Annotated in this window: 55 protein-coding genes, 5 tRNA genes and 1 other RNA gene (1 of these 61 only partly in view); 36 read left to right on the forward strand and 25 right to left on the reverse strand. The window is 62.5% G+C overall.

Annotation, left to right across the window (positions count from 1 at the left end):
- Nucleotides 1-507: 507 nt before the first annotated feature.
- The 7 genes from J2Y68_RS00005 to J2Y68_RS00035 all read left to right on the forward strand — a co-directional run bounded on the left by J2Y68_RS00005 (nt 508) and on the right by J2Y68_RS00035 (nt 5,456).
- Nucleotides 508-927 (forward strand): DUF3052 domain-containing protein, encoded by a 420-nt coding sequence (locus J2Y68_RS00005; RefSeq protein ID WP_211712171.1) that lies wholly within the window; start codon nt 508-510, stop codon nt 925-927.
- Nucleotides 924-1,427, forward strand: a complete 504-nt coding sequence (locus tag J2Y68_RS00010) for a peroxiredoxin (RefSeq protein WP_397334628.1) — start codon at nt 924-926, stop codon at nt 1,425-1,427. The genes J2Y68_RS00005 and J2Y68_RS00010 overlap by 4 nt, the downstream gene beginning before the upstream one ends.
- The gene (locus J2Y68_RS00015) at nt 1,424-2,380 is read left to right on the forward strand and encodes an NAD-dependent protein deacetylase (protein WP_309988209.1); all 957 of its coding nucleotides are present in this window, start codon (nt 1,424-1,426) and stop codon (nt 2,378-2,380) included. Before J2Y68_RS00010 ends, J2Y68_RS00015 begins: the two co-directional genes overlap by 4 nt.
- Nucleotides 2,381-2,457: 77 nt before the next feature.
- Nucleotides 2,458-2,533: transfer RNA gene (locus tag J2Y68_RS00020), tRNA-Val, on the forward strand.
- A 124-nt stretch (nt 2,534-2,657) separates the two neighbouring features.
- A complete protein-coding gene (locus J2Y68_RS00025; RefSeq protein WP_309988212.1) occupies nt 2,658-2,948 on the forward strand; it encodes a hypothetical protein in 291 nt (96 codons plus the stop codon).
- 225 nt (nt 2,949-3,173) lie between these two features.
- On the forward strand, nt 3,174-3,968 hold the full coding sequence (locus J2Y68_RS00030; protein ID WP_211712174.1) for an IclR family transcriptional regulator: 795 nt from the start codon (nt 3,174-3,176) through the stop codon (nt 3,966-3,968).
- Nucleotides 3,969-4,097: 129 nt separating this feature from the next.
- A complete protein-coding gene (locus tag J2Y68_RS00035; protein WP_397334629.1) occupies nt 4,098-5,456 on the forward strand; it encodes an MFS transporter in 1,359 nt (452 codons plus the stop codon).
- A 404-nt stretch (nt 5,457-5,860) separates the two neighbouring features.
- On the opposite strand, the gene J2Y68_RS00040 is transcribed toward J2Y68_RS00035, so the two are convergent.
- Together J2Y68_RS00040 and J2Y68_RS00045 are read right to left on the reverse strand one after the other, a co-directional pair.
- A complete protein-coding gene (locus tag J2Y68_RS00040) occupies nt 5,861-6,013 on the reverse strand; it encodes a hypothetical protein (protein ID WP_309988218.1) in 153 nt (50 codons plus the stop codon).
- 107 nt (nt 6,014-6,120) lie between these two features.
- A complete protein-coding gene (locus J2Y68_RS00045; RefSeq protein WP_309988221.1) occupies nt 6,121-7,188 on the reverse strand; it encodes a D-2-hydroxyacid dehydrogenase in 1,068 nt (355 codons plus the stop codon).
- 70 nt (nt 7,189-7,258) lie between these two features.
- On the opposite strand from J2Y68_RS00045, the gene J2Y68_RS00050 reads away from it, so the two are divergent.
- The 3 genes from J2Y68_RS00050 to J2Y68_RS00060 are packed head-to-tail and all read left to right on the forward strand — an operon-like array spanning nt 7,259 to nt 10,025.
- Complete coding sequence (locus J2Y68_RS00050) at nt 7,259-8,170, forward strand: NAD(P)-dependent oxidoreductase (protein WP_309988223.1); 912 nt, start codon at nt 7,259-7,261, stop codon at nt 8,168-8,170.
- A 35-nt stretch (nt 8,171-8,205) separates the two neighbouring features.
- On the forward strand, nt 8,206-8,976 hold the full coding sequence (locus tag J2Y68_RS00055; protein ID WP_309988224.1) for an SDR family oxidoreductase: 771 nt from the start codon (nt 8,206-8,208) through the stop codon (nt 8,974-8,976).
- On the forward strand, nt 8,976-10,025 hold the full coding sequence (locus J2Y68_RS00060) for an L-idonate 5-dehydrogenase (RefSeq protein WP_309988227.1): 1,050 nt from the start codon (nt 8,976-8,978) through the stop codon (nt 10,023-10,025). Before J2Y68_RS00055 ends, J2Y68_RS00060 begins: the two co-directional genes overlap by 1 nt.
- A 10-nt stretch (nt 10,026-10,035) precedes the next feature.
- Here J2Y68_RS00060 and J2Y68_RS00065 read toward each other — a convergent pair whose 3' ends face one another.
- A complete protein-coding gene (locus J2Y68_RS00065; protein WP_309988230.1) occupies nt 10,036-10,764 on the reverse strand; it encodes a FadR/GntR family transcriptional regulator in 729 nt (242 codons plus the stop codon).
- Between the two features lie 239 nt (nt 10,765-11,003).
- Between J2Y68_RS00065 and gndA the strand changes: the two genes are divergently transcribed.
- Nucleotides 11,004-12,440, forward strand: coding sequence for an NADP-dependent phosphogluconate dehydrogenase (gene gndA, locus J2Y68_RS00070; RefSeq protein ID WP_309988233.1), 1,437 nt, complete (start codon nt 11,004-11,006; stop codon nt 12,438-12,440).
- A 102-nt stretch (nt 12,441-12,542) separates the two neighbouring features.
- Nucleotides 12,543-13,385: an oxidoreductase gene (locus J2Y68_RS00075; RefSeq protein WP_309988234.1), complete on the forward strand. Its 843-nt coding sequence runs from the start codon at nt 12,543-12,545 to the stop codon at nt 13,383-13,385.
- On the opposite strand, the gene epsC is transcribed toward J2Y68_RS00075, so the two are convergent.
- The 3 genes from epsC to msrA all read right to left on the reverse strand — a co-directional run bounded on the left by epsC (nt 13,382) and on the right by msrA (nt 15,534).
- Complete coding sequence (gene epsC / locus J2Y68_RS00080) at nt 13,382-13,966, reverse strand: serine O-acetyltransferase EpsC (RefSeq protein WP_235522091.1); 585 nt, start codon at nt 13,964-13,966, stop codon at nt 13,382-13,384. The genes J2Y68_RS00075 and epsC overlap by 4 nt on opposite strands.
- Before the next feature lie 41 nt (nt 13,967-14,007).
- On the reverse strand, nt 14,008-14,943 hold the full coding sequence (gene cysK, locus J2Y68_RS00085; protein WP_011775088.1) for a cysteine synthase A: 936 nt from the start codon (nt 14,941-14,943) through the stop codon (nt 14,008-14,010).
- A 66-nt stretch (nt 14,944-15,009) separates the two neighbouring features.
- Nucleotides 15,010-15,534, reverse strand: a complete 525-nt coding sequence (msrA, locus tag J2Y68_RS00090; protein WP_309988236.1) for a peptide-methionine (S)-S-oxide reductase MsrA — start codon at nt 15,532-15,534, stop codon at nt 15,010-15,012.
- Nucleotides 15,535-15,648: 114 nt separating this feature from the next.
- Here msrA and J2Y68_RS00095 point away from each other — a divergent pair, with 114 nt between their 5' ends.
- Together J2Y68_RS00095 and J2Y68_RS00100 are read left to right on the forward strand one after the other, a co-directional pair.
- Complete coding sequence (locus J2Y68_RS00095; protein WP_309988239.1) at nt 15,649-16,560, forward strand: Nif3-like dinuclear metal center hexameric protein; 912 nt, start codon at nt 15,649-15,651, stop codon at nt 16,558-16,560.
- Nucleotides 16,561-16,649: 89 nt separating this feature from the next.
- Complete coding sequence (locus J2Y68_RS00100; protein WP_211712187.1) at nt 16,650-17,387, forward strand: zinc ribbon domain-containing protein; 738 nt, start codon at nt 16,650-16,652, stop codon at nt 17,385-17,387.
- A gap of 12 nt (nt 17,388-17,399) precedes the next feature.
- Here the strand turns inward: J2Y68_RS00100 and J2Y68_RS00105 are convergent, their stop codons facing one another.
- Nucleotides 17,400-18,164 carry a YaaA family protein gene (locus J2Y68_RS00105; protein ID WP_309988242.1) on the reverse strand — a complete coding sequence of 255 codons (765 nt, stop codon included), beginning with the start codon at nt 18,162-18,164 and terminating at the stop codon, nt 17,400-17,402.
- Nucleotides 18,165-18,222: 58 nt separating this feature from the next.
- Here J2Y68_RS00105 and rnpB point away from each other — a divergent pair.
- From rnpB to J2Y68_RS00125, 4 genes are all read left to right on the forward strand, one after another.
- Nucleotides 18,223-18,613: RNase P RNA component class A (rnpB, locus tag J2Y68_RS00110), an RNA gene on the forward strand.
- Nucleotides 18,614-18,876: 263 nt separating this feature from the next.
- Nucleotides 18,877-20,364 carry a glyceraldehyde-3-phosphate dehydrogenase gene (locus J2Y68_RS00115; RefSeq protein ID WP_309988245.1) on the forward strand — a complete coding sequence of 496 codons (1,488 nt, stop codon included), beginning with the start codon at nt 18,877-18,879 and terminating at the stop codon, nt 20,362-20,364.
- A 74-nt stretch (nt 20,365-20,438) separates the two neighbouring features.
- Nucleotides 20,439-20,648, forward strand: a complete 210-nt coding sequence (locus J2Y68_RS00120) for a hypothetical protein (protein ID WP_309988247.1) — start codon at nt 20,439-20,441, stop codon at nt 20,646-20,648.
- 122 nt (nt 20,649-20,770) lie between these two features.
- A complete protein-coding gene (locus J2Y68_RS00125) occupies nt 20,771-21,571 on the forward strand; it encodes an HNH endonuclease family protein (protein ID WP_309988250.1) in 801 nt (266 codons plus the stop codon).
- Here the strand turns inward: J2Y68_RS00125 and J2Y68_RS00130 are convergent.
- The 4 genes from J2Y68_RS00130 to orn form a co-directional block, all read right to left on the reverse strand.
- Nucleotides 21,556-22,383, reverse strand: a complete 828-nt coding sequence (locus tag J2Y68_RS00130; RefSeq protein WP_309988253.1) for an acyltransferase domain-containing protein — start codon at nt 22,381-22,383, stop codon at nt 21,556-21,558. The genes J2Y68_RS00125 and J2Y68_RS00130 overlap by 16 nt on opposite strands.
- Before the next feature lie 3 nt (nt 22,384-22,386).
- A complete protein-coding gene (def, locus tag J2Y68_RS00135; protein ID WP_309988256.1) occupies nt 22,387-22,959 on the reverse strand; it encodes a peptide deformylase in 573 nt (190 codons plus the stop codon).
- A 126-nt stretch (nt 22,960-23,085) separates the two neighbouring features.
- Nucleotides 23,086-23,161 (reverse strand) — tRNA-His (locus J2Y68_RS00140).
- A gap of 132 nt (nt 23,162-23,293) precedes the next feature.
- A complete protein-coding gene (orn, locus tag J2Y68_RS00145; protein ID WP_211712194.1) occupies nt 23,294-23,929 on the reverse strand; it encodes an oligoribonuclease in 636 nt (211 codons plus the stop codon).
- Between the two features lie 147 nt (nt 23,930-24,076).
- Here orn and mptB point away from each other — a divergent pair, with 147 nt between their 5' ends.
- Nucleotides 24,077-25,633, forward strand: a complete 1,557-nt coding sequence (gene mptB / locus J2Y68_RS00150; protein WP_397334641.1) for a polyprenol phosphomannose-dependent alpha 1,6 mannosyltransferase MptB — start codon at nt 24,077-24,079, stop codon at nt 25,631-25,633.
- 15 nt (nt 25,634-25,648) lie between these two features.
- Here the strand turns inward: mptB and J2Y68_RS00155 are convergent, their stop codons facing one another.
- The 3 genes from J2Y68_RS00155 to J2Y68_RS00165 form a co-directional block, all read right to left on the reverse strand.
- Nucleotides 25,649-26,335 (reverse strand): DNA alkylation repair protein, encoded by a 687-nt coding sequence (locus tag J2Y68_RS00155; RefSeq protein ID WP_309988261.1) that lies wholly within the window; start codon nt 26,333-26,335, stop codon nt 25,649-25,651.
- Entirely contained in the window at nt 26,332-26,952 is a 621-nt protein-coding gene (locus J2Y68_RS00160; RefSeq protein WP_309988264.1) for a GNAT family N-acetyltransferase, read from the reverse strand. Before J2Y68_RS00160 ends, J2Y68_RS00155 begins: the two co-directional genes overlap by 4 nt.
- Before the next feature lie 63 nt (nt 26,953-27,015).
- A complete protein-coding gene (locus tag J2Y68_RS00165) occupies nt 27,016-27,567 on the reverse strand; it encodes a single-stranded DNA-binding protein (RefSeq protein WP_309988265.1) in 552 nt (183 codons plus the stop codon).
- A gap of 217 nt (nt 27,568-27,784) precedes the next feature.
- On the opposite strand from J2Y68_RS00165, the gene J2Y68_RS00170 reads away from it, so the two are divergent.
- Nucleotides 27,785-27,860 (forward strand) — tRNA-Arg (locus J2Y68_RS00170).
- 45 nt (nt 27,861-27,905) lie between these two features.
- On the opposite strand, the gene J2Y68_RS00175 is transcribed toward J2Y68_RS00170, so the two are convergent.
- Together J2Y68_RS00175 and J2Y68_RS00180 are read right to left on the reverse strand one after the other, a co-directional pair.
- Complete coding sequence (locus tag J2Y68_RS00175) at nt 27,906-28,337, reverse strand: SRPBCC family protein (RefSeq protein ID WP_309988267.1); 432 nt, start codon at nt 28,335-28,337, stop codon at nt 27,906-27,908.
- An 88-nt stretch (nt 28,338-28,425) separates the two neighbouring features.
- Nucleotides 28,426-28,737: a hypothetical protein gene (locus tag J2Y68_RS00180; RefSeq protein ID WP_309988269.1), complete on the reverse strand. Its 312-nt coding sequence runs from the start codon at nt 28,735-28,737 to the stop codon at nt 28,426-28,428.
- On the opposite strand from J2Y68_RS00180, the gene J2Y68_RS21995 reads away from it, so the two are divergent.
- Nucleotides 28,652-28,921 (forward strand): DUF6993 domain-containing protein, encoded by a 270-nt coding sequence (locus tag J2Y68_RS21995; RefSeq protein ID WP_397334630.1) that lies wholly within the window; start codon nt 28,652-28,654, stop codon nt 28,919-28,921. The genes J2Y68_RS00180 and J2Y68_RS21995 overlap by 86 nt on opposite strands.
- 55 nt (nt 28,922-28,976) lie before the next feature.
- Nucleotides 28,977-30,659, forward strand: a complete 1,683-nt coding sequence (gene ettA, locus J2Y68_RS00190) for an energy-dependent translational throttle protein EttA (RefSeq protein WP_091323924.1) — start codon at nt 28,977-28,979, stop codon at nt 30,657-30,659.
- A gap of 75 nt (nt 30,660-30,734) precedes the next feature.
- Here the strand turns inward: ettA and J2Y68_RS00195 are convergent, their stop codons facing one another.
- A complete protein-coding gene (locus tag J2Y68_RS00195) occupies nt 30,735-31,640 on the reverse strand; it encodes an acyl-CoA thioesterase (RefSeq protein ID WP_309988275.1) in 906 nt (301 codons plus the stop codon).
- A gap of 63 nt (nt 31,641-31,703) precedes the next feature.
- Between J2Y68_RS00195 and J2Y68_RS00200 the strand changes: the two genes are divergently transcribed.
- Nucleotides 31,704-32,375 (forward strand): hypothetical protein, encoded by a 672-nt coding sequence (locus J2Y68_RS00200; RefSeq protein WP_309988278.1) that lies wholly within the window; start codon nt 31,704-31,706, stop codon nt 32,373-32,375.
- A gap of 3 nt (nt 32,376-32,378) precedes the next feature.
- On the opposite strand, the gene J2Y68_RS00205 is transcribed toward J2Y68_RS00200, so the two are convergent.
- The gene (locus J2Y68_RS00205; RefSeq protein ID WP_309988281.1) at nt 32,379-32,861 is read right to left on the reverse strand and encodes a globin; all 483 of its coding nucleotides are present in this window, start codon (nt 32,859-32,861) and stop codon (nt 32,379-32,381) included.
- Nucleotides 32,854-33,552 carry a mechanosensitive ion channel family protein gene (locus J2Y68_RS00210; RefSeq protein ID WP_309988283.1) on the reverse strand — a complete coding sequence of 233 codons (699 nt, stop codon included), beginning with the start codon at nt 33,550-33,552 and terminating at the stop codon, nt 32,854-32,856. Before J2Y68_RS00210 ends, J2Y68_RS00205 begins: the two co-directional genes overlap by 8 nt.
- Nucleotides 33,553-33,639: 87 nt before the next feature.
- On the opposite strand from J2Y68_RS00210, the gene J2Y68_RS00215 reads away from it, so the two are divergent.
- The gene (locus J2Y68_RS00215) at nt 33,640-34,638 is read left to right on the forward strand and encodes an NAD-dependent epimerase/dehydratase family protein (protein ID WP_309988286.1); all 999 of its coding nucleotides are present in this window, start codon (nt 33,640-33,642) and stop codon (nt 34,636-34,638) included.
- On the opposite strand, the gene J2Y68_RS00220 is transcribed toward J2Y68_RS00215, so the two are convergent.
- Both J2Y68_RS00220 and pepN read right to left on the reverse strand, forming a co-directional pair.
- Nucleotides 34,635-35,114, reverse strand: a complete 480-nt coding sequence (locus J2Y68_RS00220; protein ID WP_211712206.1) for an OsmC family protein — start codon at nt 35,112-35,114, stop codon at nt 34,635-34,637. The genes J2Y68_RS00215 and J2Y68_RS00220 overlap by 4 nt on opposite strands.
- 58 nt (nt 35,115-35,172) lie before the next feature.
- On the reverse strand, nt 35,173-37,734 hold the full coding sequence (gene pepN, locus J2Y68_RS00225; RefSeq protein WP_309988288.1) for an aminopeptidase N: 2,562 nt from the start codon (nt 37,732-37,734) through the stop codon (nt 35,173-35,175).
- A gap of 132 nt (nt 37,735-37,866) precedes the next feature.
- Between pepN and J2Y68_RS00230 the strand changes: the two genes are divergently transcribed.
- From J2Y68_RS00230 to J2Y68_RS00240, 3 genes are all read left to right on the forward strand, one after another.
- Nucleotides 37,867-38,871 carry a hypothetical protein gene (locus J2Y68_RS00230; protein ID WP_309988291.1) on the forward strand — a complete coding sequence of 335 codons (1,005 nt, stop codon included), beginning with the start codon at nt 37,867-37,869 and terminating at the stop codon, nt 38,869-38,871.
- Nucleotides 38,872-38,968: 97 nt separating this feature from the next.
- Nucleotides 38,969-39,451 carry a ribose-5-phosphate isomerase gene (locus J2Y68_RS00235; protein WP_309988292.1) on the forward strand — a complete coding sequence of 161 codons (483 nt, stop codon included), beginning with the start codon at nt 38,969-38,971 and terminating at the stop codon, nt 39,449-39,451.
- Nucleotides 39,451-40,338, forward strand: a complete 888-nt coding sequence (locus J2Y68_RS00240) for an Fpg/Nei family DNA glycosylase (RefSeq protein ID WP_309988295.1) — start codon at nt 39,451-39,453, stop codon at nt 40,336-40,338. The genes J2Y68_RS00235 and J2Y68_RS00240 overlap by 1 nt, the downstream gene beginning before the upstream one ends.
- 85 nt (nt 40,339-40,423) lie before the next feature.
- On the opposite strand, the gene J2Y68_RS00245 is transcribed toward J2Y68_RS00240, so the two are convergent.
- Nucleotides 40,424-40,497: transfer RNA gene (locus J2Y68_RS00245), tRNA-Gly, on the reverse strand.
- Between the two features lie 128 nt (nt 40,498-40,625).
- Here J2Y68_RS00245 and J2Y68_RS00250 point away from each other — a divergent pair.
- The 6 genes from J2Y68_RS00250 (at nt 40,626) to J2Y68_RS00275 (ending at nt 45,849) form a co-directional block, all read left to right on the forward strand.
- Nucleotides 40,626-40,700 (forward strand) — tRNA-Pro (locus tag J2Y68_RS00250).
- A 69-nt stretch (nt 40,701-40,769) separates the two neighbouring features.
- Nucleotides 40,770-42,152 (forward strand): trigger factor, encoded by a 1,383-nt coding sequence (gene tig, locus J2Y68_RS00255; RefSeq protein WP_309988297.1) that lies wholly within the window; start codon nt 40,770-40,772, stop codon nt 42,150-42,152.
- 220 nt (nt 42,153-42,372) lie between these two features.
- A complete protein-coding gene (locus tag J2Y68_RS00260) occupies nt 42,373-42,984 on the forward strand; it encodes an ATP-dependent Clp protease proteolytic subunit (protein ID WP_167265855.1) in 612 nt (203 codons plus the stop codon).
- 39 nt (nt 42,985-43,023) lie between these two features.
- Nucleotides 43,024-43,683: an ATP-dependent Clp protease proteolytic subunit gene (locus tag J2Y68_RS00265; protein ID WP_018777832.1), complete on the forward strand. Its 660-nt coding sequence runs from the start codon at nt 43,024-43,026 to the stop codon at nt 43,681-43,683.
- Between the two features lie 182 nt (nt 43,684-43,865).
- Nucleotides 43,866-45,155: an ATP-dependent Clp protease ATP-binding subunit ClpX gene (clpX, locus tag J2Y68_RS00270; RefSeq protein WP_309988306.1), complete on the forward strand. Its 1,290-nt coding sequence runs from the start codon at nt 43,866-43,868 to the stop codon at nt 45,153-45,155.
- Nucleotides 45,156-45,234: 79 nt separating this feature from the next.
- Nucleotides 45,235-45,849 (forward strand): mycothiol-dependent nitroreductase Rv2466c family protein, encoded by a 615-nt coding sequence (locus J2Y68_RS00275; protein ID WP_309988308.1) that lies wholly within the window; start codon nt 45,235-45,237, stop codon nt 45,847-45,849.
- Between the two features lie 15 nt (nt 45,850-45,864).
- On the opposite strand, the gene J2Y68_RS00280 is transcribed toward J2Y68_RS00275, so the two are convergent.
- Nucleotides 45,865-46,740, reverse strand: a complete 876-nt coding sequence (locus tag J2Y68_RS00280) for an Fpg/Nei family DNA glycosylase (protein ID WP_309988311.1) — start codon at nt 46,738-46,740, stop codon at nt 45,865-45,867.
- 378 nt (nt 46,741-47,118) lie between these two features.
- Nucleotides 47,119-49,740 carry a valine--tRNA ligase gene (gene valS / locus J2Y68_RS00285; RefSeq protein WP_309988314.1) on the reverse strand — a complete coding sequence of 874 codons (2,622 nt, stop codon included), beginning with the start codon at nt 49,738-49,740 and terminating at the stop codon, nt 47,119-47,121.
- A gap of 72 nt (nt 49,741-49,812) precedes the next feature.
- Here valS and J2Y68_RS00290 point away from each other — a divergent pair, with 72 nt between their 5' ends.
- On the forward strand, nt 49,813-50,592 hold the full coding sequence (locus J2Y68_RS00290; RefSeq protein ID WP_257367930.1) for an SDR family oxidoreductase: 780 nt from the start codon (nt 49,813-49,815) through the stop codon (nt 50,590-50,592).
- Between the two features lie 60 nt (nt 50,593-50,652).
- On the opposite strand, the gene J2Y68_RS00295 is transcribed toward J2Y68_RS00290, so the two are convergent.
- The gene (locus J2Y68_RS00295; protein ID WP_309988317.1) at nt 50,653-51,690 is read right to left on the reverse strand and encodes an endonuclease/exonuclease/phosphatase family protein; all 1,038 of its coding nucleotides are present in this window, start codon (nt 51,688-51,690) and stop codon (nt 50,653-50,655) included.
- Between the two features lie 326 nt (nt 51,691-52,016).
- Between J2Y68_RS00295 and ileS the strand changes: the two genes are divergently transcribed.
- Nucleotides 52,017-55,301 (forward strand): isoleucine--tRNA ligase, encoded by a 3,285-nt coding sequence (gene ileS / locus J2Y68_RS00300; protein ID WP_309988320.1) that lies wholly within the window; start codon nt 52,017-52,019, stop codon nt 55,299-55,301.
- Nucleotides 55,302-55,303: 2 nt separating this feature from the next.
- On the forward strand, nt 55,304-55,983 hold the beginning of the coding sequence (locus J2Y68_RS00305) for a bifunctional folylpolyglutamate synthase/dihydrofolate synthase (protein ID WP_309988322.1). Its footprint extends 682 nt past the window's final position; 680 of the gene's 1,362 nt are visible here — the first part of the coding sequence; it begins with the start codon at nt 55,304-55,306; its stop codon lies off the right edge, out of view.

Raw genomic sequence — 55,983 nt, forward strand, 5'->3', positions numbered from 1 at the left:
AAGGGACTCAATCCACTCCGCAGTCTCTTCCGGATCACGATCAGGCAGCTGGGCAGTCAACCCGCTGAGGATGTGTGAGGTCTCTTCTCCTACAGACACGTCCAACCTTCCTTTAGGCGCATTCATCGGCGCCTCAGGTCTGGCAGGGTAACTGCCCGTCGTGAACGCGTCGTGTGCGACATTTCGGTTTCAACAGCCCGGTCCGATGCGCCGGGCAGGTCTTGTGAGCGCTTGGCTGCCCAGTAGAATTCTTTGGGGCGATCGCCCTGCAGCCATAGCGCTCATGGCCACTCTAGCTTTCACTGCGCCGGGATGCGTAGCCGCAGGCCCCGGGGGGCGTTGTATGTCACACCCGCAGGGCCTCCGTGACGGAAACCACGCCGTTGTCGTGGCCTCGAAACGCCCCCGGTAGTGCGGAATGTGGCCCCGGGCAGGGACAATGGCTTGAAGCACACGCCCAAAGGGTGTTGGCTGTTAGTAATGGAAGTCACTTCAAAAGGAGGAAACGTGAGCGAGGCCGACGCCGCCACATCGGTAAATGTGGCGGAACGAATGGGTTTCAAAGATGGGGATCTGATTCAGGAGCGCGGCTACGACGACGACGTCGACTTCGACTTGCGTGACGACATCGAAGATGTCACGGGATCCGAACTGTTGGATGAAGACGATCATGACGTAGTGGATGCCGTTGTCTTCTGGTGGCGCGATGGCGACGGTGATCTTGTTGATGCCCTCATGGATTCGCTCACCACCTTGAAGGAAGGTGGAGTTGTTTGGGTCCTGACGCCCAAGTCAGGTCGTGACGGCTACGTTTCCCCGGCCGACATCCAGGACGCAGCTCCGACATCCGGGTTGCACCTGACCACCTCCGCCGGTGTGTCCAAGGACTGGAGTGCCACGCGCCTGGTGCCGAAGAAGAACAAGTGACCGAAGCCCAACTGGCGCCGGCCCAGATGACGGCGCCAGCCGTTGGTGATTCTGCGCCGGAGTTTGCATTGGTCAATCAATACGGGGAACCGGTTCGATTGTCCGATTACCGTGGCCGGAACGTTGTTGTAGTGTTTTTCCCTTTCGCTTTCTCGGGCATTTGCACGGGGGAGTTGTGTGAGATCCGCGACAACATCGCTGCCTTCGACGATGCGAACGCCACCGTCTTGGCCATTTCCGTGGACAGTAAGTTTTCCCAGCGGGCGTATGCCCAAAGCGAGGGCTTCGGGTTCGACCTCCTCGCCGATTTCTGGCCTCACGGTGCCGTTGCCCAGGCATACGGCGTGTTCGACGCCGACAGTGGGATGGCGCTGAGGGGAACATTCATTATCGACGCCGGCGGCACCATCCGATACGCGGTTGTCAATCCAAGGGGCCAAGCCCGTGACTTCGCCGAATACCGCCGCGCCATGGCGGACTTGGTTGGGCATTCGTCATGAGCCGCGTCCGGCCAGGGGTGGGCATGACTGGCTTTGCCAGCATGGACCCTGAGCCAGCCGTCCAGCTCCAACCAGGTGAGTTGGAGGCGGTGTCGGAGGCACGGCACTTCCTGGACGGCAAGCCGTTGGCTGTCCTTACGGGCGCCGGCCTGAGCACGGATTCAGGTATCCCTGATTATCGGGGACCCGGTTCCGCGCCGCGGAACCCCATGACCTACCAGGAGTTCATCGGCAGTGCCTCCAACCGTCGCCGCTACTGGGCCCGCAACCACATAGGTTGGTCCCATCTCCGGCATGCCGACCCGAACGCCGGACACGCCGCCATCGCGCTGATGGAGAAGCGGGGACTTCTTACGGGCCTCATCACCCAGAACGTGGACCGGCTCCACGAGGACGCCGGAAGCGTCAACGTGGTGGATTTGCACGGGCGGTTCGATCAGGTCATCTGCCTCGACAACGGGCACATTTTCAGCAGGCAGCTGATCGCGGCCATTCTCGAGGAGATCAACCCGGGCTTCCTGGAAGCCGCACTGGATTCCGGGGTGGTGGAAATGGCTCCGGACGCCGATGCCACGGTGGAAGATCCTGAACTTATCACCTCGTTTGTGGTGGCGGTTTGTCCCATCTGCGGCGGGACGCTGAAGCCGAACGTCGTCTATTTCGGCGAGAACGTACCCAAGGACCGCGTGGCACGCGCTTATGGGATGGTGGACGACGCCGATGCCCTCCTGGTGGCGGGGTCGTCGCTGACGGTGCAGAGCGGCCTTCGCTTCGTCCGTCACGCCGCAAAAGCCGGCACGCCCGTGGTCATCATCAATAGGGGTCCCACCCGCGGCGATACCCTTGCTACGGTAAAACTCGACCTCGGAGTGAGCGGCGCTTTGGACTACTTGGCACGGACGCTGCCCGACATTTCGGGAACTCCAAGGCCGATTGGTGTTTCCGGCACATAATCATGTAGAGTCATTGTTCGTTGGTTGAAGCGCTGAGGAACTGAAAAGGTCCACAGGAAGCGTTGAAACCGCGTTTTGGGTCTTTAGCTCAGCTGGTAGAGCGCCACGTTTACACCGTGGATGTCATCGGTTCGATCCCGGTAGGACCCACCAAGCAACCCCGCCACGTCGTATCAGCAGGTACGACGCGGCGGGGTTTTTTGTTGTCCCAGCCGGGCCCGCAAGGCCTGGCATGCAGGTGCCTAAATTGTCAGTGGCGTTCCCTATGGTTTTGGACATGGAATCTGTTGACATCCGGACCACCGTCCAAGGCGCTCCCGTGGTGGTCCTGCGGGGTGGCCGCGAGTGGGACGTGGTGGCAGAGCCCGTCCGCTGGTTCGAGAGGGTCTCGTGGTGGGAACAGTCCAGGCGCATGCCCCGTGGGCACGGCCGGGTGGATGTCGAAATCTGGCAAGTCCAGGTGGATCCGGGAACGGGACCCCACTCCGGTGCGCTGACGTGGGAACTTGTGCGGGATGGCGATGCTGGGGGTTGGTACCTCCGCGGCGAGGAAGCGTTGGCTGCCTGAACCCGTGGGTTAAATGGATGAGCTCTCCACCACGACTATTGGGGGATGCCGCGGTGGAGAGCTCGAGAATGAATATACAGCGAACTTTTGGGTTTGGAAAGCGAGGCTACTGGCGCGGGCTTAAGGTGTCGTCAGGGCGGGCCGCGACGCTCCAAACGGTGAAGCACTATGATGAGTAGTGTTCAGCTGAATGAACAGCTAGAACTTTCATGACGAAGGAGAATCGTGGCAGATTCCCGCTCTACCCGCTCGGAGGGGCTGGGCGCGTCGTCGCCGGCTCCTGCCGTCACCCGTGCTGCCGCTGTGCTTGAGGCACTTGCCGGCTCGCCATCAGGGCGCCTGACCCTGAGTGACCTCTCGAGGGAACTTGGCATCCCCAAGTCCTCCACCTCCAATCTGCTCCTCGCGCTGGAGGAATCGCGCCTCATTACCCGCCAGGGGGCTGACTTCGCGCTGGGCCGGAAGCTGGTGGAGCTGGGTGCGGCGTATTTGAGCCGTCTGGACGAGGTGCAGGAGTTCTACAAGTATTGCGAGCAGGCTCCCACTCTTTCCGGTGAGACCGTCAGGATCGCCATGCTCGATGGCGACCACGTTATTTACCTTGCGCGATATGAAGGCCATCCAGCCGTGCGGCTGACCTCGAACATCGGCGACAAGATGCCGGTATCCCTGTGCAGCGTTGGCAAAGCCTTGTTGGCCCAGTTGCATGACCACGATATTGACGCGATGTTCCCCGATGGCATGTCGCTGCCTGTCATGACTGCGAACTCGCTGCGCACGGCCGAGGAGCTGAAGGCGCAGATTTCGACCATCCGCACCCAAGGATTCGCCTTCGAGGACGAGGAGTCCACGGTGGGGGTCGTCTGCCTGGCGGTGCCCGTACCCACCCATGGGGCCCACGGCCCCAGCCTGGGCCTCTCTGTAACCGCCCTGAAGGCGACGTATTCGGAGGAACAGGGCGCCCTGATGGTGAAGGAACTCAAGGAATTGGCCCGGTCCTTGGGCAACCCTATGGGATAGCGGTTATAAATCTGATTTTAGTCTTGGCAACATGTTCATCACGCTGTACGCTGTTCAACATAGTGATCTTGGCGGTGATGCCATCACTATCTCGCTGGGCCAACGGGGGCCTGGGGTGATTTTGAGGGAGTGCTTGTGACAACTCGTACTAAGACAAAGTTCGCGGCGGAAGCCGACGAAGCCGTCGTCGAACCGGAGCAGCTTCGGCGGGCGACGTTGGCCAGCTCTGTAGGTTCCGCTCTGGAGTACTACGATTTCTACATTTATGGCCTGGCTTCTGCGCTGATCTTCGGGCCCCTGTTTTTCGCGCCTCTCGGTCCGGATGGGGCACTGATCGCATCGTTCGCTACGTATGGCGTTGGCTTTGCGGCACGGCCGTTTGGCGGCCTGATCTTCGGTTACATTGGTGACCGGTTCGGCCGGAAGATGGTCCTGATCCTAACCATTGCGTTGATGGGAACGGCGAGCTTCGCCATCGGACTCCTCCCCACCTTCGAGCAGGCAGGGATGCTGGGTGCGGTTCTGCTCGTCACCCTCCGCATCGTCCAGGGGCTCGGCGCCGGTGCCGAGCAGGCCGGCGCAACCACGCTGATATCGGAAGTGGCACCGCGCCGCCGTCGTGGTTTCTTCGCTTCCTTGCCATTCGTCGGAATCCAGCTCGGCACCCTCCTGGGCGCGGGAACGTTCGCCCTTATCGCCATGGCGGATAAGTCCGTCCTGCAAGGCTGGCTGTGGCGCGTGCCCTTCCTGGCCAGCTTCATCCTGATCGTCATCGCGATTTTCATCCGGCTCAAGCTCAAGGAGACGCCAGCGTTCCAGGAGTTGGAAAAGCACAAGAACGTGGTCAAGAACCCGATCAGTGCCCTATGGAAGCACTCCAGGAAGAACGTGCTGATTGGCATTGGCCTGCGGATGGGCGAAAACGGAAACTCGTCCATCTACTCGGCACTTCTGGTTTCGTTCATGAGCATGCCCGCGGGCGTCTTTGCTGGAAACAATTCCATTGGTCCGGTCGGCCTGCTGATTGCGGCTGGTTTCGCGGCAGTCCTCGTTGTGACCTTCGGAGCGCTTTCGGACAAGTATGGCCGGGTGCCGATCTACCGCTACGGTGCGCTGTTCCAAGCCATTATTGCCGTGCCGGCCTTCTACCTGGTGACGTTGGGCAACGTCACGCTGGTATGGGTGGTCATGGCTGTGGGTATCGCCATTGGCGTTCAGTCGATGCTCGGCCCGCAGTGCCCACTCCTCCCGGAACTCTTTGGCTCGCAGTACCGCTTTACGGGCGTGGCGATGAGCCGTGAGATCTCAGCCGTCCTGGCAGGCGGGCTGGCACCCCTGCTCGGTGCGCTGATGCTGGCCGCCACGAACCACTCGTGGCTGGTGCTGGCCATCTACTCCCTGGTCCTGGCGTTGATTTCCTTTGTAACAACCTTCTTCACCCCGGAGACGGCCGGTCGCGACCTCGTCAGCACCGAAGACGCACGGTAGCTTCCGGAGTAGGTACACACAACGCACGGCGGCGCGGTCCTTCCAAGAGGAGGGGCCGCGCCGCTGCCATGTGGAACCAAAGGATTTCCGACTCTTCCGGTTATGGTCGGTTCGGTTTGACGATGCTTCCAGAGAGGGGTGCGGACGCATACCATCCCGTACCTCTGCGTCTCCTCTGTCTGCCGGGGATACTAGCGGTGATGAGATTGCTTCGTGCTTTGCGTGCAGCCCGGACGTGGGGGTGCCACGTCTACGGAAGCAGCGCGCAGGCACGCCGTCTTCGTAGGACTTTAGCTCGACTCCGTAGCCGTCACCGAGCTCATCCGCCAAGGACTGGGCGAGGCGGTTGCCTTCGGTCGTGAAGCGGGCGGCAAGATCCTTGGACTTCCAGGTAACGCTCGGGGTCAGCGACGCGTCGTAGGACCGCCCCAGGCTTGCAGTTCGCGAACAAGGCTGCGCGTGAGGCCGGTGATGTCGTAGTCGATAGGCGAATCAAGCCACAGCGCCGTATCGCCGTAATCCGGGAACAGGCGCACTGTGGTGCGCTGGTGTGCCATCGCGCAATCCATAGGAAGTTACTACTGCCGTGCACGACGAGGGGCGCGGCCCGCTGAAGTTCCGGGCCGCGCCCCTCTGCGCGCACTGCTTGGGTGGAATGGAAGAATCAGTAGAAGTGGACGGGATCAACCAGGTGGGGGAGTTCGCCGCCGTCCAGGAAAGTACGCAGGTTGCTGCAGAAACGTTCGGTGATGAGGCGGTTCTCGGCTTCGCTCAGGGCCGAGGTGTGCGGTGACACGAGTACCTGGGGGTGGTTCCACAATGGACTGTCCTGCGGGAGCGGCTCGACGGCGAAGACGTCAAGGCACGCGTAGGACACCTGGCCGTTTTGGAGTGCCTCGTGCAACGCTTCCTCGTCCACGACGGTTCCACGGCCCACATTAACGAACACAGCCCCGGGCTTCATCGCGGAGAAAATTTCGCGGTTGAACAGCTTCTCCGTATAAGGGGTGCCGGGCAGGGTGTTCACCACTGCATCAGCACCGGCAACCAGGGTGGCCAGGCCGTCGTTGGTGGTGACCTCCTCGATGCCCTCAATGGCTTCGACGTTGCGCTTGGTCCCGCTGACTTTCATGCCCAGGGCACGGGCTATACGCGCCGTTTCCATGCCGATCTCACCCAAGCCAGTGATGACCAGCGTGGAACCGTTGACGAGTTTGGTGGGTGTCCGCAGCTCGGGCCAGATCCTGGAGGCCTGGTCACGGGCCATTTCGGCGCTCCGCTTGAAGCCGTTGAGGATGCCGAAGGCCGAGAATTCTGCCAGCGGCAGGGCATGGACCCCGGCCGAAGTGGTTACCTTGAACTTGCGCAGTGCTTCGGTGTCCAGGCCCGAGGCCTTGACGGCGCCGCCCGCTCCGGCAGCCATGGCATGGATCCATTGCAGGTGCGGATTGCTTTCGGCCACCTTGGCCAGTCCGGCGGGGCTTTCGTTGGGGAAGCCGTAGAGGACTTGTGCCCTGTTCAGCATGGCCCAATAGCGTTCTTCCTGCTCGGGCGTCCGCTTGAAGTTGGGGTCGCCGGCATGGTCGGCGGGGAAGCGCTCAGGCGGCAGGAGCTCAGGATCGTAGAGAACCGTTACGGAGGGATCAACAGCGCGGATCAGCTCTACGTGCTCTGCTTCGAGCGGCACAGCGATGGCGATGGTAAGTTCATCAGTCGTCATAGTGTTCATCATACTGAATGGAGGCTAGGATATTGAACAGAGTTTGCTGAGATGACCACAAAGAAGTGAGGTGTTACACCGCATGACCGGGAAACATGTGGGCTTTGTTGGCCTGGGGCTCATGGGTGCGCCCATGACCGCCAACATCGCCAAGGCCGGGTGGGTTGTCTCCGGGTGGAACCGCTCCGAGAAGGCCTTCAAGGACCTCCCAACGGTCCAGCGCGCGGCCACGGTGGCCGACCTCCGCGATCAGGAGGCAATCATCTTCATGCTCCCCGACCTGCCGTATATCGAGGAAGCCGCTGAGGGCTTGCTCGAATCCTGGCGAGGCGCGCCGCCGAAGCCGGGCACCGCCGTCGTCATCATGAGCAGCGTCTCCCCAACTGCGGTCCGGCAGTTCGGCGAAACCGTCCACCAAGCGAGCAGCGGCAACGCAATAGTGATGGACGCCCCGGTCAGTGGCGGAACCGCAGGTGCGCGGGAAGGAACCCTGGCCATCATGGTTGGTGCCGACGAACCCCACTTCGAGGCACTCAAGCCGCTTTTCGAGGCCATGGGAACCACCGTGCGACGCATGGGGCCACTTGGGTCAGGATCACTTGCCAAAGCCTGCAACCAACTCATCGTCGGAACCACGACGGCGGCACTCGCCGAGGCGGCCGAACTTGCCGAACGCTCCGGCATGGACGTGGACGCGCTCTTTGAGGTCCTCTCCGGCGGGCTCGCCGGAAGCCGGGTGCTGGACAACGTTGGTCCGCGACTCGCTGCCAAGGACTACGCGCCGACGGGACCGGCCAAGTTCATGCACAAGGACCTCGGATTCGTCCTTGACAGTGCTGAAGCTGCCGGCTCCGCCGTCCCCCTGGCCACAGCCGCGATCGGGCTGTACGCCGAACTGGGGCGCCAAGGACTCGGAGACCAGGACCTTGCCGTCGTCCGGCAAACCATCGCCAACCTGAGCCAGACCCCAACCGCGACGTCGAGCAGCAACTGAGCCGGCGCAACCTAAGAAGGAATGAAAAACAAACCATGAGTGGACTTTTCGATCTGACCGGCCGGGTTGCCTTGGTCACTGGTTCAAGCCGGGGGATCGGCAACGCCCTGGCCAGGGGCCTTGCCGACGCAGGCGCCACGGTGGTGCTCAACGGCATCAGCGCTGAACGACTTGACGCCGCGCAGGAGGCAATGGCCGCTGACTACCCGGCGGGCAGAATCCACAGTCGGGCCTTCGACGTCACCGACCCGGTGGCCGCTGCGGAAGGTGTGGCGTGGATAGAGAAGAACGTCGGGCCGCTCGACATTCTGGTGAACAACGCCGGGATCCAGCACCGGGTCCCCATGCTGGACCTCGACGTCAAGGACTGGGACCGGGTGATCACCACGGACCTGACCAGCGCGTTCCTGGTGGGCCGTGAAGCCGCCAGGCACATGATCCCCAGGGGGCACGGCAAAATCATCAACATCTGTTCGGTCCAGACAGACCTCGCCCGACCAACCATCGCCCCCTACGTCGCCGCCAAGGGCGGGCTGCGCAACCTCACCCGCGCCATGACCGCCGAGTGGGCAGCGTCGGGCCTGCAGATCAACGGGATCGCACCCGGTTACATCCACACCGAGATGACGCAGAACCTGGTGGACGACACTGACTTCAACACCTGGATCCTTGGCCGAACTCCTGCCAACAGGTGGGGGACCGTCGCGGATCTTGCCGGGCCGACAGTCTGGCTGGCATCCCAGGCGTCCAACTTCGTCAACGGCCAGACCATCTTCGTCGACGGTGGAATGACGGTGGTGGTCTAATGGGCATCACACTTCCCCAGTCCGCTCCGGCCGTGGTCGCCCACGGCAAGGACGACCTCCGCATTGAAGACCTTCCGCTGACCGAACCCGAGCAGGACCAGTCGATTGTCGAAATCGCCTACGGCGGCATCTGCGGCTCCGACCTGCACTACTGGCTGCACGGCGCAGCGGGGGAGTCCATCCTCAAGGAGCCCATGGTCCTGGGCCACGAAATCGTTGGCATCGTGGTCCAGCAGGCAGCGGATGGAACCGGACCCGGGGTGGGAACGCCCGTGGCCGTTCACCCGGCAACGCCCGCCCCCGGCGATGCCAGATACCCCGAAGACCGGCCCAACCTTTCCCCGGGATGCACGTACCTGGGCAGCGCCGCCCGCTACCCGCACACCGACGGTGCCTTCAGCCGTTACGCAAACCTGCCATCAAGGATGCTGCGCCCCCTGCCGGAGAACCTGGACCTCCGGACGGCTGCCCTGGTGGAACCGGCCAGTGTCGCGTGGCACGCTGTGGCACGTGCGGGGGACGTCCGAGGAAAGACTGCGCTCGTCATCGGAAGTGGCCCCATCGGCGCGCTCGCGGTCGCGGTCCTGAAGCGGGCCGGCGCGGCCCGGATCGTCGCCGTAGACATGCACGACAAGCCACTGGAGATCGCGCAAAAAGTTGGTGCGGACGCAGTACTCAAAGGTGACGAAGCGGACGCCATAGCGGCTGTGGAGGCCGACGTCGTGATTGAATCTTCGGGCAGCCATTACGGACTGGCCTCTGCCATCAAGGGAGCAACCCGCGGCGGCAAAGTGGTCATGGTGGGGCTGCTCCCGTCGGGGCCGCAGCCGGTGTTCATCTCCCTGGCCATCACCCGGGAACTCGAATTGCTGGGTTCATTCCGCTTCAATGACGAAATCGAGGAAGTCATCGCAGCGCTCGCCGACGGTTCACTCTTCGTGGATCCTGTGGTCACGCACGAATTCGACCTTGCCCACGGTTTGGAGGCCTTTGACGTGGCGAAAAACCCGGCTGTGTCCGGCAAGGTCCTGCTGAACTTCCGCGGGTAGCTTGCGCCAGCTAGTTTTTGGCGACAGGAACAAACACGCGGGGTTGGTCGTCCCAACTGGGGGCCAACTCCGCGATGGTTTGCCGCATGATCCGGGCGGCTGCGTCCCGCGCCACAGGACCGTCGCCTGCCTCGATGGCATGCGCAACATCCATGTGCCACTGCAGGGCCTGCTTTTGGGGGTGCTCCGGCATCAGGCCGTGCACCGTCCTGCCGGTCAGCGTTTCGGTGACCTGGCCGATCAGGTTCGCGAACATCTCGTTGCCCGAGCCGGAGAGCACCAGGGCATGGAACCGGATGTCGAGGTCCAGGAACGTAGCCATGTCGCCGGCGTCGCCGGCTTCCTTCATGGCATGGGAGATGCCCACCAATTCCTTGCGGAGCGCTTCCGGGGCGTTGCCGGCGGCAAGTTCAGCTGCCACCGGCTCGACGGCGGAACGCAGCTCCGCCAAGGAACGCAACTGGGCTCCACGTCCTTCGCCGGCCAGTCGCCAGCGAATAACCAAGGGATCGAAGGGATTCCAACGGTGGGCCGGGAGGACTCGGATTCCCACGCGCTTGATGGTCTCCACCAGTCCCAACGACTGAAGCACCCGAACGGCTTCGCGGACCACCGAACGGGAAACCTTGAGCTCGTCTTCCAAATGCTCCGCCAACATGACATGGCCAGTGGGAAGGGCGCCCCCGACTATGCGGGTCCCCAGATGCTCAACGGCGCGGTGGTGGAGGCTGGTTGACATAGAGGTAAGCATAGTGGCGCAGGGAGCCTGGGTGCGCAGCTTTGGTCCGTGCACCCCCCCCGGGAGCCAATGCGGGCAGGCCGCATCATAGACTGATTATGACGCGGCACCGTTCCACTTGGTGGGCGCCGCTTTCCTGCCCCTCACTTAAATACGTATGGTTTATTACAGCCCCTGGTTTTGATTTTGCTTCCTGCGTGTCCGCAGGACTGTTTGTACACGAACGAATTGGAGTTTTGATGTCAGCACACATCGGTGTCACCGGCCTTGCGGTGATGGGCGCCAACCTGGCCCGCAACCTCGCACGCAACGGCTTCACCGTGGCGCTCCACAACCGCTCCGTGGAAAAGACCGACGCCCTGCTGGAGAAGCACGGCTCGGAAGGCGACTTCATTCGCACCGAGACGCTGCAGGAACTCGTCGACTCCCTCGAAAAGCCCCGGCGCGTCCTCATCATGGTCAAGGCAGGCGCACCCGTTGATAACGTCATCGAGCAGCTCGAACCGCTGCTTGAGGCCGGCGACATCATCATCGACGCCGGCAACTCGCACTACGAGGACACCCGTCGCCGCGAAGCTGCCCTGGCGAAGAAGGACCTTCACTTCGTTGGCGTCGGTGTTTCCGGCGGCGAAGAGGGCGCGTTGAACGGCCCGTCCATCATGCCCGGTGGATCCAAGGAGTCCTACGACGCCCTCGGCCCGCTGCTGGAAAAGATTTCCGCCAAGGTCGACGGCGAACCCTGCTGCGCTTGGATCGGCACAGACGGTGCGGGCCACTTCGTCAAGATGGTCCACAACGGCATCGAATACGCCGACATGCAGGTCATCGGTGAAGCATTCGACCTCCTCCGCTCGGGTGCCGGCATTGAGCCTGCGGAGCAGGCAAAGATCTTCACCGAGTGGAACAAAGGCGATCTGTCCTCCTTCCTGATCGAGATCTCCGCTGAGGTCCTGGGCCACGTTGATGCAAAGACCGGCAAGCCGTTCGTTGACGTCGTCGTGGACGCCGCAGGCCAGAAGGGCACCGGACGCTGGACCGTTATCTCCGCCCTCGAGCTCGGCTCGCCGGTGTCCGGCATTGCAGAGTCCGTGTTCGCCCGTGCGTTGTCCTCGCAGGCCGAGCAGCGCAGGCTCGGCCAGGAACTGCTGGCCGGCGAAGAAGCCTCGGTGGAAATCCCCGAAACATTCGTCGAGGACGTTCGCCAGGCGCTTTACGCCTCCAAGCTGGTCTCCTACGCCCAGGGCCTGGACATGCTGACCTCCGCTGCCAAGGAATACGGCTGGGATCTCAAACTGGACGAGATCGCTTCGCTGTGGCGCGCGGGCTGCATCATCCGTGCAGAACTGCTCAAGGACATCACCAAGGCATACGCTGCCGACGAGAAGCCCGCCAACCTGCTCTTCGCACCGGCCTTCACCAAGGCCATCGCGGAGGCTCTGCCGGCCTGGCGCCGCGTCGTAGCCACCGCCGTGCAGCTGGGCATTCCCGTGCCGGTGTTCTCCTCCTCGCTGGCTTACTACGACGGACTGCGCCGCAAGCGCGTCGCCGCTGCCCTGATCCAGGGCCAGCGCGACCTCTTCGGTGCACACACCTACGGTCGCGTCGACACCGAAGGTACCTTCCACACCCTGTGGGGCGAAGACAAGTCCGAGATCTCGGCTGTCGACACCCACTAGCAGCATCGCGCTGAAGGCCGGTTCCCTCCCACTAGGCTGGGAGGAGCCGGCCTTTGCCGTGCCGGGTGCCGGTGCGCTGGCCGCCAGCAAAGGACCAAAGCCATGACAGCGCGGATCGCACTCGTTACAGGGGCCTCCACGGGAATCGGTTTCGAGACCGCCATCGCCCTGAAGGACTCCGGCTTTATCGTCTACGCGGGTGCTCGCCGTGTTGAAAGGATGGAGCCCCTCAAGCTGCGTGGAATCTCTGTCCTGTCCTTGGACGTGACATCGGAGCAGTCCATGGCAACCGCAGTGGCATCGGTGGTAAAGGCCCATGGAAGGGTAGATGTGCTGGTGAACAACGCCGGTTACGGGTCCTACGGGTCACTGGAGGAAGTTCCCCTCGATGAAGGCAGGCGCCAGTTCGAGGTCAACGTCATGGGGCTGGCACGAATGACGCAGCTGGTCATTCCCGGCATGCGCAGGGCCGGTTCCGGCCGGATCATCAATGTCACGTCCATCGGCGGAAAAATCTACGAGCCCCTGGGCGCCTGGTATCACGGCACCAAATTCGCAGTGGAGGGTATGAGCGACTCGCTGCGCCTGGAACTAAGACCCCACGGCGTGGACGTGGTCATCATCGAACCCTCGGGAACGGATTCCGGGTGGGGAACCATTGCAGGGACTGGACTGTTGGCCAACTCGGGGGAGGGACCGTATAAAGACCAAGCCCATGTCGTTGCTGCGGCGTTGGCTTCCACCTCCGGGTCCGGCCACGTCCTCTCAACTCCTGCCCGGGTGGTCGCCAACACGATTGTCCGCGCCGCCAACGCAAAACGCCCCAGGACCCGTTACCCGGTAGGTAGGGGAGCCTGGAGCGTCCTGGCGATGCGCAGAATTCTTCCGGACAGGATCTTCGACGCCGTGTTCCTGAATTTCTACAGGAGACTGGCAGGAGGCTAGATCCGGTACTCGATGTAGTACTCGGCCGGATCCACGGCAGGCTTGGTTTCCGAACGCGCATCTCGATGCCGCCATGTGGCCGGGATCCCCGTGATGATGGATTCCGGGGGAGCATCCTTCACCACTACGGCGTTGGCGCCCACTGCGCTGTCCGCTCCGATGGTGATGGGGCCGAGGACCTTGGCGCCGGCGCCGATGGTCACGCGGTCGCCGATGGTGGGGTGCCGTTTGACCTTGGCCAGGGAGCGGCCGCCGAGGGTCACGCCGTGATAGATCATCACGTCCTCACCGATTTCGGCCGTCTCCCCGATGACCACTCCCATGCCGTGATCAATAAAGAACCTCCGGCCGATGGTAGCGCCGGGATGGATTTCGATACCCGTCAGGAACCTGGCCAGCTGTGAAATCAGGCGGGCAGGGAAGCGGAGTGCCGGGTTTTGCCACAGCCGGTGCGTTACCCGGTGCGCCCAGATGGCATGGAGGCCGGAGTAGGCGAAAAAGTTCTCAAAAGAGCCTCGAGCCGCCGGGTCGTGTGACCGGGCGGCGTCGAGGTCTTCCTTAAGCCTTGCGAAGAAGCTCACAAAGACCTTTCTACAGGAAATGACGGTGTGCGGGCCAAGTACTAGCCGCGGATGTCGTCGAACAGGACGGTGGAGATGTAACGCTCTCCAAAGTCACAGACGACGGCGACGATGAGCTTGCCGGCGTTCTCGGGACGCTTGGCCAACTCGAGGGCACCCCACACGATGGCGCCCGAGGAGATGCCGCCCAGGATGCCTTCGCGGGCACCGAGTTCACGGGCTACGCGGACAGAATCTTCCAACGTGGCGTCAAGGACCTCGTCGTAGACGTTGGTGTCGAGGATTTCGGGCACGAAGTTGGCGCCGATGCCCTGGATCTTGTGGGGGCCAGGTGCTCCGCCGTTGAGGATCGCGGAGTCCTTGGGCTCAACAGCTACGATCTGCACACCGGGCTTGCGCTCCTTGAGCACCTGGCCGACGCCGGTGATGGTGCCGCCGGTGCCTACGCCCGCAACAAAGATGTCCACTTCGCCGTCGGTGTCTTCCCAGACTTCCTCGGCCGTTGTGGTGCGGTGGATCGCAGGGTTGGCCTCGTTGGCGAACTGCTGTGCCCAGATGGAGTTTTCAGTGTTGGCCACGATTTCCTGGGCCTTTTCCACTGCCCCGCGCATGCCTTCAGAACCCGGGGTCAGGACGATCTCGGCACCGTAGGCGCGCAACATGACGCGACGCTCAGTGGACATGGTCTCCGGCATGGTCAGGATGACCTTGTAGCCGCGTGCCGCGCCAACCAGGGCCAAAGCGATGCCGGTGTTGCCGGACGTGCCCTCCACGATGGTTCCGCCGGGCTTCAAGGCGCCGGACTTCTCGGCGGCGTCAATGATGGCAACGCCGATGCGGTCCTTGACACTGTTGGCAGGGTTGTAAAACTCGAGCTTGACTGCAACGGTGGCGTCGAGGCCTTCGGTGAGCCGGTTCAAACGGACCAGCGGGGTGCGACCGACCAGCTGCGTGACGTCGTCGTAGATCCTTGCCATGAAGATTATGCCTATCTCTGAGGAGGGAATGCTGAGGTCAGCCTAACGAGCCGGATCGAAACCCTGCTAAGCAGTAAGCCATGCAGAGTAATATTTCCGCGCCTTCGCCAGCTTGGGGTTAATAATCACCTGGCAGTAGCCCTGGTAGGGGAACTTGGCGTAGTAATTCTGGTGCACTTCTTCAGCTTCGTAAAAGTCGGGAAGCCGGCTGACCTCGGTCACAATCGGGTCGGACCACAGGGCCTGGGCGCGCTCGATCGCTTCTTCGAACAGCACCTTTTCTTCGGTGGTGTTGTAAAACATCGACGAACGGTACTGGGTACCGACGTCGTAACCCTGGCGGTTCAAGGTGGTGGGGTCGTGGAGGGCGAAGAACATGTCCAGGATGACTTCCTCCGGAACAACTGTTTCGTCGAAGGTTACGGCCACGACCTCAGCATGGCCGGTGGTTCCGGAACAGACTTCGTAGTAGTCGGGATTGCGGACATGGCCGCCGGTATAGCCGGACACAACCGAGCTGACGCCGCGGGTTTTTTGGTAAACGGCATCCAGGCACCAGAAGCAGCCGCCGCCAAGTACGAAAGTTTTCATGTTCTCTTCAATGGATCGGAGGGCTTGATGATTCCCGCAACACCTTACGGGACAATAACGGCGACGGCGGGTGCCGGGACTGCCCGATTCGGCCCAGTAGGTAAGAATAAGAGTATGGAAGCAGTAAACACCGACATTTCTGATGCGGATTCCGGCGAAGATGACGGAACAGTTGAGGCCACGGGGGATCCCACGCTCGGTCAGGTGTTACTGGCTGTGGAGGAACTCTGGCCGGAGTCGCTGGCCGAGGATTGGGACGAGGTAGGCCTGGTTGCCGGCCGCCCCAATGTTCCGGTGAGCAAGGTTCTCTTTGCCGTGGACCCCACCCTGGAAGTCATCGATGAAGCCATCGAGTGGGGTGCCGAGCTGCTGATAACGCACCACCCCTTGCTTCTTAAGGGTGTGAATTCCGTTGCTGCTACGTCAGCCAAGGGCCTGGCCATTCATCGCCTCATAGAGGCCGGGACGGGATTGCTGACAGTGCATACCAATGGTGACTCGGCCGTCGGAGGTGTTTCCGACGTCCTGGCTGACGCCTTCGGATTGGAGAACGTCACGCCCCTGACACCGGCCAGCAACGGATTGCCGGAAGAGGGGATCGGCAGGGTGGGTGACCTTCCAGATCTTGAGACACTCGGTGATTTTGCAGCCCGTGTCTTTGAGATGCTCCCCGCAGTGGCTGGTGGCGTCCGGGTTGCCGGCGACAAGGACGGCCTGGTCCGCAGGGTGGCCGTTTGCGGTGGTGCAGGAGATAGTCTGCTGGCCGCGGTCCGCGCCAGCAACGCAGATGTCTACGTTACTGCGGACATGCGTCACCATCCGGCCTCCGAGGCCCGTGAAGGTGCCACGAATGGCCGTCCGTACCTGATCGACGTTTCACATTTCGCCAGCGAATGGCTGTGGCTCCCTGCTGCCGCCGAGGCCTTGGGGAACGTACTCGCAGACCAGGGTTTCGACGTCGAGATCCGGGTGAGCAGCACCAACAGCGATCCTTGGGACTTCATACTGACTCCCGGCGGGGACTAGAGTCTAGAAAGATATGGGCAGCCCCGACAGATAGGGGTTGTCCGGCCGCTCCTGATTTCCGGGACCGGCGGTAACAAGCGGAGGTAAGCGTGGCGAAAGCAGCACCGGCAGAACAATACAAATTGCTTGAACTGCAGGGGCTGGATGCCAAGCTCAAGTCGTTGGCCGGCCGTCGGCGGGTACTGGAAACGGATCCTCGCATCACTGACCTCACCGATGCCCTGAACGTGGCCAACGGTGAACTGGGTGCGGCAAAGGTTGCCGTCCACGATGCCGAGACGGAATTGCGTCGTGCCGAGGCTGATGTGGAGCAGGTGGCTACGCGCATCGAACGCGACGAGGCGAGGCTCAACAGCGGTACGGGGTTGTCGAAGGACCTGGTGGCGCTTCAGAGTGACATTGCCTCGCTGAACAAGCGCCGCTCGGACCTTGAGGACGTGGAGCTGGAGATCCTTGAGCGACTGGACACCCTTCGCGAACGCCAGGCCGCCCAGCAGTCGATCGTCGATGACATCCAGGGTTCCTTTGGCAGTATCCGCGCTGAGCTCGATGAATCCATAGCTGAAATTGCTGCCGAAGAAACCGTCGTTCGTGGGCAGCGGGCCGCTTTCGCGGATTCCCTGGACGCAGGACTCTTGGCAATCTACGAGAAGACGATTGCCAAGAGGGGAGTGGGCGCCGCCCGTTTGTTCCACGGCAAGTCCGAAGGTTCCGGGATGATGCTGAGCCCGGGCGACCTCGCCGAAGTCAAAGCTGCTGCGGAGGATGACATCGTTTTCTGCCCGGACTCAGGTGTGATCCTTGTCCGTTCGGCGGAGTGGAATTAAGCCGGACCGAACCTAGCCGGCCAGGATGATATTCAGCGCGTGCGGCTTGCGGGCCGTGCCCTCTACCAGTTCCGCGGTCCACACTTCCCGGGCTGCCTTGGCCAGTTGATCCGGAGTGGCGGGTGCCTTGCCGCGCCGTGTCAGAAGGTGCCGGGCCAGTTCACCCCGGGTGTGTTTGGCGAAGTGGCTGACCACCGTACGTTTGCCGTTTGCCTCACTGAAAACGTTGACGTTCACTGTCTGGACCGCCGGGGGAGCCCAGGCAGCTGCGTAGGTGCTGGAGCGGCAATCCACCACCAGTTCACCTTCGGCCCGTTTGGTGAGGGCGGCGTTAAGCTGCGGCTTCCAGTAGGAGGCGAGGCGTCCGACGTCGGGCAGTGCGGTTCCCATGGACAGGCGGTAGGCCGGAACATGGTCGCCGAAGCCGATGGCGCCCCACAACGCGGAGACCACCAGGATGGATTCGGTGGCTTTGCGTCGTTGGGTCGCGGTCATGCTCTTATAGCCCAGGGCGTCGTAAAGGACGCCGGAATAGACCTGATGCGCCGGGGCAGCCGGTTCGGCATGCAGCCGGGTATTGCGTTCGACGTCGTCCCGCAAGGAAGCGCCGACGCCCAGCAGCGCCAGGGCGTCCTCATGCGCGCTCACAGTCCCCAAGGCCTCAAGAACGGCGGCACGGTACTGGTTCAGCTCGGGAAAACTCAGTGACTCCCAGTCGATGGAGGGACCTTTGGGGGCGGGGGTTTTGCCTTCGGAAGGCGGAAGCAGAATCAGCACCAGTCGATATTACCGCCGGACTTTCGAGGGTCCCGACGCCGGTAGACTGTATGGCGGATGGGTCGACCAGGCGGTCGCGCGTCACGCAAGTGGCTCGAGGAACGTCCGGGCTCCGCAGGGCAGGGTGGTGGGTAACGCCCACTCGGGGTAACCCGCAGGCCAGTGCCACAGAGAACAGACCGCCTGCGCCCGGTGATGCTTGCATCGTGGGGCAGCAGGTAAGGGTGAAACGGTGGTGTAAGAGACCACCAGCTCCCTGGGTGACCGGGGAGGCTAGGTAAACCCCACCCGGAGCAAGGCCAGACAGGACACGTTTGAGGGCTGCCCGCCCGAGTGTCCGGGTAGGCTGCTGGAGGGCGTCGGCAACGGCGTTCGTAGATGGATGGCCGCTACTCCCATTCCGGTAACGGGAGGGATGACAGAACCCGGCGTATCGGTCGACCCATCCATTTATGACCAGCGCAAACAGTGCGTGTGAGTGATTTCACGCCTTCGAAAGGCCTGCGCCCCTTCCTTCCGCCCTAGAATGGTTACTGAACGTAGATGTTCTGCCGCCGGGACTGCGTTCGCAGCCGGCGGATTTTCTTTGCTCTCGTTCAAGGCGCTGTGGGTGGACCGAAGCCCGCTGGCGCATGTGCCGCAGGACTACTCCGGGCGGCCGCTGCCATCTGCATACGAGGACGTATGTGGTTGACCCAAGGAAGGTAGTTCTGTGAGCCAGACGTCAGATTCTTGTCTTGATAAGTGGATGGGCCGGGAGGCTCTCGCCGAGGCCATGATTCCGGTGATCGGCCGGTTGTACCGGGAAAACAACGTGGTCACCAGCATCCACGGCCGGAGCTTGATCAACAAGTCCACCATGAACATCCTGAAGGCCCACCGCTTCGCGCGCCGGATGAGCAACCACGAGCTTCTGCTCGAAGAAACCGCACCCCTGTTGAACGCCCTGTCGGAGCTCGAACTCGGTGCGGCAGCAATCGATATCGCACGTTTGACCGAGAAGTTCCGGGCTGAAGGCAATGGCGCCTCGCTGGATGAATACCTTCGCGCCGAGCTCGCTGAGATCGTTGGAAAGCGCGGAGCAGACGACCGCACCAGCACCGACGTCGTCCTTTATGGCTTCGGCCGCATCGGCCGCCTGCTGGCCCGTATCCTGATCGAAAAGGCCGGCGGCGGACACGGCCTTCGACTCCGCGCCATCGTTGTCCGCAAGGGTGCAGAGAACGACCTCGTCAAGCGCGCCAGCCTGCTGCGCCGCGACTCCGTGCACGGTTCCTTTGAAGGCACCATCCGCGTGGATGAAGAAGCCAACACCATCACCGCCAACGGCGTCCAGGTCCAGGTAATCTACTCGGACAACCCGGGCACGGTGGACTACACCGCTTACGGCATCAAGGATGCCTTGGTTGTGGACAACACCGGCCGTTGGCGCGACGCCGATGGCCTCTCCCAGCACCTGCAGAGCAAGGGCGTCGCCCGCGTGCTGCTCACTGCGCCGGGCAAGGGCGAGCTGAAGAACATCGTCCATGGCATCAACCACCGGGACATTAACGACGACGACAAGATCGTCACCGCCGCGTCCTGCACCACCAACGCCATCACTCCAGTACTGAAGGCCATCAACGACAAGTTCGGCATCATCCACGGCCACGTCGAAACGGTCCACTCGTTCACGAACGACCAGAACCTGATCGACAACTTCCATAAGGGCGATCGCCGCGGACGTTCTGCTGCGCTGAACATGGTCATCACCGAAACCGGTGCGGCCAAGGCTGTGGCCAAGGCGTTGCCCGAACTGCAGGGCAAGCTCACGGGTAACGCCATCCGTGTCCCCACCCCTGACGTTTCCATGGCCATCCTCAACCTGAACCTTGAGAACGGCACCACGCGGGACGAAGTCAACGCTTTCCTTCGCGAGATGTCCCTTCACTCGGACCTGCGCAAGCAGATTGACTACATAGACTCTCCCGATGTTGTTTCCACGGACTTCGTCGGTTCCCGCCGTGCAGGCATTGTTGATGGCCTCGCGACCATCTCCAACGACAAGAACCTGGTGCTTTACGTCTGGTACGACAACGAGTTCGGCTACTCCTGCCAGGTGGTCCGCGTCATGGAGGAAATGGCCGGAGTCAATCCGCCGTCGTTCCCCGCCAAGGACGTCATTGCCCCCATCGCGGTGCTCGAAACGGCTGGCGCCTAAAGCTCCCGGAACTATTCAGGGGTTTCCCGGCTGTGTCACTGGAAACAGCCGGGAAACCTGACCAAAATGGGCTCATGGAAAATGAATCAACCATTGAGCACGAAACCACACTCGAACACGCTCTTGACGTAGCGCGGGCCAACCACAAACAGGCCCAAAAACTCCTTGACCAGGCCGTGGCGGCCAATGCCACCGGCGATGTCACGGATCAGCGCGTTGAGCAGCTGCGCGGGCTGCTGCAAGTAGCAACCGAAGACCTTCAGCGCGTGATGCGGGAGCAGTAAAGCCCCCGCCGTTTACCGCCACCACAGTGTGACTGCTCCTCCACACTGTGGATACTGCTCTGGGTGTCGGAGCCTTGTCCTACGCTCGTAGGACACTGCCTGCCCCCACTGGACGGAGTCCCTTGAGTATCACCTGGTCTGCCTACAAACGCGCCCGGCGTAGGTCCCTTCAAGCCTGGGCCATTCTTGGCCTCGCGGCAGCAACTGTTGTTGCAGGCCTGTGCTGGTTTTTCACCACGGGCCAGTTTGGCGTCGCTGATCCCTGGACGGCCGGCCCCAGCGAGGCGCCCGTCTTCGACCAGACGTTCATGAAGCCTGTCAGTGGTGCAGCCCCGGTTGTTGCCGAAAGTGCAACTGCAGCTCTGGAGCGGCTTGCCGTGAAAGGCAGGGCACCGAAGTCGGACTATGACAGGGCAGCTTTCGGCCAGGCCTGGGCCGATATGGACCACAACGGATGCGACACCAGGAACGACATCCTGCACAGGGATCTTTCCGCGGTCGAATTCACGGCTGGTTCATCCTGCAAAGTCTCTGGGGGAGTCTTCGACGAGCCATACACGGGTGCCCACGTGACCTTCCGCAGGGGGCAGGACACCAGCGCCGCCGTCCAAATCGACCATGTAGTGGCTCTCGCCGATGCATGGCAGAAAGGTGCCCAGCAGCTGACGGCACGGCAGCGGCAAACGCTGGCCAACGACCCCCTGAACCTCATCGCGGCTGATGGTCCGGCCAACGTCAAGAAAGGGGCCGGGGACGCCGCGACCTGGCTGCCGGCAAACAAGAATTTCCGCTGCCACTATGTAGCGCGGCAAATCTCGGTGAAGACTGCCTACAAGCTCTGGGTTACCGCGGCCGAGAAAGACGCCATGAAGCGCGTACTGTCCGGATGCCCAGAGCAGCAAACCGTCTATAACGCCAGGTGACCATGCCCCAGTTGCCAGGTGCCGCCGTCGTCGATCCTTTCCAGCACGACGCGCTGGAGTGACGTTTCGCGTGGCAGCTTATCCAGGCCCTGCAGGCCGCGCTGGCGGAACGTAAAGTACACGGCATCGGTGGGTGCATCCGTGCATCGGTCCAGTGTGAAACGCCGTGCGAAAGAAGCTATGTTGCTGTCCGGAAGCCGCTCAACGAGGTAGGGATCGAGCATCCATGAGTCGCACGTGGCAGTGGCCACCCGTTTGTCCGGAAAATGCCGGGAGAAAAAGCCCCGAGCCTCGGCAAAGCTCGCGTCAACCAAGGCAGGAGACAAGCCTCCGTCCTCAGGAATGTGAACGCCAAGCTCCCACGCGGAACCGTGGTGTTGGTCTGTGCTTTCAGAGTTCCTGACCAAGTGGAACTGCAGGCGGCCCAAGCGAAACAGGTTTCCGGCCATGTGATGCGTCAGCCAACTCCAGGTGTCCAGCCCAAAGACGCCGTGAACCCGCCGGTTGATGCGCAGTTGCAGCCCAACGTCGCCCAATGACGCCGCCGACACCATAGGACTGATTCCCAGGTCCTCGTGGTAGGAGTGAACCGCCGGGGCGAAACGGAGCAAGGCTTCGATCCAGTCTGTCTCGCTGGCGTCACTTGCCTGGATGCTGTCCAGAGGGAACGTCCCGAGGCGCTCCTGCATGGCAGCCATGGCCTGCAGCACGGCCGCGCTGGGCGGTGTCGCCAAGAGGGTGGAACATTCCGCGGCGTCGTCGCCTGAGATGTCCAGGAGCTCGAAGAGTTCTGTTTGGGCGCTGGTGGCCATGGGTCAGTGTCCGAAGGGATCGGGGTCGACGCCGGGCATCCAAGTCAGTCCAGGCACGCCCCAACCGTTCTTCTTGGCCTGCTTCATGGCCTTCCTGGCGTACCGGTCCGTCAGGCGGTTCACGTAGAGTTTCCCGTCAAGATGGTCGAACTCGTGCTGCAGGATCCGGGCGAACCAGCCGGTTGCCTCGAAGTCCACCGGCTTACCGTCGCCGTCGAAGCCCTGGACGCGGGTCCACTCGGCACGCTGCAAGGGGTAATACTCGCCAGGGAAAGACAGGCAGCCTTCGACGTGTTCGTCAGGGTCCGGTGCCGCGCCAGAGATTTTGGAGAGGGTCAGTACCGGATTGACCACTACGCCCTGTTCCGGGACGTCGTCGTCATTGGCGTACTTGTAGACAAAGATGCGCTTACCCACGCCGATCTGGGGTGCCGCCAGTCCAACTCCGTTAGCGGCTTCATTGGTTTCGAACATGTCCGCTATCAAGGCGCGGAGTTCGTCGTCGAATACCTCGACTTCGTTAGCCCGGCGATGCAGGACAGGTTCGCCCCAGATGGTGACTGGCAGGACGGTCATGTCAGTTCTTCCTTTATTGACGCTGTGATCCCGAAGCGGCTTCGGCCCTGGATCGGGTTAAAAGCAAAGGCCGCACCGGATAACCGGTACGGCCTTTGTGGAAACCGGCTCTGCAGCCAATCTCGGTGGGGTGAGCTACGGGGGTTGAACCCGCGACCTCCTGGACCACAACCAGGCGCTCTGCCAACTGAGCTAAGCCCACCATGTGCCTTTTGCGGCTAGTCCGTCTGACCGGCTTTCCTCGAAGGCAACGACAAATAGCTTACCTGCTGTTTTGGGGTGCAAAGTCCACTTTTGCCGTTTTTGGCGAAAAAACCTCCAAAAATGTTGCAGATCACACCGTTTCGCTGGTTCCCAACGTTTCGGCGGATGCCATCACATCTTTGGAAATTCGCTGCGCGGTAGCAGTGTCGGGTCCGGGCGCGGCGACGAAAACGGCCTCGCGGTAGTACCGCAGTTCGTCGATGGAGTCCTTAATGTCACCCAAGGCGCGGTGGCCGCCGTGCTTTGCCGGCGATTGGAAATATGCGCGGGGGAACCAGCGCCTGGACAGTTCCTTGATGGTGCTGACATCGATCACCCGGTAGTGCAGGTGCTCCACGATGTTCGGCATGTCACGGGCAAGGAACATCCGATCGGTTCCCACGGAGTTACCACCCAGCGGCGCCTTCCGGGGATCCGGAACCCACTTCTCTATGTATTCCAGGACCTGGGCTTCGGCTTCTGCCATGGTTTTCCCGTGCGGGAGCTCGTCCAGGAGTTTGGAGCGGGTGTGCATGTCCCGTACGAAGTCGTTCATTTGTTCGAGTGCGGCATCGTCGGGCTTGATAACCACGTCCACGCCGTCCCCGAGGATATTCAGCTCCGAATCGGTCACCAACGCAGCAACCTCGATCAAGGCGTCGTTCTTCAAGTCCAAGCCGGTCATTTCGCAGTCGATCCAGACGATGCGTTCATTAGTAATAGGCACGCGCCAAGCCTATCCCTCAGTCGCATCCAAGTGCTCCGATGGTACGATTTTTGGGCGCGACAGTGTCGTTTCCTCCTGTCGTGGAATGCCCCCGATGACTCAGAATGTGACCCGAACACTGCGGGCGAACGATTGGACGACGACCACATGACGGTGCCCGTACCGGCCGCCCAGATGGCAGGGAAAGCAAGCACGTCAAAGGCTGCTGTGGCCAGCGAAGTGGACAACGCCCGTTCGCCATTGATCGCTGGGTTCATCGGCTCGATGTTCATGGTGTTCGGATCCCTGGGGGTGGGTTGGCTTGCGCCGGCCTCCGAGCTGAGGCGGCTGCCCCTCTTTATCTGGATGCGCACCGAAGGTGTGGGAGTCGCGTTGTCCATCGTCCTGCTGGCCATTGGCGGAATGCTCTTGGTCCGGGCCTGGCTCCGCCTCGGGCAGAGGGTCAGGGTTTGGGGGCCGGAGGCCCGGAAGGCTACGTTGCAGGCCGTGCTGGCGTGGGGCTTGCCCATGATGTTCACGGTTCCCCTCTTCAGCAGGGACGTCTACGCATATATCGGCCAGGGCCGGTTGATGGTTGAAGGCATCAACCCTTACGAAAACGGAATCTCGGCCCTGCCCAACTATTTCCAACTGGGTGCGGACAAACAGTGGACCGAGGCACCGGTACCCTATGGGCAACTGTTCCTGTGGATTGAACAGTTTGTAGTGTGGGCGACCAACGTCCACCCGGAAGCAAGCGTCATGCTTTTCCGGCTTGTCGCTGCCATGGGCGTGGTTTTGTGCATCATCTACGTCCCGAAGCTGGCCGAACTCCACGGTGTAAACCCGCACAGGGCACTCTGGCTCACGGCAGCCAACCCTCTGTTCCTGACCAACTTCATTGCCAGCGTTCACAATGACGCGCTGATGATCGGCCTTGCCCTCGCGGGCCTCTACTACTGCGCAACCCGCCGTGTCATCCTCGGCATCGTGTTGGTTACCCTTTCCATCTCCGTCAAACCCATCACCGTGGTCTTCCTTCCATTCATCGGGCTTCTGTGGGCCGGCAAGGGTGCTTCATGGCCCCGCAGGTTTGTTTTCTGGTTCTTCACGGCCGCTTTGAGCTTGGGGCTCCTCTATGCGTTGAGCCTGATTAACGGGTTCGGATTTGGCTGGATCAACGGGTTGTCGGCACCTGGAAGTGTTGCGATCTGGTACGCGCCCGTAGGCCTGATCGGCCTGGCTGTCGCCTCGATCTCGAACGTTCTGGGACTGGATGGCGCGGTGTTCGCGAAGGGGGTCTATGACGCAGGTAAGGTCCTGATGGTTGCAGCTGTGGCCTGGTTGATCTTCCGCGGCGACTACGACCGCCTGATGCGGCGCCTGACGCTGGCATTCGCTGCCATTGTCCTGCTGGCACCGATGATTCAGTCTTGGTACGTCGTGTGGCTGATTCCGTTGTTTGCCGTGACCGGCATCCGGAACGACTGGCAGGTCAAGGCGTTGTACTTCGTGGTCTCGTTCTTCATGGTTTACGCCATCTCGGACCAATTGGACGTATTCCCGTACCTCCAAAGCGAAGACCTGGGCCTGGCCCTGCTGCTGGCCCGCATAGCTGCGGCCGTCATCGCAATCTTCTTTGCGGTCTACCTGATATTCATGGACCCCAAAACCAAGGGCCTGTTCCGCAACAAGGACCAAGCAGGCCTGCGTCCCATCATCTGAGCTTCTGGGACGGGGTCACCGAGACGGCAGGAGCCGCAGGGCCTCCCGGGCGGACAGCGGGCTCAGGTCCGACGCGTACTCTTCTGTGAAAGCGCGCACCCATTCCGGATCCGTCTTGCTGTACTCGCGCAGGGCCCAGCCAATCGCTTTGCGGATAAAGAACTCCTCGTCGGCCACATTTGCCCCGATAACAGCGGCCAGCAGGCCTGTATCGGTCGCTGCCTTCGCGGCAAGCTGTGAGGTAATCGCGGCCCTTCTGATCCACATGTCCTGATCCCCGGACCAGCGGAGCAATAGCGGCTTCATGGTGGCAGGGTGGGCCATCAGGAGGGCACAGATTCGGTGAGCCACCCCGTCCACCAGGTCCCACCAGGCACCCGTACGGATGATTTCCTCGTAGACCGGCAGCATGTCGAGATCGCCCTTGGCCATCTTCAGCCCTGTCAGGTCGATGGCGGCATAGCGCTCCTCCCGTGCTTCCGCGTGACGCCACAGATCATGCACCGCAACGCGCAGTTCGTCCGGTGACGACGGAGGGAACTCCCGCACAGCTGCCTTGACGATTTTCCGTACTTCAGGCACACGCACACCCCAGGAAGGCATGTCGGATTTCATATAAGCCTGGGCTCCCCGCGCCCGCTCGGGGTCCCCAGCGGAACGAATGCTTGAACGGATCGACTGGACCAGGTCACGTGTGGTCATTGCTTAACTCCACCACCTGTCATCGTTCCTGCAAGGCATCGCATGACTGCGCGTCCTGGTGAGGGCCTCGACACGATGCTGAATCCGGCCGCCCCGAAAAGTGAGACGGTTCCGTGAAAAAGCTCCGCTGCGGTGGCTTTGGTCCTGACCGCGGTGTCCACTGGATACGCCTCGATGACGTCGGCGCCGTTGCCAAAGGCATGCTCTTTCGCCGCTGCCAGGAGCGCGCTCGAAACTCCGGAACGCCGATGGCCTGGTGCCACGACAAAGCAACTGACGGCCCATAGATTGGCTTCGTCACCGAATCCCACTTTGGATCCTCTAAGTACGTGGGATTTCTTGAGCCGTGGGTAGTTGGCTCGCGGTTCCACAGCGCACCAGCCAATCGGGCGATTGCCATCAAACGCGAGCACGCCTGGCGCGGGACCAGTACTGAACGCAGCTTTCAGCTGTTCTTTGCGGTTATCCGGTGTGCTGGTCTTCCAGTCCGCGCCGGTGAGGGCGAACCACCGGCACCAGCACCGGGAGGGTTCCCCCTTGGTTCCGAACAATTGCTCGACGGCTGCCCAGGAGGCGGGAGCGGTCGCGCCTCCCGGGGCTGCATCGTGCTGTGGCATGGACCCAGAATAGGCGTTACTTGCAGGGCTGGTCCCGCAAGTACGCGAATAAGTGCAACAGGATCACACTCCGGCACCCGCCAATTCACCGGTTTCAATGTTGACTAATAGCGTTTCGCTGTCGTCGGAGGCCCCCTCTGGGACTTCCTCGGTATCGTCTTCTGGCGGTACTTGATCATGATCGGCGTCCCAATCGCTGTTTCGTTCCTGCATGCCGGATGCCTCAACAGAAGGAAGCGTTTCGGCAGGGGCTGTGCTGCCGTTCATCCGGGTGAAGTTGGCGGAGCCCCACATGAGATCGTGTCCCACTGATTCGGCGTCGATTTCCGCCACGTGGTAGACGCGCCCTTCGTGTTCCCACTGCCGCAAACGGAGGCGTCCAACGACGAGGACCCGTTGCCCCTTCTTGACGCTGCACCCCACATGACCGGCAAGGTAGCGGAACGATTGAACCGTGTACCAGTTGGTGTTGCCATCAACCCACGTGTTGGTGGCCCGATCGTAGCGCCGCTCCGTGGATCCCAAGCGGAATGAAGCGGTGGAGGTTCCCCGCGCTGTGGTGGAACTTTTGACCTCCGAGGCTACAAAGCCGCGGACGGTGATGATGTCGTTCATGGTGGTCCTTCTTGGTGTAGGGAAGTGCCTGTCCGGCTCTTTCAGCCTTGTCCACGGCGGACCAAACGAGGAGGGCACACCAAGGCTATGTGCATAACTTGCTGCTGCCATGCCTGTGGAGGGAAGGAGTGCCGCGCAGGGTTGTCAGGTTGCCGGCCGAACGCACTGTAAACTCTTTGTGGCGCCAGCGGCCTGTGTCGGTAACGGCGCCAGGTGCGCCCCAGTAGCTCAGGGGATAGAGCAGCGGCCTTCTAATCCGCCGGTCGGGGGTTCGATTCCCTCCTGGGGCACCAATGACATCCCCCTGGACACGGTCCAAGGGGGATGTCAGCAAAGGTCTAGGACTCGAGGAATTCCTTGAGGTTGCGAAGCACCAGCTGCCACGTTTCGGTGGATTGCGTCGTCTCTTGGTCAGTCGAGTTATTGCCTTGCCTGATGGTCACGCGGGTCCCACCGGGCTCCTCTGCGAGGCTGTATTCGACCGTGTGATAGTTCTCCGCAGTGTCGGGCAGGCCTGAGGCCGGGCTGTAATGGGTGGTCTTCAGCAGGGCTGGAGGCTCGAAGGTGAGGATCGTTCCCTTGTCCTCATATGACTTCCCGTTGTATTCGCCGGAGTAGGTAATGGGATCGCCGACTCGCCACGTGGTAGCGACGTGTGTGCCGAGGAAGTACTGCTTGATGAGGGCAGGGTCGGTCAGCGCCTCCCACACCTTCTGTCGATTCGCCGAGATGCTGGTTGTGGCCACTGCATCCGAGGACTTTCCTGTCATGGTTAGCCTTCATCTCCGGTTACCGCGAGCCAAAGCTCCTTGTAGGAAAAGCTACGCCCGTCGGGTCCCCCTGTGAATGGCACAATAGCTACGTGATCAGCAGTGGAACATTACCGGAGCGTGGCGTGGCGGCCATGGCCGCGGCCAGAAGAATTCGCGTGGCTGGCTTGTCAGTGCTCGCCGCGACGGCGTTGGCGATGACTGCCTGCACGGGCCCCGCTTTGCCCGCCAGCAGCCCTTCAAGCGTCCCGTCCTCTTTGGCTCCCGTGGCGACAGCCAGCGTGGACCCAGCGGTGGAAGCCACCAGGCTCGCGGTGGAGAGCACCTTGAAGAAGCTGGTCACAGCCAATGCCAAGCCGGACAGGGAAGCCATAAGGGCGGCCTTGGTTTCCGCAGGCATCCCTAAGGCGAATGTGGAAGTATCTGTCAGCCGCACGCCCACTGGCTTGGATGTCGATGCCATGGAGGCGGCCGCCCTGACCGGGGAAAACTGTGTCATGGGCCAGATCCGTGACGGCGGTGTCATGGTGACGGTGCTGCCGGTCCTCGCCACCGGAAAATGCTTCGTGGGGGACACCCGCTAGCTGCGCGAGGCGCCCGAATGTGAGTTATGTACGCCTAGCCACTAGATTTAAGGGTATGGCGGAATTCATTTACACGATGACCAAGGCTCGCAAGGCCGTTGGCGACAAACTTATTCTGGACGATGTCAGCATGTCGTTCTACCCCGGCGCGAAGATCGGCGTCGTGGGCCCGAACGGTGCTGGCAAGTCCACCATCCTCAAGATCATGGCTGGACTGGACACGCCGTCGAACGGCGAAGCCCGCCTGAGCCCCGGCTACACCGTGGGAATCCTCTTGCAGGAGCCGCCGCTGAACGAGGAGAAGACTGTCCTGGGCAACGTCCAGGAAGGCGTTGGCGAGATCTACGGCAAGATCCAGCGGTTCAACGAAATTTCCGAGGAAATGGCAAACCCGGATGCCGACTACGACACGCTCCTGGACGAGATGGGCAAGCTCCAGGAAGCCATTGACGCCGCCGACGCCTGGGACATCGACTCCCAGCTCGAGCAGGCCATGGACGCCTTGCGCTGCCCGCCGGCTGATTCTGACGTCACGGTCCTCTCCGGTGGTGAACGCCGCCGTGTTGCACTGTGCAAGCTCCTCCTGCAGAAGCCAGACCTCCTGCTCCTGGACGAGCCCACTAACCACTTGGACGCGGAAAGCGTGCTGTGGCTTGAACAGCACCTGTCCCAGTACCCCGGCGCCGTACTTGCCGTCACCCACGACCGCTACTTCCTTGACCACGTGGCTGAGTGGATCGCTGAAGTTGACCGCGGCCACCTGTACCCCTACGAGGGCAATTACTCCACCTACCTGGAGAAGAAGAAGGCTCGCCTCGAAGTCCAGGGCAAGAAGGACGCCAAGCTTTCCAAGCGCCTGACCGAGGAACTTGAGTGGGTCCGCTCCAACGCCAAGGGCCGCCAGACCAAGTCCAAGGCCCGTCTGGCCCGTTACGAGGAAATGGCCGCGGAGGCCGAGCGCACCCGCAAGCTGGACTTCGAAGAGATCCAGATTCCGCCGGGTCCGCGCCTTGGTTCATTGGTCATCGAGGCCAAGAATCTGAAGAAGGGCTTCGACGATCGCGTCCTGATCGAAGATCTGTCTTTCTCGCTGCCCCGCAACGGCATTGTTGGCGTCATCGGACCGAACGGCGTAGGCAAGTCCACGCTGTTCAAAACGATCGTCGGCATGGAGCCCTTGGATGACGGTGAGCTCAAGATCGGCGAGTCCGTGAAGATCTCCTACGTGGACCAGTCCCGTGGTGGCATTGATCCGAACAAGTCCCTCTGGGAGGTTGTTTCTGAAGGTCACGACTTCATCCAGGTGGGACAGGTCGAAATGCCGTCCCGGGCCTACGTTTCCGCTTTTGGTTTCAAGGGGCCGGACCAGCAGAAGAAGGCCGGTGTCCTCTCCGGTGGTGAGCGCAACCGCCTGAACCTGGCTCTGACGCTCAAGCAGGGCGGCAACTTGCTGCTCCTGGATGAGCCCACTAACGACCTCGACGTCGAAACCCTGAGCAGCCTGGAAAACGCGCTTCTCGAATTCCCGGGCTGCGCCGTGGTGGTCTCGCACGACCGTTGGTTCCTCGACCGGGTGGCCACGCACATCCTCGCCTACGAAGGTGATGACGAGAACCCGTCCAAGTGGTACTGGTTTGAAGGCAACTTCGACTCCTACGAGGAGAACAAGGTGGAGCGCCTCGGCCCGGATGCCGCGAAGCCGCACCGCGTCACCCACCGCCGCCTGACCCGCGACTAATACCCGCGCCTGGCAGCCATGAAGCAAAGAACGGCCGGTCCCACAGGGACCGGCCGTTCCGCGTTCATGCGCTGGCTAGGGGATCCTGACCATGCCCTCCTGCGCCACGGTGGCAATATGTTGGCCGGCGCGGTTGAAGATGCGGCCGGTGGACAGTCCCCGGGCACCCTGGGCGCTGGGGGACTCCTGCACGTACAGCATCCACTCGTCCACCTTGACGGGTCGATGCCACCACATGGCGTGGTCCAAGCTGGCTACGCTCATGCCCGGCGTCATCCAGGAGAGACCGTGTTTGCGGAGAATGGGCTCCAGCAGTGTGTAGTCGCTGGCATAGGCCAGGGCCGCGATATGCAGATTGGGGTCGTCAGGGAGCGGACCCATAGTCTTCATCCACACAGCATTGGTGGCCACATGCTCGCTTGGCGGGGAAACGTAAAGTGCGGGGTCGATGTGGCGGACGTCGAAGGGCCGCTCGGAGGACATGTGCCGGGCCAGCGGGTGGTCGAAGTGCGACAACAGTTCGGCCGTGCTTGGCAGGGTTTCCGGATCCGGGATGCCTTCGGGCATGGTTGCCTGATGGTCCAGGCCGTTGTCCTCCACCTGGAACGAGGCGATCATCGACAGGATCGGAACGCCGTCCTGGTAGGCATGCACACGCCGGGCGGAGAAGGAACGGCCGTCGCGCAGCCGCTCGACGCCGAACGTGATGGGCTTGTTCGCGTCGCCGGGGCGGAGGAAATAGCCGTGCATGGAGTGCGCCACCCGGTCTGGTTCCACGGTCCGCATTCCGGCCATCATTGACTGGGCAAGGACCTGGCCGCCAAAAACACGGTGGCGGGGCTGCTTTTGGGACGGCCCGAGGAAGATGTCCTCGTTGGTCCGGGCACCGTCGAAATCACCAAGGTCCAGCAGGCCGATCAGCACTTCCATGGGGTCTTCTGTGGGTGCCTGCACGTCAAGGCCAGCGTTCGTCTCAGTCATGGTTCGACTTTAGACGCCGCCCCGACCCCTCTCAACCGCGGACATGCCGGTAGAGTCGATCATGTGACAGACGTCTTGACCCAGTCCTTCCGCTTCGCCGATCCCCGCGACCTCGCCGATTTGCGGACCTTCGTCACCCGGGCAAAAAGCATCGACGACGGCGCCATCCGCCTCCAGGCGGCAGGCAACGTCCTCGCTGCCTATGTATGCGTCCTGCGGCCCCGCATCCTTGGCGAGTCCACGCCCACAATTCTCGGCTTGCGGACCATGGCCCTCGCTGAGCCGGCCCAGGCTGACGTCACGGTGACGCTTGCGTCCGTCATGGACCGGTTGGCCCGCTCCCTTGCCGGAGACGCTGACCTGCCCATCCCGCCGTCGACGGTTAAAGAGTCCTGGGCGGGCGTCGGGGCACCGCGCGCCGGTTGGGAACCACAGGGTTCAGTGTCCGACGCCGACCTCAGGTCCGCGGCCGAAGCAGGCATTGCGGAGGTGGCCGGCGTCATTCCGACCGCAGCGGGTGCCGCCGTCGTCAATACCGCCAGGGCTGCCGTTTGGGGACGTGGAATGCCTGGCGTGGAGGACCTACCGTCGGGCGCGGCTTTCGCCGCTTTCGCATTGGGTTTCCTGGCCGACGGTGAGCAGCAGGTGTACCGAAACGGCCGCTGGTTCCGGTTGAGCGGGCCCCGCGGCCATGTACTGGTCCGTACGGGCGCGGGGCTCGGGCTCGGCTTCTGAGGTTCAGGCGTCGGGTCCGGCTGATGGGCTGTTGACCATGGTCAGCGCGGCGCGTTCCATGTAGTCCCACAACGTGCCCTCATGCAGCGGGGAGAGATCCAACGCGTCCACGGCGGTCCGCATGTGGAACAACCACCGGTCCTTCGCCTCGGGGGTGACCCGGAACGGCATGTGCCGCATCCGAAGCCGGGGGTGTCCACGTTCCTCGCCGTAGGTGGTGGGCCCGCCCCAGTACTGTTCCAGGAACATGAGGAAGCGCCGCTTCGCAGGCCCAAGGTCCTCTTCGGGGTACATGGGACGCAGCAACGGATCCGTGGCCACGCCGTCGTAAAAGACGTCAATGAGCTTGACGAACGTTTCATGTCCACCGACGGTAGCGTAGAAGCTGTCCGTGTAGGCGGGCTGGCTGAAGGGATCGTTCTGCATCAGTTGGCGGCGGGGGCCCGCCTCCGGCGCTGGTGGCTGCCCACCGGAAATGCTATTCATTGGACTTTTCCTCGGCCTTGGTGGCGCGTGGTGCGCCAGCAGTCACGGGCGCAGCGGCAGCGCCGGGGTTATCGCTGGTGGTGGGTGCTTCCAGCGGTACGTAGTCACCCTGCGAGCGGTTGCCCACCCGCAGGATTTCACCGTTGCGCAGGTACCAGATGGCTCCGTCTTCGGCGCGAACCCGGGTAATTCGCAGTCCCACGGATTCAACGGTACCAACCACTTCGCTGGTAACGATCACGTCGCCAATACCGTATTGGTCCTCGATGGTGATGAAGATGCCCGCGAGGAAATCCCGGATCAGTTGCTGGGCGCCGAAACCGATGGCGACGCCCAGGATGCCAACGCTGGTCAGGAGAGGCGCCACGTCGACGTTCATGTATTTCAGGACGTAGATGATGACAATCACCACAACAATGACGCTCACCAGGCTTGTCAGCAGGGTGCCGATGGTTTCGGCGCGTTGGGAACGCCGTTCGTGGTCCAGTGCGCGTATGGCGGGTTGCACCCATTTGAAGTGCGCCTTCTTGAAGAAGGAGCTACCGGCAGACACCCGGCGCGTTATGCGCCCGATGATGAACCGCGCAACGATCCAGACTGCCAGCCCTACACCGATGGTGACGAGGATTGATACGAGGTCTATTTTCTCTGGTTCCAACGTGATGGTTTCCGCTAGGGGGATGGAGGTCAAGGTGGAATAGCTCCTTGTCGTCGGCCCGTGTTCGCCGGGCGCGGAACACTCTGTCCACTGATAACCCTAGCGCCGTAGCGTGACGGTATGCGCATCCTGGTCCTTGGCGGTACCGCCTTCCTGTCCGCGGAAATCGCCCGGCAGGCCGTGGCCTCAGGGCACCAGGTCACCTGCTTTGCCCGGGGTACTTCGACGGAACCGCCCGACGGCGTTACCTGGGTCAGGGGCGACCGCACCGTGGGTGCCGCGGCCTACGAAGGCCTTGGCCGCAACTGGGACGCGGTGGTGGAGGTGGCACGGGATCCCATGAGGGCACGAGAGGCATTGGAACAGCTGGCCCCAGGCGCCGCGCATTGGACCTTCGTCTCGAGTTGCTCCGTATATGCGGACCATTCAGTTCCGGGCGCCGATGAAACCGCTGCGCTTTTGGAGCCCTTGCCTGAGGGGCAGGCGGGGACGCCGGAGACCTATGGCGAATCCAAAGTGGCCATCGAGCAGCTCACTGTGTCCGCGGCGGGGGACAAAGCCCACATTGTCCGTGCCGGGCTGATCGGCGGCCCGGGCGACGAAACGGACCGCTACGGCTACTGGCCTGGCCGTTGTGCTGCCGGCGGGGACACGGTACTGGTTCCGGACATCCCGGACGACGCAACCCAGATCATCGACGTCCGGGATCTGGCGGCATGGATCCTCCGGGGCGCGGAGACGCGGCTCACCGGCACTTTCAACGCCGTGGGGGATGTAGTCCGGTTCGAGGACTACTTCGCAGAGTGCACGCGTGCCGCCGGAAACCTGGACTTGGACGTTGCGCGCGCCACCGGAGCCTGGCTGGCGGAACAAGGGGTGGAGTGCTGGGCGGGTCCTGATTCTTTGCCCCTCTGGCTCCCGCCGGACCATGACGGATTCCAGGCGCGCACCAACCTGTCAGCGCGGGACCACGGAATGCATCTTCGGCCCTGGCAGGAGACGCTCGCTGCCGCCCTTGAGGACGAACGGAGGCGGGGCTTGGACCGGGAACGCAAAGCCGGGCTCAGCCGGGAGGCTGAGCGCAGGCTCGTGGCACTTTGGCGGGACCAGGAGCGTTAGGCGGCGGCCGCCGTCGTGATGGGTTCGTGGTGTACCGGGAAGTTGACGCTTCGCGCGATGAAGCAAACCTGATTGGCTTCGTGGTGCAGCTGGGGCACCAAGGCGGAGTGGCCGGGGTCGGCGATGGTGACGTGCGGCTTCAGGGTCACAGCTTCGAACTGTCCGCTGCCGTCCCGGTTCATCTTCATGAGGCCCTCCGCGTTGTCCTCGTAGGCTGTGACCACCACGCCATGTTTGACGGCCACATGCAGGAAGGACAACATGTGGCACTGCGAGAGCGCGGCAAGCAAGAGCTGTTCGGGGTTGTACCTGGTCCTGTCACCGTGGAACGTGGGGTCGGCTGAACCCTTCAGTGTGGGCAGCCCGGCGATCTCGACATCATGCTCGCGGGAGTAGCCCCGGTAACTGGAGGTGCCCTCGCCCAGGTTGCCTGTCCAACGGACGGTCAGCTCGTAGTGGTGCTCGTTCAGGCTCATGCGGACAGTCTAGCTACGCAAGCGCGACCGTCCGCATAAGCCTGATGTGCGGTGTTGCCTAGACGTCCGCTGCCCTTGCGCGCAGTGCCCTGACAACGCCGTCGCGGTTTTCCAGCATCATGCGGCGCAACGCGGCGCTCTCTTCCGGAAGTCCGGCCAGGAATTCGTCCGTGCGGTCCACGGTGGCTTGCGTGGTGAGCTGTGCAGGGTAAAGGCCCACCACGATCTGCTGCGCCAGGGCGTGGGTGCGTTCCTTGACGATTCCGGGCACGGCCTCGAAGTACTTCTCTGCGAACGGCTCCAGCAAGGCAGTGTCGGGCACCCGCATGAAGCCGGCCACGGCGGACGCCTGGAGGGCGTTGGAAAGCTCGCCCTTGACCACTATTGAGTCCCAGGCCGCTTGCTTGGCCTCGGGGGTGGGGATGGCCGCCTTGGCCTGCGCCGCAGCGTTTTGGCCGTTTGAGGTGTTGTCACCGGCGAGTTCGGAGTCGATACGCTCCTGGCCCTGGCGGCCGCCGGCCACCAAAGCGGTCAGGAGTTCCCACCGCATGTCCTGGTCGACAGTCAGGCCCTCGAGTGTTTCCGTCCCGTCAAGGAGGGCCTGGAGGCGGTCCAGCTGCCGGTCGCTTCGCGCGAGCTGGGCGAAGGCCTTCGCGAACTGCAACTGTGCGTCCGAGCCCGCCTCAACGGAGGAGGCCAGATCCCACAGCTTGCCGGCTGCCGCAGTGGTGGCCGCCAACTTGTGGTCGGCGGCCACGTAATACGTCAGGGTGGTCGCGAGTTGGCGCAGCTGGACCAATATCACGGAGGAATCAGTCTCGTCGGCAATGTTGGCCAGGATCAGGTCCGCATAGCCGCGCGCCGGGGTTTCGCCGTCGCGCGCTGCGTCCCACGCCGAGCCCCACACCAAAGTCCGGGGGAGGCTGGCAGCGAAATCCTTCAGGTGTGCTTTGGCCGTCGCCAGGCTGTTCGGGTCCAGGCGGACCTTTGCGTAGGCGAGGTCGTCGTCATTGAGCAGGATCAAGTCAGGGCGCTTGGTGCCCACCAGGGCCGGAACTTCAGTGCGGGTGCCGTCGACGTCGAGTTCTTCCCGGTGGGTACGTTCCAGCTTCCCCTCGGCGGAGAGGGTGTAGAAACCGACTGCCAGGCGGTGCGGGCGGAGCGTGGGCTGTTCCTCGATCGCGGTCTGCCGGACAGCGAAGCCGGTGATGATGCCGGCAGCATCGACTGTGAGCTCAGGGGAGAGCGTGTTCACTCCGGCTGTTTCGAGCCAGAGCTTGCCCCACTGGTCAAGGTCGCGTCCTGAGGCGGCTTCGAGTTCCACCATGAGGTCTGCGAGCTCGGTGTTCTTCCAGGCGTGCTTGGCAAAGTAGGCGCGGACGCCGGCCATGAACTGCTCCGGACCCACCCAGGCCACCAACTGCCGGAGCACGGAGGCGCCCTTGGCGTACGTGATGCCGTCGAAGTTGACCTCGACGTCCTCAAGGTTGTTGATCTCGGCGAAGATCGGGTGCGTCGTTGGCAGCTGGTCTTGCTTGTACGCCCAGGACTTCTCCACGGAGGCGAACGTGGTCCAGGCCCTGTCGAATTCGGTGTTTTCCACGGCTGCCAGGTGGGACATGTATTCGGCGAAGGACTCGTTGAGCCAGAGGTCGTTCCACCAGCGCATGGTCACCAGGTCCCCGAACCACATGTGGGCCAGTTCGTGCAGCACCGTGATGGCACGCCGTTCAATCTGGGCACCCGTGACTTTGCCGCGGAAGACGTAGCCTTCCAGGATGGTCACGGCGCCTGCGTTTTCCATGGCTCCGGCGTTGAATTCGGGCACGAACAACTGGTCGTACTTCTCGAACGGGTAGGGGCATCCGAACTGTGCTTCGAAGAACTCGAAGCCCTGGCGCGTCAGTTCGAAGATGTTGTCCGCATCGAGGTACTGCATGAGGGACTTCCGCGCGAACACTCCAAGGGGAATAACCCGGCCGTCGGAGCTGGTGACCTCGGAGCGGACGGACTGGTACGGCCCCGCAACCAGGGCTGTCACGTAGGAGGACAGCCGCGGCGTCGGAGCGAACTCCCAGACAGACCGTGCGCTACCGTCCTCGGCAGCTGTGGTTTCGGTAGGAACGGGTGTGGGGGAGTTTGAGATGACATCCCAGTGCGATGGCGCCGTCACGGTGAAGGTAAAAGTGGCCTTCAGGTCCGGCTGCTCGAAGACGGCGAACATGCGGCGGGAGTCCGGGACTTCGAACTGGGTGTAGAGGTAGGCCTCGCCGTCAACGGGGTCGACGAAGCGGTGGAGGCCTTCGCCGGTGTTCATGTAAGGGGCGTCCGCTACCACGGTGAGCTCGTTCTCCGCCGCGAGTTCGGGGAGTTGGATACGGACTCCGTCGGCCACCTCCGCGGGGTCCAGCTCCGTGCCGTTGAGGGTCACGCTGTGGACGGCCTGTGTGATGGCGTCGATGAATGTCGAGGATCCCGGGCGTGCCGAGAACCTGACAACCGTGGTGGAACCGAAGACATCCGGGCCTTTGGTCAGATCCAAGGTGACGTCGTAGGACTCGACGTTGAGCAGTTCGGCGCGGGTGGCCGCTTCATCGCGGGTGAGGTTCAGGCCTGGCAAAGTGGTGCCTCCGGGAAAGTGGGATGGCCGACCGGTAGGCCCGGTCGCTGGTGTGAAGCCATTCTTTCACTCCCTGCCCGTAAGGCAAGGAGCTCTCACCATAGTGTCGTCCTGACGGAGTAGCGTTGGATCATGGGACGGTTCCGGGACACGCTCGACTTCCGCGCACTACGGTTCGCGGTGGCTTTTCCTTTGATGCTCGCGGTGGGGTTCGTTGTGTGCGCGCAAATGGTGCGAAACGACCTTCCCCAACCCGTCGCCGTTATGTGGAACGCCGACGGCGGAACCTCCTTTGCGCCTTTCGGCGCCTATGTAGCCGGCGGCGCAGCCCTCATCACCCTCCTTGGATGGGCAGCGTTCCTGCAGGCCGTCCCGTTGGCCCGGCCGGTGGTCATGCGGCGCGTCATGATGGGCCTCGGCCTCATGCTCAGCCTTTTCATCACGACGGTCCTGGCGGCTGGCCTGGTAGGGCAATCGGGGGTTGCGGATGCCCGGTTGTCCCACGTTGACCCGATCGTGCTGGCCATGGGAAGCGGTGCTGCCCTGGCCCTCGGCGTCGTGATGATGTTCGCCTTCAAGCCCGATCCCCGCTGGACTCCCGAGGACGACGCAGCGCTCCAATCGGAGCTCCGCCTCCTGGAGGACCCCGACCTCGCCAACGACACCCTCAGGATGTGGGTACACGCCCGCAGTTCGGTGTTCATCATGATCATCGTTTCGGCGTTGTTCCCCGCGGCGCTGATAGCCGTCGTGGTGCCGTGGCTGGGTGCCTTGGTCGCCTTGGCCGCCCTGGTCGGCGCAGGATTCCTGTTCGCCCGGGTACGTGCCGACAGGGGAGGGCTGCAGGTCTTCGCGGGCGGCATCGTGCGCGTCCTGGCCGTTCCCGCCGTCGACATCGCAGCCGCAGCACCTGCGGAAGTGAAAGCTGCGGATTACGGTGGGTGGGGCTGGCGACACCACGACGACGCCACGGCGATGCTTGTCAGCAGCGGACCCGCGGTTGTGGTCAGGAAACTCAATGGGCGGCGCGTGGCGCTCAGCGCTGGAACGCACGCCTCCGCGGACAAACTTGCCGGAGTCCTGAACAGGGCTGCCCATCGAGCGCAAGGCGACGGGCAGACCCAACAACCCGGCTAGCGGTACCCTAGGTAGCGCATCCCTCATCGCCGCGCCCGGCAAGTGCTGTGCCACTGCCCAGTGCCGTACCTGCGCGCCAGAAAGAAACGGACTTCCTGTGACTAAACCCCGCGTCCACATCGCAACGGACCACGCCGGCATGGAACTGAGTGCCCACCTGGTCAGCCACCTCACTGCCAAGGGCTATGACGTAGTGGATCACGGTCCGACGGAGTATGACGCGCTGGATGACTACCCGTCCTTCTGCATCAACGCGGGCCTCGCCGTGGTCGCCGACCAGGAAGCAGGGGTGCATGCCCTGGGAATCGTCCTGGGCGGCTCCGGCAACGGGGAGCAAATTGCTGCCAATAAGGTCAAGGGTGTCCGCGCCGCGCTGGCCTGGAACCTGTCGACGGCCAAGCTCGCCCGCGAACACAATGACGCCAACGTCGTTGCAGTCGGAGGTCGCCAGCACAGCGTTGAGGAAGCCACGGAGCTGATCGAGGCATTCCTCGCTGAGCCTTTCAGCAACGATGAACGGCATGTCCGCCGGATCGGCAAGATCGCGGCGTACGAAAACACCGGCGAAATCGTCGAATAGTGCCCGAAGGCCACTCGGTCCATCGCCTGGCCCGCCAATTCCAGGATGTTTTTGGCGGCCGGCGCTTGGACGTTACCAGCCCGCAAGGACGGTTCGCTGCCGGCGCTGCGCAGCTGACCGGGCACACCATGGTTGACGCCATGGCCCACGGAAAGCAGTTCTTCCTCAGGTTCGACCACGGACTAATCCTCCACGTCCATCTGGGCCTCTACGGGGCCTGGAGCTTCGGCGGCGACGAATCCTTTACTGGGGCGTCCAGCATCGGAGCTCCCCGTCGTATCGGCGAGCGGGAGACCGGTTCAGCTGAATCGGACGGTGCTTACGCTGGGCCACCGGCGCCAGTGGGGGCCGTGCGCGTCCGCCTCGTTTCGGACCACGGCTGGGCAGACCTGCGCGGGGCCACCACCTGTGCGGCAATCACAGCTGCGGAAGCCGATGCCGTGCTGGCCAGGCTGGGTCCGGACCCGTTGCATAACCGTCCGGGGGACAGAGACGAGTTCATACGACGCCTGCGCCGCCGCAAGACCGCCGTGGCGTTGTTGTTGATGGACCAGTCGGTGCTCGCCGGGGTGGGCAACATCTATCGGGCCGAGGTGCTCTTCCGGCAGGCGGTTGATCCGTGGACGCCGGGGAGCAGCATCGACGCCGAAACGGCTGGGCGGCTGTGGGACGACACCGTGGAGACAATGGCCGACGGCGTCCGCGACGGACGGATTGTTACGACGCCTCCGTCACTGTGGACCGGTGAAGGGGCAACTGCCCCCGACGCCGATGCGCACTTCGTCTATAAACGTCACGGATTGCCCTGCCGGGCATGCGGGACGCTGGTGGGGATCACGGAAATAGGTGCACGGAAGCTTTACTGGTGTCCGGGCTGCCAGGTTTAGGCGGCTCCGCGTAGGCGGCTCCGCACTCTGCGACTCTCAGCGGACGCAAAAAAAGCGCCCCGATCCGCAGATCGGGGCGCTTACCTGGAGGGGACGACGGGAATCGAACCCGCGTAATCAGTTTGGAAGACTGAGGCTTTACCATTAAGCTACGTCCCCAGGATGGATATCCTGTTTCAGGACATCTTCCCGGTGGCTGTTGAAGCCGGGTACAACTAAACCTAATTCCGGCGGCGGTGTCAAATGTGCATTCTTGGCTCGCTTGCCCGTAGACTGTCCTGTGCATTCGGGGTGTAGCTCAGCTTGGCTAGAGCGCCTGCTTTGGGAGCAGGAAGTCGCAGGTTCAAATCCTGTCACCCCGACTCTGTGTTTGTATCCGCTTCAGGGATGCGACAGAACCCCATACCCACAAAATCAGGAGTACTTAGACTGTGAAGAGCGCTGTCGAGAACCTCACCGCAACGCGGGTCAAGCTCAACGTTGAGGTTCCCTTTGAGGAACTGAAGCCGAGCATCGATGCCGCGTACAAGACCGTTGCTTCGCAGATCCAGGTTCCCGGATTCCGCAAGGGCAAAGTTCCTTCCAAGCTCATCGACCAGCGCGTCGGCCGTGGCTACGTACTGGAAACGGCCATCAATGATGGCCTGAACGGCTGGTACCAGGCTGCTGTCCAGGAAACCGGCGTTCGCCCCCTGAGCCGTCCCGAAGTTGAAATCACCGAGGTTCCGGACCCGTCCGCAACCGATGGCGAGCTCAAGTTCCAGGTCGAGATCGATGTCCGTCCCGAGATCGAACTGCCGGAATACTCCGGCATCAAGGTTGAGGTTGCTGCTGCGGAATCTTCCGAAGCTGACGTCGACAAGGCCCTCGACGAACTGCGCGGCCGTTTCGGCACGCTGAAGTCCGTTGAGCGTCCCGCCAAGAACGATGACTTCCTGACGATCGACATCAACGCCACGATCGACGGCGAAGAGATCGATTCTGCTGCCGGCCTGTCCTACCAGGTAGGCGCAGGCACCATGCTCGAAGGCCTGGACGAAGCCGTAACCGGCCTCTCTGCCGACGAAGAGGCAATCTTCGACACCACGCTGGTTGGCGGCGACCACGCCGGCGAAGCAGCGCAGGTCAAGGTCACGGTCAAGGCCGTCAAGGAGCGCGAGCTTCCTGAAGCCAACGACGACTTCGCGCAGCTGGCCTCCGAGTTCGACACCCTGGCTGAGCTCCGCGAGGACCTCGCCAAGCAGGCTGCCGACTCCAAGGTTGTTGAGCAGGGCGTTGAAGCCCGCGACAAGGTCCTGGACAAGCTCGTTGAGCTCGTTGAGGTGCCCGTGCCGGACTCTGTGGTCGAAGAGCAGATCGAAGCGCACTTCAACCCGGAGAACGCCCACGGCGAAGGTGACCACGACACCGAGGAGCACCGCGCCGAGGTCAAGGCCAACACCGAGCGTGCCTTCCAGAACGAGATCATTCTTGACGCCATCGCGGACAAGGAAGAGGTCGATGTCAGCCAGAACGAGCTCATCGACTACATCGTGACCACGGCCAGCCAGTACGGCATGGACCCGAACCAGTTCGCCCAGATCATTGATCAGAGCGGCCAGGTTCCCATGATGGTTTCCGAGGTCCGCCGCCGCAAGGCGCTGGCAGTCGTCCTGGGCCAGGCAGAGGTTGTCGACTCCGAGGGCAACAAGGTTGACCTCACCGACTTCGTCCGTCCCGCCGGTGAAGCCGCAGCCGAAGAAGCTGAAGCTGTTGAAGCAGCCGACGAAGCGGAAACTCCCGCAAGCGACGACCCCGCAGCAGTGAAGTTCTAGTTCACGCTTTCAACCGACCCCGGATCTCCTGATCCGGGGTCGGTTTGCTTTAAGGCTGGACATCGGTGCTGAACGCGGACGTGCGCCGTCAGCGAACAGTGCGATTCCGGCGAACAAATCGCCCCTGAAAACGGTTAGTGTCCAAGTAGTGAAGTTCAGTGAGGTCACTGGCACCAGCGAGAGGTAAGTACTTATGTCACAGCAATCAGAGGCTCCCCGGATGGCAACTGTCGATCCCGCAGCCCAGGACAACTACATCTACAACCGCCTGCTGAAAGAGCGCATCATTTGGCTCGGTTCTGAAGTGCGTGACGAGAACGCCAACGCCATCTGCTCCCAGCTCCTCCTCCTCTCGGCGGAGGACCCTGAGAAGGACATCTACCTGTACATCAACTCGCCGGGTGGGTCCGTGACAGCCGGTATGGCCATCTACGACACCATGCAGTTCATCCCGAACGACGTCGTCACCGTCGCCACCGGCCTGGCCGCCTCCATGGGCCAGTTCCTCTTGTCTTCCGGAACCAAGGGCAAGCGCTATGCAACCCCCAACGCCCGAATCCTGATGCACCAGCCCTCGGGCGGTATCGGTGGTACCGCCTCGGACATCAAGATCCAGGCCGAACTGATCCTGCACATGAAGAAGGTCATGGCTGAGCTGACGGCGGAGCAGACGGGCCAGACCGTCGAAACCATCCTCAAGGACAACGACCGCGACAAGTGGTTCACCGCAGCCGAGGCCCTGGAGTACGGATTCTTCGACAAGATTTCGGCCCACGCCGGCTCTGTCGCCGGCGGTGGCGGAACGGCCAACCAGTCGAGCTCCGATAACTGACCGGCACCAAAGAACCACTGAAACCCAGGAGTAAAGAACATGAACTACAACTTCGGATGGTCTGCCGGTAACCTCCCGTCCAGCCGCTACGTCCTGCCCCAGTTCGAAGAGCGTACGCCCTACGGCTTCAAGCGCCAGGATCCGTACACGAAGCTGTTCGAGGACCGCATCATCTTCCTTGGCGTGCAGGTTGACGACGCCTCGGCCGACGACATCATGGCCCAGTTGCTGGTCCTTGAGTCAACGGACCCGGACCGCGACATCACCTTGTACATCAACTCGCCGGGTGGTTCGTTTACCGCCATGACGGCCATCTACGACACCATGCAGTACATCCGCCCGGAGATCCAGACGGTCTGCCTCGGCCAGGCGGCCAGTGCCGCAGCGGTCCTGCTCGCCGCCGGTACCCCCGGGAAGCGTTTGGCGCTGCCGAATGCGCGTGTACTGATCCACCAGCCGGCTCTTTCCGGTGGCCAGGGTGGTCAGGCCTCGGACCTTGAAATCCAGGCTGCTGAGGTTATGCGCATGCGTACCTGGCTTGAGGACACGCTGGCCCACCACTCGGGTCGGACCTCCGAGCAGGTAAACAACGACATTGAGCGTGACAAGATCCTGACGGCTGCCGAAGCCATGAACTATGGTCTGATCGACCAGGTCCTTGACTCCCGGAAGATCAAGCCCCAGGCAATCGCCCGGTAGTAACCGGAATTGGACGCCGGTGCGGTTCACGAAATATGGACCGCACCGGCGTTCTGTTTCCACCCAAGCAGACCATTGTGACCTAGAGTGGATCTTGTCACGGTGGTGCCAACCGCGGCATGGCCGCACACTTGAGTACGGCGCGGCGCCGCATCACCCGCATGCAACGAAGGGATTCCCACATGGCTCGGATTGGCGAGAGCACGGATCTGCTGAAGTGTTCTTTCTGCGGAAAGAGCCAAAAGCAGGTGCGGAAGCTGATTGCCGGGCCCGGTGTGTACATCTGCGACGAGTGCATCGAGCTGTGCAATGAAATCATCGAAGAGGAACTTGCGGAGGTTTCCGACCTCGGGAGCTTCGAACTCCCGAAGCCCCGCGAGATCTTCGACTTCCTGCAGGAATACGTCATTGGACAAGAGCCGGCGAAGCGATCGTTGGCCGTTGCCGTGTACAACCACTACAAGCGCATCCAGGCAGGACACGCACCCAAGACCGGAACCCTGGGCGAGGGCCCGCACCACGAGGACGTCGAAATTGCCAAGTCCAACATCCTGCTGATTGGGCCCACCGGCTGCGGAAAGACCTACTTGGCCCAGACGCTGGCCCGGCGGCTCAACGTGCCGTTTGCTGTTGCCGATGCCACGGCCTTGACGGAGGCGGGCTACGTTGGCGAGGACGTTGAGAACATCCTGCTGAAGCTCATCCAGGCCGCCGACTATGACGTCAAGAAAGCCGAACAGGGCATCATCTACATCGACGAGATCGACAAGATTTCCCGTAAGAGCGAAAACCCCTCGATCACCAGGGATGTCTCCGGAGAAGGTGTCCAGCAGGCGCTGCTGAAGATCCTCGAGGGCACAGTTGCCTCGGTTCCACCGCAGGGCGGCCGGAAGCACCCCCACCAGGAATTCATCCAGATCGACACCACCAATGTGCTCTTCATCGTGGCCGGTGCGTTTGCCGGATTGGAAGACATCATTGGTTCCCGGTCCGGGCGCAAGGGCATCGGCTTCGGAGCTCCGCTGAACGAGGCCCGGGACAACGTCGACACATATGGCGAAGTCATGCCCGAGGATCTGCTCAAGTTCGGGTTGATTCCTGAATTTATTGGTCGGCTCCCGGTCATCACCACTGTTTCCAGCCTTGACCGGCCCGCCTTGATCCAGATTCTGTCCACCCCAAAGAACGCCCTGGTGAAGCAGTACCAGAAGATGTTCCAGCTTGACGGTGTGGACCTGCAATTCGACAACGACGCTCTGGACGCCATTGCCGACCAGGCGCTGGAGCGCGGCACGGGTGCCCGCGGCCTCCGGGCGATCATGGAAGAAGTACTGCTGCCAGTGATGTTCGATCTTCCCAGCAGGGACGACATCGCCACGGTGGTCATCACCTCCGACGTCGTACTCAAGAAGGCGCAGCCCACCATGATTGCCCACGATGTCGTGGCCAAGCGCAGGAATAAGTCGGCCTAGGCGCCTGTTGGCGTAAATAAGGCAAGGCTCCGCCGGAGTCGCCAGCCAACCACCTTCCCACCTTTCCGAGGAGTTCCCTGTGCCCGAACAGACTGCCAATAAAGCTGATTTCTGGTTCGACCCCGTCTGCCCGTTCGCGTGGATCACGTCACGCTGGATCGGGGAAGTGGAGCAGGTTCGTGGAATTGAGACTGAATGGCATGTCATGAGCCTCTCGGTCCTCAACGAAGGCCGTGACCTGCCTGATGAGTACCGGACCATGATGGATGACAGCTGGGGACCTGTCCGCGTCATCATCGCCGCCCAGGAACTCCACGGCGACAGCTACGTCAAGCCCCTCTATGACGCCATGGGGGAGCAGATCCACCATGAGGGCAACAAAGACCGCGCGTCGGTCATCCAGAAGGCCTTGGCCGAGGTAGGGCTGCCAGCAGATCTGGCACGCTTCGCGGGCTCGGACGAGTACGACGCCAAGCTCCGCGAAAGCCACGAGGCCGGTATTTCCCTGGTCGGCCAGGACGTGGGTACCCCGGTGGTCGCGTTCAACGGAACAGCTTTCTTCGGCCCGGTCCTTACCCGGATCCCGCGCGGCGAAGTGGCCGGTAAGTTGTGGGACGCCACGGTCACTTTGGCTGACTACCCACACTTCTTCGAGCTGAAGCGCAGCCGCTCGGAAAGCCCCGAATTCAGCTAGCCGGAAATAATCCAGCTACTTCAGGAACCGTGATGTCCTCCGGTCGGCGAGGATCTTGCCGTTGGTCTGGCACGTAGCGCAATACTGCAGGGAGGTGTCCGCGAAGGACACCTCCCTGACTGTATCCCCACAGACCGGGCACGGTTGTCCTGTCCTTGCGTGCACACGGAAATTGCTCCGCTTGGTGTCTTTGAGTTCACTGGATGGCTTGCCGGCCGCGGCGTTGACGGCACCAACCAGGACTTCCTGCATGGAGGCATAGAGTCGCGCCACGGTCGCCTGGTCAAGTGACTTCGCGCTTGCGAAGGGAGAGATCTTGGCGGCGTGGAGGATTTCGTCGCTGTAGGCGTTCCCGATTCCAGCAATGACGCCCTGGCTGCGGAGCAGCCCTTTGATCTGTTGAGAACTGGACGCGAGGATGGCTGCGAAAGTGTCGACGTCGAAGTCCGGGCTGAGCGGCTCGGGCCCCAGGGTAGCGATACCCGGTACGTCATGGGGATCCTTGACCACGTAGATAGCCAGGCTCTTCTTGGTTCCGGCTTCGGTCAGATCCAAGCCGATGTGCGCGTCGTCGGAAGGCCGGTGAAGCAGCAGTCGCGCCGCGATGTTGCTTTTCCCCATGCGCAGTCCGGCAGATGATGGGTGCTCCGTGTAGCGCACCCAGCCGGCCTTCGCCAGGTGGAACACGAAGAACAGGCCTTCGACATCGATGCACACGAACTTCCCGATGCGGCGGACACCTTGAACGGTCCTGCCTTCGAGGGCGCTATAGGGCGGGTCGGCTGTCTTGAGCGCCGAGAACGAGTTAATGCGGACCTCGGTGAGCACGGCGCCATGGAGTTGGGTGTCCAAGTACATGCACAGCCCGTGCACTTCGGGGAGTTCCGGCATGGTCATACTCTGCCACATGGCAGGGCGAACCCGCAGGAAAAAGGGAGCAGAAAGCCTTCGGAAGAACTACAGTCCTGTAGTTCTTCCGAAGGCCTTGTGCATCGCCCGCAGCGGGACAACAATTGTTCTTACCCACTTCGAAAGAAGAGGGACACGGAAACCAAAGATTCAGTGATATGCAACCAACGCAGCCTTTGGCGAAGTTGGAAGCAAGCTACCAGTGACGAGGTAGGAAGACCTGAAATTCCAAGGATTCCGCCAGACTGCCAAGCCGTCACCAAGCAGCCGAAAAGTCGAAGCCCCACCAACGGCAAAACGCTGATGGGGCTTCCCCTTTGCCCAAAACGGGCACGATGCCGCTAACGCGGATCCTGGCTGCTAGGACGCTGTAACGTCCTCCGCGGGTGCCAGGACAACATCACTGACGGCTAGGTCGCCTTCGCCGGACTGCAGCGTGATTTCCTTGGCATTGGCAGCCGCCTTCAGGTCGCCGAGGCCGGCCTTCAACTGGGCTACCAGTACCTCAGGAGCGCTGATGGTGGCAGAGAGCACTTCGGTGCGCTGCTTGACCTTGGCCTCGGACTTGGCTTTGCGGATGCCGCTGAGGGCTACACCCACGGTGCTGAGCATGGTGGTGTCGCCGTCGGTGATTTCCACGGCGGCGGGCCACTGTGCACGGTGCACCGATCCGGTGCGCCACCATCCCCAAACCTCTTCGGTGGCGAAGGGCAGGAAGGGTGCAAACAAGCGCAGGAGTGCGTCCAGGGTGGTTGCCAACGCTGCCAGCACGGAGGCCTGCTCGGCTTCCCCGGCCGCACCATAGGCGCGGTCCTTGATGAGCTCCACGTAGTCGTCCGTGAACTGCCAGAAGAACGATTCCGTGATCTGGAGCGCGCGGGCGTAGTCGTAATTCTCGAACGCCTTGGTTGACTGGGCAACGACGTCGGACAGTTGGGCGAGCAGCGCGCGGTCCAGCGGGTTGGTCAGCACGGAAAGATCGGAGGTGACCACCGAATTTTCCGTGGCGCCGAGGTTCAGCACGAACTTCGAGGCGTTGAGCAGCTTGATGGCCAGGCGACGGCCGATCTTCATCTGGGCGATCTCGTACGCGGTGTCGGCGCCCAGCTTGGCCGACGCAGCCCAATAACGGACAGCGTCAGAGCCGTACTCGTTGAGCACATCCGTGGGCACCACAACGTTGCCCTTGGACTTGGACATCTTCTTACGGTCCGGGTCCAGGATCCAGCCGGAAATGGCCGCATGCTTCCAGGGGGCGCTCTTCTGCAAGGCATCCGCACGGACGGCCGAGGAGAACAGCCAGGTGCGGATGATGTCGTGGCCCTGGGGACGGAGGTCGAAGGGGTAGACCTTGGCGAACAGGTCCTCGTCCCGGCTCCAACCGCCCACAATCTGCGGGGTGAGAGAGGACGTGGCCCAGGTGTCAAGGACGTCTGCATCACCCGTAAAGCCGTTGGCCTGGTCGCGCTGCGATTCCTCGAAGCCGGGAGCGGCGTCTGCGGCGGGGTCCACCGGCAGCATGTCGTCAGACGGCAGGATGGGGTTGTCGTAGTCCGGGTTGCCCTGGGCGTCCAGCGGGTACCAGACGGGGATGGGCACACCGAAGAATCGCTGGCGCGATACGAGCCAGTCGCCGTTCAGGCCGGCGATCCAGTTTTCGTAGCGGGAGCGCATGAAGGCCGGGTGGAAGGTGATCTCCTGGCCACGGCCGATCAGCCGTTCCCGGCGTTCCTCGTCGCGGCCACCGTTGCGGATGTACCACTGACGGGACGTCACCACTTCGAGGGGCTTGTCGCCCTTCTCGAAGAAGTTCACAGGGTGGGTGATCTTCTTGGGTTCGCCATCGAGCAGATCGGCGGCCTTGAGCAGTTCCACCACGGCTTCCTTGGCGGAGAAAGCGGTCTTGCCGGCGATGGCTGCGTAGGCTTCCTTGCCGGCTTCGGTATTGATCCACTCCGGGGTGTCGGCGATGATCCTGCCGTCGCGGCCCATGATGGCTCGCGTGGGGAGCTGGAGTTCACGCCACCAGGTGACGTCGGTCAGGTCACCGAACGTGCAGACCATGGCGATGCCGGAACCCTTGTCCGCCTTGGCGAGCGGGTGGGCCTTGACCTCAAGCTCCACGTCGAAGAGCGGAGACTTTACTGTCTTGCCGAACAGCGGCTGGTACCGCTCGTCGTCGGGGTTTGCCACAAGAGCTGCGCAGGCAGCAAGCAGTTCCGGGCGGGTGGTCTCGATGAAGATCTTTTCGCCGTCTTCGGTGAAGAAGGGGTAGCGGTAGTAGGCGCCGGCGACTTCGCGGTCCTCGAGCTCGGCCTGCGCCACAGCGGTACGGAAGGTTACGTCCCACAGGGTGGGTGCCTCGGCCATATAGGCGTCGCCTGCAGCCAGGTTGGCCAGGAAGGCGCGCTGGGACACCGCGCGGGAGGTGTCGTCAATGGTGCGGTAGGTCAGGTCCCAGTCCACGGACAGGCCGAGGGTCTGGAACAGGTTTTCGAAGACCTTCTCGTCCTCAACGGCGAGTTCCTCGCACAGTTCGATGAAGTTCTGGCGCGAAACGACGTCGAAATCGCGCTGGTTCTTGGCCGGCTGTGCCGGGGGAGTGTAGTCAGCCTTGTACGGGATGGCGGGATCGCAGCGCACACCGTAGTAGTTCTGGACGCGGCGCTCGGTTGGCAGCCCGTTGTCATCCCAGCCCATGGGGTAGAAGACGTTCTTGCCCGTCATTCGCATGTAGCGGGCCTGGACGTCGGTCTGGGTGAAGGAGAACATGTGGCCCACGTGGAGCGAGCCGGAAGCCGTCGGCGGGGGAGTGTCGATTGAATAGACCTGATCCCGGGTGGTGTCCGGATTGAACTTGTAGGTTCCCTCTTCAAGCCAGCGCTGCGCCAAGGCAGCCTCGAGGCCTTCAAGGGCCGGCTTGTCGGGAACATTAATGGGGGCGGTGGCGGGCGTGTCTGTACCCTGCGTTGATTCAGCCATGGACCAATTGTTTCATGGCCCGGCGTTACAACCCGCCGTCCGGTGCCTCCGCACGCCCGATAGGGTAGTGCCATGACTTTGGCAGCACACCAGACCCCCGCAGTCCAGAACAAAACCGCCGTCGTTACGGGGGCGAGCACCGGCATCGGCGAAGCCACCGTGAGGGCGTTGGCTTCCACGGGCTGGAAGGTCTTCGCGGTGGCACGCAGGGCTGACCGCCTTGGCGCCCTGGGTGCCGAAACCGGCGCCGTGCCGTTCCCGGCTGACATCACGGTCGACGACGACGTTGCGGCCTTGCTCGCGGCCGTCACCGAAGCCGGAGGTGCGGACACCCTCATTAACATCGCCGGTGGTGCCCGTGGCGCCGACATCATCGCGAACGCCGACACGGAGGACTGGGACTGGATGTACCAGGTAAACGTCCTGGGCACCATGAAAATCACGCGGGCGTTCCTGCCGATGCTGCGCGACAACGGCGAAGGAACTGTCCTCAACCTGACCTCGACAGCCGGACTGTCCGCCTACGAAGGCGGTGCGGGCTACAACGCAGCAAAGTTTGCCCAGCACGCCATGACCAATGCCCTCCGCCTGGAAGAGGTTGGCAACAACGTCCGGGTCATAGAGGTAGCTCCAGGACTTGTGCACACGGAGGAATTCGCCCTCAACCGCTTGGGCGACAAGGACGCGGCCGCCAAGGTCTACGAGGGTGTCGAGAAACCCCTGACCGCCGCCGACGTGGCCGACGTCGTGAAGTACGCCGTCTCCCTGCCGCACCACATCAACCTCGACCAGATTGTGGTCCGCCCGGTAGCCCAGGCCGCGAACCACAAACTGATCCGGAACCAGGCCTAAACCGTCGCCGGCCCGCCAAACCGTTGCAAGCCAGCGACGGCTTAGCGGGTAAGGAACGAGTTAGCCCGCAGGGACGCTGAGCGTGGCCATGATGGCTGCGTGGTCACTGCCGGGAACCTGTCTGACCGAGTAGTCGCTGCTGCTGATCCGGGACGTTGTCACCATATGGTCGATGACGATCCCCGGCAGCGGCGGACCTTCCATGGGCCACGTAGGGGAGAACCGGGCACCGGCGGCGGTCCCTGCATCGACGAGTTTGCGTCCGTTCGGTCCGGAGTCCAGCACGGCCCGGAACTCCGAGTGGTCATAGGTTGAGTTGTAATCACCCATGAGCAGTTGGTTGCCGGGCCGGGCGGCCTGGCGAGCGATCTTCCCAAGGTCGCTCCGCCATTGGGCTATGCGCTCATCCACGGGTGGAAGGGTGTGCACATTGGTCACGTGCAAAGTGGCCTTGGAACCCGACGCGGGATCGGCCACGAGGACGCGCGTGACGTCCATGGTGAACGGAGTGTCAGGCAGCTGTCCTTCGGCCTCCAAAGGAAACACGGAATACACCGCTCCGCCCGAGGCGTCGTCATTGGGTTTGCTGAGGTGCTGGGGCAGTAACTTCTCCAGGCCCTCGGAGCGCAGGCGGTCTTCCAGTCCTCGCGTGAACTCCTGGACCGCCAACAGCTGGACGCCGTTGTCGCGGACCAACGACACGATCGTGGCGGCGTCTGCCTCGCCGTACTCGGAGTTCAGGCTCATGACCTTGACCTGGGCCGCAGGAGTCCCTGCGGACAATGTCTCCGGCTTGCCCGCATCAAAGGGAAAAAGCCAGAACAACTGTGCGGCAAGCAGGACCGTGGTGGTGACCATCACCCAGGGGCGGCGCCCCGGCACGGCGAGGAGCACTGCCAGCACCATCGGCGGCACCATCCACGGGGTGAAGGACAGCAGCTGGACTACCGGTAAAGGCCACTCAACGGGAACAGCGCGGAAGATGGACAGTCCCGCTACGGGAAGCACCAGGAGCAATGCCAGCACAGACCACGCAAGGGAAGGCCGTCGTCGTCGAGCGGGGCGGGTATCCGGAACGGCAGCAGCGGGATGCGTCATGGGTCCGAGTCTATTCACGCGCGGCGCACGGCCGCCTATCAGGGGGGAAACTGCCAGGTAGAGCAAGGACCCCGGCTGCCGCTAGACTTGGAGGACAAGCTTTGACCCGGCCATCACCGGTGAGCTTCCGGAAGAACAGCACAGGCCGCCCACGCGGCGGCCACTGCCCAGTAGAACCGGACGGGTAAGCCCGTCACAGCAGTAATGAGAGGCCGGAGCCCCGTGTTCCGGTAAGTGAGGTGGTACCGCGGTACCCGTGTCGCTGACAAGCGGCACAGGAGCCGTCCTCGCATCCTGACAGTCAACCAGCTATCACAGGATATGAGATGACCCACTACCCCAAGGCCTCAGCGTCTTCTTCCGGCACGCACGGCGTGTCCGCTTCCGTGAAGTTCCCGGAGATCGAAGAGCGCATCCTCAAATACTGGGACGAAGACGGCACCTTCCAGGCCAGCATCGACCAGCGCGATGCCGGTAAGGATGGCAGCAACGAGTTCGTCTTTTACGACGGCCCTCCCTTCGCCAACGGCCTGCCCCACTACGGCCACCTGCTCACGGGCTACGCCAAGGACCTCGTAGGCCGCTACCAGACCCAGCGCGGCAAGCGCGTGGAACGCCGCTTCGGCTGGGACACCCACGGGCTCCCCGCAGAGCTTGAAGCCATGAAGCAGCTCGGCATGACGGACAAGACCCAAATCGAAGCCATGGGCATCGACAAGTTCAACGACGCCTGCCGTGCCTCCGTCATGAAGTACGCCAACGAATGGAAGGCCTACGTCACACGCCAGGCCCGCTGGGTGGACTTCGAGAACGACTACAAGACCCTCAACGTCGAGTACATGGAGTCGGTCCTCTGGGCTTTCAAGCAGCTGCACGAGAAGGGCCTGACCTACAACGGCTACCGCGTCCTTCCGTACTGCTGGAAAGACGAGACGCCGCTGTCCAACCATGAGCTCCGCATGGACGACGACGTCTACAAGAACCGCCAGGACCAAACAGTCACGGTCACGTTCCCCATCAAGGCCAACGGCTCCGCGCTTTCCAAGGACCTCGAAGGTGTACAGGCGCTCGCCTGGACCACGACGCCCTGGACGCTGCCCACCAACGCAGCGCTCGCCGTCGGGCCTGACATCTCCTACGCTGTCTTGCCTGCCGGACCCAACGGCGTGAAGGCTGCTTCCGCCGAGGCACCGGTATCCGGCAATTTCCTGCTCGCCGCTGATCTCGTGGGGTCCTACGCCAAGGATCTGGGATACGACGACGCTGCTGCCGCCACTGCCGCTGTCGTGTCCACTTACACAGGCTCCGAGCTGGCAGGACTCGAGTACGAACCGCTGTGGAATGACTTCGCTGACACGGAAAAGTACGGCACGCAAAATGCCTGGCGGGTTCTCGTGGCGGACTACGTCACCACCACGGACGGTACCGGCATCGTCCACCAGGCACCGGCCTACGGTGAAGATGACCAGAAGGTCTGTGAGGACGCCGGGATCCCCGTGGTCCTGTCGGTCGATGAAGGTGCCAAATTCCTGCCGCTGTTCGCCCACGGCAGGCTTGCCGACATCGTCGGCCTCCAGGTCTTCGATGCCAACAAGCCGATCACCCAGGTCCTCCGGGCCGACGGCCGCTTGGTCCGGCAAGCCAGCTACGAGCACAGCTACCCACACTGCTGGCGCTGCCGGAACCCACTGATCTACCGCGCCGTGTCCTCCTGGTACGTGGAAGTCACCAAGTTCAAGGACCGCATGTCCGAGTTGAACCAGGAGATCAACTGGATCCCGGGCAACGTCAAGGACGGCCAGTTCGGCAAGTGGCTGGAGAACGCGCGTGACTGGTCCATCAGCCGCAACCGGTACTGGGGTTCGCCCATCCCCGTGTGGCAGTCCGATGATCCGGAGTACCCCCGCACCGACGTCTATGGCTCATTGGCCGACCTTGAGGCGGACTTTGGCCGGCTCCCGGTCAACAACGAAGGACAGGTGGACCTGCACCGACCGTTCATCGATGAACTGACCCGGCCCAACCCGGACGACCCCACGGGCAAGTCCACCATGCGCCGCGTCGAAGATGTCCTGGACGTGTGGTTCGATTCCGGCTCGATGCCTTACGGGCAGGTCCACTACCCGTTCCAGAACGAGGAATGGTTCGACACCCATAACCCCGCAGACTTCATCGTGGAGTACATCGGCCAGACCCGTGGCTGGTTCTACATGCTCCACATCCTTTCAACGGCTTTGTTTGACCGGCCGGCGTTCCGCAACGTCATCAGCCACGGCATCGTGTTGGGTTCCGATGGGCAAAAGATGTCCAAGAGCCTGCGCAACTATCCGGACGTGTCCGAGGTCCTGGACCGCGACGGTTCCGACGCGATGCGCTGGTTCCTGATGTCGAGCCCCATCCTCCGCGGAGGCAACCTGATCGTCACCGAGCAGGGCATCCGTGACGGCGTCCGCCAGGTCATCCTGCCGCTGTGGAACGTTTACAGCTTCTTCACGCTGTATACCAACGCCGCCAACGGCGGTGCGGGTTACGACGCGAAGCTGCGCTACGACGGCTACTCCGACACGCTGGACCAGTACCTCATGGCCAACACGGGGGACCTGGTGCGCAACGTCACGGCAAGCCTGGACAGCTACGACATATCAGGTGCCTGCGACGAACTCCGCAGCTACCTGGACATGCTCACCAACTGGTACGTCCGGCGCAGCCGCCAGCGCTTCTTCGACGAGAACGTTGATGCCTTCGACGCGTTGTACACGGCCCTCGAAGCGATCTGCCGCGTCTCCGCCTCCTTGCTTCCGCTTGTCTCCGAGGAGATCTGGCGCGGACTGACGGGCGGACGTTCGGTGCACCTGGCTGACTGGCCAGACGCTGCGTTGTTCCCGTCCAACCCGGAACTGGTCGAAGCCATGGACCGTGTCCAGCAGATCTGTTCCACGGGTTCGAGCCTGCGCAAAGCCGCGAACCTTCGCGTCCGCCTGCCGTTGCAGGAACTGACTGTGGTGGCACCCGGCGCGGATGCGCTGGAAGGCTTTGCCGCCGTCGTCGCGGATGAACTGAACCTGCGCTCGGTGCGCCTCATGGATGCTTCCTCTGCTTCGCCGGAAGAGTTCGGTATCGAACAGAAGCTCGTGGTTAACGCCCGTGCCGCCGGCCCCCGCCTGGGCAAGAACGTCCAGCAGGCCATCAAGGGCTCCAAGTCGGGCGACTGGTCCGTGAACGATGGAGTCGTGGTGGCTGGAGGCCTTGAGCTTGAGCCCCACGAGTACACCCTGGAAACCGTTGTGGCCCAATCCGCCGACGGCGGTGCTGCCGCTGCTGCCGTTCTACCCGGTGGCGGTTTCGTGGTCCTGAACACCGAGGTCACTGCGGAACTTGCCGCCGAGGGATTGGCCCGAGACATGGTCCGGGCCATCCAGCAGGCACGCAAGGACGCTGGATTGAATGTCAGCGACCGCATCCACACCTCTGTGCAGGCCGCGCAGGACGTCGTTGACGCCCTGCAAGCCAACGCTGAGCTGGTCAAGACCGAGACACTCACATTGGAACTCGAAGTCCTGCTGGCCAGCGTCGACGAACCGCAGGTCACCGTGGCAAAGGCAGGGGCCTGATCATGACTGACGAATTTTCCGTTGAAAGCGTCTACGCCGAACTCCTTGGCCGGGCGCCGGAAAACAAGATGGAACCACGCCTGGCGCCGCTGTTCCGTGCCATGGATGTGCTGGGGGAACCGAACAAGGCCTTCCCGATCATCCACATCACGGGCACCAACGGCAAGACCTCCACTGCCCGCATGATCGAAGCCGGTCTGCGCGCCCACGGACTCAGCACGGGGCGCTACACCAGCCCGCACCTGTCAAAGGTCACTGAGCGCATCAGTATCGACGGTGAGCCTGTGCCCGACGCGACGTTCGTCCGCATCTGGGACGAAATCCGCCCGTACCTGGAAATCGTTGACAACGAGCTCGTCGCGGAGAACCAGCCACGGCTGACGTACTTCGAATGCCTGACCATCCTTGGCTTTGCGGTCTTCGCGGACCAGCCGGTGGACGTAGCAGTCATTGAAGTCGGCTTGGGAGGCATCACCGATGCCACCAACGTGGGTGACGGCCAGGTCTCGGTGATCACCCCGATTTCGCTCGACCACACGGACCTGCTGGGCGACACCACGGAGGACATCGCCTACGAAAAGGCTGGCATCATCAAGCCGGGTGGCTTCCTGGTGAGCGCTGCCCAGCCCGTTGACGCTGCCCAGGTCCTCCTGGAAAAGGCCCGCGAAGTGGACGTGCCCTT

It is taken from the genome of Paenarthrobacter nitroguajacolicus (genome assembly GCF_031455195.1).
Classification (GTDB): domain Bacteria; phylum Actinomycetota; class Actinomycetes; order Actinomycetales; family Micrococcaceae; genus Arthrobacter; species Arthrobacter nitroguajacolicus_D.

Excerpts from the sequence above, each read along its gene's own strand:
- J2Y68_RS00055 (WP_309988224.1), top strand. The coding sequence starts at position 8,206 with ATGAGTGGACTTTTCGATCTGACCGGCCGGGTTGCCTTGGTCACTGGT.
- def (WP_309988256.1), bottom strand. The coding sequence starts at position 22,959 with ATGACCGTCCTGCCAGTCACCATCTGGGGCGAACCTGTCCTGCATCGC.
- J2Y68_RS00260 (WP_167265855.1), top strand. The coding sequence starts at position 42,373 with ATGGCAACTGTCGATCCCGCAGCCCAGGACAACTACATCTACAACCGC.
- J2Y68_RS00065 (WP_309988230.1), bottom strand. The coding sequence starts at position 10,764 with ATGTCAACCAGCCTCCACCACCGCGCCGTTGAGCATCTGGGGACCCGC.
- J2Y68_RS00215 (WP_309988286.1), top strand. The coding sequence starts at position 33,640 with ATGCGCATCCTGGTCCTTGGCGGTACCGCCTTCCTGTCCGCGGAAATC.
- valS (WP_309988314.1), bottom strand. The coding sequence starts at position 49,740 with ATGGCTGAATCAACGCAGGGTACAGACACGCCCGCCACCGCCCCCATT.
- J2Y68_RS00195 (WP_309988275.1), bottom strand. The coding sequence starts at position 31,640 with ATGACTGAGACGAACGCTGGCCTTGACGTGCAGGCACCCACAGAAGAC.
- J2Y68_RS00220 (WP_211712206.1), bottom strand. The coding sequence starts at position 35,114 with ATGAGCCTGAACGAGCACCACTACGAGCTGACCGTCCGTTGGACAGGC.
- J2Y68_RS00095 (WP_309988239.1), top strand. The coding sequence starts at position 15,649 with ATGGAAGCAGTAAACACCGACATTTCTGATGCGGATTCCGGCGAAGAT.
- J2Y68_RS00155 (WP_309988261.1), bottom strand. The coding sequence starts at position 26,335 with ATGACCACACGTGACCTGGTCCAGTCGATCCGTTCAAGCATTCGTTCC.
- J2Y68_RS00120 (WP_309988247.1), top strand. The coding sequence starts at position 20,439 with ATGGAAAATGAATCAACCATTGAGCACGAAACCACACTCGAACACGCT.
- J2Y68_RS00075 (WP_309988234.1), top strand. The coding sequence starts at position 12,543 with ATGACAGCGCGGATCGCACTCGTTACAGGGGCCTCCACGGGAATCGGT.
- J2Y68_RS00160 (WP_309988264.1), bottom strand. The coding sequence starts at position 26,952 with ATGCCACAGCACGATGCAGCCCCGGGAGGCGCGACCGCTCCCGCCTCC.
- ileS (WP_309988320.1), top strand. The coding sequence starts at position 52,017 with ATGACCCACTACCCCAAGGCCTCAGCGTCTTCTTCCGGCACGCACGGC.
- J2Y68_RS00165 (WP_309988265.1), bottom strand. The coding sequence starts at position 27,567 with ATGAACGACATCATCACCGTCCGCGGCTTTGTAGCCTCGGAGGTCAAA.
- J2Y68_RS00060 (WP_309988227.1), top strand. The coding sequence starts at position 8,976 with ATGGGCATCACACTTCCCCAGTCCGCTCCGGCCGTGGTCGCCCACGGC.
- J2Y68_RS00280 (WP_309988311.1), bottom strand. The coding sequence starts at position 46,740 with ATGCCGGAACTCCCCGAAGTGCACGGGCTGTGCATGTACTTGGACACC.
- J2Y68_RS00175 (WP_309988267.1), bottom strand. The coding sequence starts at position 28,337 with ATGACAGGAAAGTCCTCGGATGCAGTGGCCACAACCAGCATCTCGGCG.
- cysK (WP_011775088.1), bottom strand. The coding sequence starts at position 14,943 with ATGGCAAGGATCTACGACGACGTCACGCAGCTGGTCGGTCGCACCCCG.
- J2Y68_RS00205 (WP_309988281.1), bottom strand. The coding sequence starts at position 32,861 with ATGAATAGCATTTCCGGTGGGCAGCCACCAGCGCCGGAGGCGGGCCCC.
- J2Y68_RS00050 (WP_309988223.1), top strand. The coding sequence starts at position 7,259 with ATGACCGGGAAACATGTGGGCTTTGTTGGCCTGGGGCTCATGGGTGCG.
- J2Y68_RS00045 (WP_309988221.1), bottom strand. The coding sequence starts at position 7,188 with ATGATGAACACTATGACGACTGATGAACTTACCATCGCCATCGCTGTG.
- J2Y68_RS00130 (WP_309988253.1), bottom strand. The coding sequence starts at position 22,383 with ATGGCCACCAGCGCCCAAACAGAACTCTTCGAGCTCCTGGACATCTCA.
- J2Y68_RS00265 (WP_018777832.1), top strand. The coding sequence starts at position 43,024 with ATGAACTACAACTTCGGATGGTCTGCCGGTAACCTCCCGTCCAGCCGC.
- J2Y68_RS00015 (WP_309988209.1), top strand. The coding sequence starts at position 1,424 with ATGAGCCGCGTCCGGCCAGGGGTGGGCATGACTGGCTTTGCCAGCATG.
- J2Y68_RS00180 (WP_309988269.1), bottom strand. The coding sequence starts at position 28,737 with ATGCCTGCGGAAACCAAGGCCGCCCTTATGGCTTCCCTGTCCGGCTTG.
- J2Y68_RS00025 (WP_309988212.1), top strand. The coding sequence starts at position 2,658 with ATGGAATCTGTTGACATCCGGACCACCGTCCAAGGCGCTCCCGTGGTG.
- J2Y68_RS00040 (WP_309988218.1), bottom strand. The coding sequence starts at position 6,013 with ATGGCACACCAGCGCACCACAGTGCGCCTGTTCCCGGATTACGGCGAT.
- ettA (WP_091323924.1), top strand. The coding sequence starts at position 28,977 with ATGGCGGAATTCATTTACACGATGACCAAGGCTCGCAAGGCCGTTGGC.
- J2Y68_RS00290 (WP_257367930.1), top strand. The coding sequence starts at position 49,813 with ATGACTTTGGCAGCACACCAGACCCCCGCAGTCCAGAACAAAACCGCC.
- clpX (WP_309988306.1), top strand. The coding sequence starts at position 43,866 with ATGGCTCGGATTGGCGAGAGCACGGATCTGCTGAAGTGTTCTTTCTGC.
- J2Y68_RS00295 (WP_309988317.1), bottom strand. The coding sequence starts at position 51,690 with ATGACGCATCCCGCTGCTGCCGTTCCGGATACCCGCCCCGCTCGACGA.
- msrA (WP_309988236.1), bottom strand. The coding sequence starts at position 15,534 with ATGAAAACTTTCGTACTTGGCGGCGGCTGCTTCTGGTGCCTGGATGCC.
- J2Y68_RS00230 (WP_309988291.1), top strand. The coding sequence starts at position 37,867 with ATGGGACGGTTCCGGGACACGCTCGACTTCCGCGCACTACGGTTCGCG.
- gndA (WP_309988233.1), top strand. The coding sequence starts at position 11,004 with ATGTCAGCACACATCGGTGTCACCGGCCTTGCGGTGATGGGCGCCAAC.
- mptB (WP_397334641.1), top strand. The coding sequence starts at position 24,077 with ATGACGGTGCCCGTACCGGCCGCCCAGATGGCAGGGAAAGCAAGCACG.